Here is a 56,872-nt window from a genome sequence, read left to right as displayed (position 1 = left end):
CGCAGAAGCCGTCGAAGCCGGCCGTGTTGCGATAGAAGTTGGCGTAGAACTCGCAGATCTTGGCGAGAAAAGCCCCGACCTTGGGCGAGTTCGCGCACGCGGCGTTCATCCGCGCCTCGGGCATCACCGTCTGGTGCGTGACGTCAAGGCCGACCATGACGATCGGCCAATCGGCGGCGAACACAACTTGCGCGGCGTGCACGTCATTCCAGATATTGGCCTCGGCCGCCGGTGACACATTGCCGCCGCGATAGACCGCACCGCCCATGATCACGACCTGCTTGACCTTGGTCTTGATGCTGGGGTCCAGATGCAGGGCCAGCGCGATATTGGTCAGCGGGCCCACCGGCACCAGGGTCACCTCACCGGGGCGGGCATTGATCTGGTCAACGATGAACTGGGCGGCCGAGCGCGGGTCCGGCTTGAAGTCGGCGGGGTAGGCGACGGCTATGTCGCCGAAGCCATTCTTGCCATGGACGAAGTCGGGATAGGGGTGCAGGTCGTTGACCAGAGGCGTGGCGGCACCCTGGGCCACCGGCACCGATTTGGGCATCAGCGAGACCAGGAAGCCGGCATTCTTGGTGGCCTGCTCGACACTGACGTTGCCGAAGATCGTCGTCAGGCCCAGCAATTCGATCTCGGGGCTGTAGGCGGCCAGCATCAGGGCCAGCGCATCATCGACGCCGGGGTCGGTGTCGATGATCATCGTGTGCTTGGTGCTCATGGGGGTTCCTTGTGTAGGGATCAAGACAATTCTGAACGCTGCGGAATGGAGGCCGCCGCGCCGCGCCGCGACACGGTGATGGCCGCGGCCTTGGCCGCCAGATGCAAAGCGGGCTCGACAGCCATGCCCTCGTCGAGGCCGGCCAGCAGATAGCCGGTGATGGTGTCGCCAGCGCCGGTGGTATCCACCACCTGGGTCGGGTAGCTGGGCACCTGCCACTGCTGTGTGCCCTGCGCGGCCCACAGGCCCTCGGCGCCCAGGGTCACGACGACCAGGGTGTCGGGGCAGCGCTGGCGCAGCGCGGCATAGGCGGCGGTGAGATCACTTTCACCGCTCAACTGGCAGACCTCGACCTCGTTGACCAGCAGCAGGGCCAGCCGCTCCAGCGGCAGCTGCGCCAGCGCCGGATCGCAGGGTGCCGGGTTGAAGGCCACCTTGCGGCCGGCGGCGGCAGCCAGGTGAATCGTCTGGGCGACGACATTGGTCTCGTTCTGCGTCAGCACCCAGCCGTGATCGGGGTAGCGCTGCAGCACGCCGGCCACATCGGCCTCGGCCAGCGCATGGTTGGCGCCCTGGTAGAGCAGGATGCAGTTCTCGCCCTGGGCATCAATCTGGATGATGGCGTGGCCGGTGTCGGCGCCGGTCTCGAACACGTCCAGCAACGAGATGCCGGCCGCCGTGATGGCGGCGCGCACCCAGCTGTCGTCACGGCCGATCGCACCGAGGTGCACGACCTCGGCACCGGCGCGCTGCAACGCGATCGACTGGTTCATGCCCTTGCCGCCCAGGCCGCGCAGATAATGCTCGCAGCTGGCCGTCTCGCCGGGCTGCAGAAAGCGCTTCAGCTGATAGCTGTGATCGACATTGATCGAGCCGATGTTGATGATTGCCATGGTTGTTGTTCTGTCTGAAATCAACGTTCTTTGACATAGGGCCGACCCACAGCCTTGGGCGGCACGGCCTTGCCGATGAAGCCGGCCAGCAGTATCACCGTCAGCACATAGGGCAGGACCTGGAACACCTGGGTCGGCACCTCCCCCACCCAGGGCAGGCTCTGGCCCTGCAGCCGCGCCTCCAGCGCCGTCAGCAGGCCGAACAGCAGGCAGGCCAGCATCGCCGACACCGGCCGCCATTTGCCGAAGATCATCGCCGCCAGCGCGATATAGCCGCCGCCGGCCGTCATCTCGCGTGCGAAGGCGGCATTCTGCGACATCGAATAGTAGGCCCCGGCCATGCCGCACAAGAGGCCGGTGCCGATCAGCGCCTGGTAGCGCAGCAGCGGCACCGAGATGCCGGCGGTATCGACGGCATTGGGCTCCTCGCCGACGGCGCGCAGGCGCAGGCCGAAGCGGGTCTGGCCGAGCAGAAAGACCATGGCCGCGACGATCACAAAGGCCAGATAGACCAGTATCGTGTGACCCGACAGTACGGTTTTATAGAACGGCCCCAGCACCGGCACGTTGGCAGCCAGGTAGTCGGCGCCGGGCAGGAAGATCGGCGTGAAGCGCTGCTCGTTGCTGAGCATCGGCGTCTGCCCGCCCTGCTCGAACCAGGCCTGGCCCAGCACCAGGGTCAGGCCCGAGGCGAGGAAGTTCAGCGCCATGCCGGAGACCACATGGTCGCCCTTGTAGCGAATCGTCGCCACGCCATGCAGCAGGCTCATCGCCACCGCCACCGCCATGCCGGCCGCCAGGCCCAGCCAGGGCGACTGCACCAGGCTGGCCACGGTGGCGGCCGCAAAGGCACCGACCAGCATCTTGCCTTCCAGGCCGATATCGACGGTGCCGGAGCGCTCGGCGAGTATGCCGCCCATGGCCGCGAGAATCAGCGGTGTGGCCAGCCGGATGGTCGAGGCCAGTATGCTGAAGAGATTGAGGATAAGGTCTTCCATGATGGCCTCAGTGCCGCCCGGCCGTTCCGCAGGAACTGAGCGCCCCCCTGGGGGGCAGCGAACAAAGTGAGCGTGGGGGTTTCATTTCAGCGGGCCACGCTCTTCAGTTGGCGGCGCAGATACCAGCGCTCCATTGGATCACGCACCAGGCGGTCCAGCGCGGCGGCGAAGAACACCACCAGGCCCTGGATGACCAGTATCAGCTCCGGGCTGATGCGCGGGAACTCCAGTTGCAGATCGGTGCTGCCCTGGTACAGCGCGCCAAACAGCAGGGCCGAGGCCAGCACGCCCAGCGGATGGTTGCGGCCCATCAAGGCCACGGCGATGCCAAGAAAACCCATGCCACCGGTGTAGTTCAGCACCAGCCGGCCCTGGGCGCCATAAACGTCATTGACCGCCATTAACCCGGCCAAGGCACCCGAGATCAGCATCGCGATGACGATCATCGAAGTGGCCGACAGTCCCGCGTACCTGGCGGCACGCGGGTTCTGCCCATAGGTGCGCAGCGCGTAGCCCAGCCGCGTGTACCAGAGCAGCCACCAGACCAGGACTACGCAGATCAGCGCCACCAGCAGCGACAGATTCAGATAGGACGGGCCGACCTCGATGCCCATAGATTGCAGCCAGGGCTGGGCCTTGGGCAATAGCGCTGCCTCGGCGATGGGGCGTGTCTCGATCGCCATGCCCTCGGTCGAGCGGATCGGCCCGGCCAGCATATAGTTCAGCAGGCCTGCCGCAATGTAGTTGAACATGATGGTGGTGACGACCACATGGGCGCCCCGCCGCGCCTGCAGATAGGCCGGCACCAATGCCCAGGCGGCACCGAACAGCACCGCCGACAGGATGGCCACCAGGAACATCAGCGGCGCGTTCAGCGTGCCGTCGAGCCACAGGCAGGCCAGCGCCACGCCCAGGCCGGCGAAGTAGGCCTGGCCCTCACCACCAATATTGAACAGCCCGGCATGGAAGGCCACGGTCACGGCCAGGCCGGTGAAGATCAGGCTGGTGGCGTAGTACAGGGTGGACGACAGCCCGGCTTGCGGATCGAGCGCGCCGACCAGCATCACCTTCAAGGTGGCGAAGGGGCTCTCACCGACACCGAGTACGACCAGCGAGGCCACGGCCAGCGCCAACAGCAGCTGGACGCCGGGAATGGCCAGGCCATTCATCCACCATGGCATTTTGTTGGTGATCGGCTTTGGCTTAGGCACCGGCGCCGGCAAGCTACTTGCAGCTTCGCTCATTGGTGCACCCTACGCACTTCGTGCAGTCCCGCCAAGCGGGAATTCGCCCCTTCGGGCGGCCGTACGGGGCTCATGCTGCAGCCTTCTCTTGTGTCATCAGCATGCCGACTTCCTTGGCACTGGATTGGGCTGTCTCGACGATGCCGGTGATGGCACCGCAATTCATGACCATGATGCGGTCGGTCAGCGCAAAGATCTCTTCCAGCTCGACCGAGACCAGCAGGATGGCGGCACCGGCGTCGCGGGCGTTGATCAGCTCGCGGTAGATGCGCTCGATCGCACCCAGGTCCACGCCGCGCGTCGGCTGGCCGACCAGCAGGACCTCGGGCCGGCGCGCCATCTCACGCGCGATCACCAGCTTCTGCTGATTGCCGCCCGACATATCGGCCGTGCGCAGGCTGGGCAGCACCGGCCGCACATCGAAGGCCTCGATCAGTTTCAAAGTGCGCTCGCGGATGCGCTTCGGTGAAAGCCAGGCCCAGCCGCCCAGTTCGGCATCCTGATGGAAGCCCAGCACGGCCGACTCCTGCATGCTGAAGTTCTTGATCACGCCCTCGCCCAGGCGGTCTTCCGGCACATGGCCGCAGCCGTAGGCGCGCAGCTCGGAGGCCGGCAGCCAGTGCTTCGCATCGAAGCGACGCTGCTGACCGCGCGTGTTCAGCTGCAACTCGCCGGCGCTGGGTTTGAGCAGCCCGGCCAGCACGGCCAGCAACTCGGTCTGGCCATTGCCCGACACCCCGGCAATGCCCAGGATCTCGCCGGCGCGAAGTTCGAAATCCAGACCCTTCAGCCGCTCAACGCCGCGGGCATCGTGAACGCGCAGATTCTTCACGGCCAGGCGCACTTCGCTGTCAGCGCCGGCCTTGCTGCCCTTGTCCACTTGCAGCAGCACCGGCCGACCAATCATCAGCTCGGCCAGCTCCTCGCGGCTGGTGTCCTGCGTGCGGCGCTGCGCGACCACGCGGCCGGCACGCATCACGGTGACGTTGTCGGTCACGTCCATGATCTCCTGCAGCTTGTGCGTGATCAGCACCACGGTCACGCCCTGGGCCCGCAACTCGCGCAGGATGGTGAACAGCTGGGCCGCCTCCTGCGGCGTCAGCACGCCGGTGGGCTCGTCGAGTATCAGGATGCGGGCGCGGCGGAACAGCGCCTTCAGAATCTCCAGCCGCTGCTGCTCGCCGACCGGCATCGCCTCGACCAGCTTGTGCAGGTCCACCGGCAGATGGTGGGTCTCCATCAGGGTCTTGAGCCGCGCCTCGGCCTTCTGCCGCGCCTTGGCCAGCAGCCAGCCGTCCTCGGCGCCAAGCAGGATGTTCTCCAGCGCGCTCAGCGGCTCGACCAGCATGAAGTGCTGGTGCACCATACCCACGCCCTGCGCAATCGCCTCGGTGCTGCTGCGTATCTGCACCGGCTTGCCGGCCAGGCGGATCTCGCCCTCGTCGGCCTGGTAGAAGCCGTAGAGGATGGACATCAAGGTCGACTTGCCCGCGCCGTTCTCTCCGACGACACCATGGATGGTGCCGGCGGCGATCTTCAGCTCAATCTGGTCATTGGCCAGCACGGTGCCGAAACGCTTGGTGATGCCAAGCATTTCGACCGCATAGCCCATGGGTGCGGGTGTCGTATCGCCACTCATCACAAGTCCGTGTTGACCGCTGCAACGCTCACTTGCATTCGTTCTTGGCCATGTAGTCGATGACCTTGATCTTGCCGCTGACGATGTCGGCCTTGATCTGGTTCACCCGTTCCTCCATGGCCTTGGTGACCAGCGCGCGGTTGTGCTGGTCCAGTGCCCAGTCGATGCCGCCCTCCTTCAGGCCCAGCGAGGTGATGCCGGCGCTGGGTGCGCCCTTGGCGCCATCGTTGAAGGCGTTCTGCACTGCCACATCGACGCGCTTGACCATCGAGGTCAGGATGGTGCCCGGGTGCACATAGTTCTGATTGCTGTCCACACCGATGGCGAACTTCTTCGCGTCCTTGACGGCCTGGAACACGCCCATGCCGGTGCCGCCTGCCGCCGCGAAGATCACGTCCGCGCCGCGGTCCATTTGCGAGCGGGCCAGTTCGCCGCCCTTGGTCGGGTCATTCCAGGCCGCGGGCGTGGTGCCGGTCATGTTGGAGAACACCTCGGCCTTGGGATTCACGAACTTGGCGCCCTGCTCATAGCCGCAGGCAAAGCGACGAATCAGCGGGATGTCCATGCCGCCGACAAAGCCGACCTTGCCGGTGGTGGACTTCAGAGCCGCCAGCGCGCCAACCAGGAAGGAGCCCTCCTGCTCGCGGAACACGATGGACTTCACGTTCGGCTTCTCGACCACCATGTCGATGATGTAGAACTGCGTCTTGGCGAACAGCGGTGCCACCTTTTCCATCGAGGCAGCGCCGCCGAAACCCACCGTCACGATCGGGTTCTTGCCACTCTGCGCCAGCTTCTGCAGTGCCTGCTCGCGCTGCCCCTCATTGGTCATCGTGAACTCGGCGTACTTCTTGCCGGTGGCCTTCTTGTAGGCCTCGGCACCCTCGTAGGCCGACTGATTGAAGGACTTGTCGAACTTGCCGCCCATGTCGAACACCACGGCCGGATCGGCCTGCGCCATCGCCTGCGCACAGGCGCCCAGCAAGGCCAGACCGAGCAGACGTTGAACAGGCTTGGAGAAACGCAGTACTTGGGTCATAGAAAACTCCCGTGGACAGGGTTGGGTCAATAGTGCCGCACTGCGGCGGTGGATTCTCTGAGCATCAGCTCGGGCGCCAGCACCAGTTCCTGCGTGGCATGGGTCGGTGACTCGATGCGCTGCATCAGCATGCTCGCGGCACGCTCGCCGAGCTTGCGAATCGAGTAGCCCACTGTGGTCAAGGCAGGAAAGGAATAGGCGCCCAGATCAATGCCGTCAAAGCCTATCACCGATACCGCGCTGGGCACGGCCAGGCCGCATTCGGCAGCGGCACGGAGCACACCCAGGGCCATCAAGTCATTGCTGGCAAACACGGCGCTGACCTCATTGCGCTCGAACAGGCGCCGGCCGGCGGCATAGCCCGAAGAACTGCTGAAGTCTCCTCGCTCCAGCCAGGAACTCTCGGGCGCGATACCTGCAGCAAGAAGCGCCTGACGCCAGCCGCCCTCGCGCGAGTTGCTGACCTCGAATGACTCGGGGCCGCTGATGCAGGCAATCTTGCGATGACCGAGCGAGAGCAGATGCTCGACCGCCAGCCGCGCGCCGGCCTGGTTGTCGATACGCACCAGATCGGCCTCGACGCCGGGCATGCGCCGGTCGACGATCACCGAGGGCATGCCATAGGCCGCCCAGCCATGGGGCAGCGACTCCGCGCCGCCGGCCGAAGCCAGCAGCATGCCGTCCACTCGCCGCTCGACCAGGGTCTGCAGATAGCGCGACTGCCGGCCCGGGTTGTCGTCGCAATTGCACAGGAACACCGAGTATCCGGCCTGGTGGGCGCAGTCCTCGACGCCCCGGGTCAGCTCGGCGAAAAATGGGTTGGTGACGTTGGGCACCAGCACGCCGATGATGTGGGTCTCGCTGGTCTTCAGCGAGCGTGCCACCGCGCTGGGAAAGTAGCCCAGATCGGCCACCGCCTGCTGCACACGCGCCCGTGCCGATTCGCTGACCGGCCGCGTGCCATTCAAGACGTGCGAGACCGTGGTGAACGACACCCCTGCTCGTGCTGCAACGTCCTTGATGGTGCTCATGCAATAGATGACAAAGTGAGGAGGCTTGTGGCTGGATCAGGCCCGCGCCACTATAAGCGCAAACGTTTGCTATTGTATATTTGCGCCGATCAAAAAAGGCAGGGGCTCGCATCAGGGGTTTCCCTTCTCCCAGCACCGTTGGCGCATGAGAGATGCGATGTCCACAGTCATAAAAAAACCCGGCCGAGGCCGGGTTTTGACTGTCACGAGACCTATCCTTACGGCTTGTTGCCGGTCGGGAAGGGCCAAGCAGCTTGCGGGCTCAGCGCGGTCTTGGCAGACGACGCCGGAGCCGCGGCAGGCTTCGGTGCGGCAGGTGCCGCAGGGGCAGGGCCACTTTTCTTTGCAGCAGGCTTCTTCGCAGCCTTTTTGGCGGCCGGCTTTGCAGCAGGCTTCGGTGCAGCAGCGCTGGACTTCTTGGCAGCAACCTTCTTGACGGGTGCAGCGGCCTTCTTGGCCGGGGCTGCAGCCTTCTTCGCGGGTGCAGCGGCCTTCTTGGCCGGAGCTGCTGCCTTCTTCGCAGGTGCCGCGGCCTTCTTGGCCGGAGCTGCCTTCTTCGCCGGAGCGGCTGCCTTCTTCGCCGGAGCGGCCTTCTTTGCCGGTGCAGCGGCCTTCTTTGCCGGTGCAGCGGCCTTCTTCGCCGGAGCGGCTGCCTTCTTCGCAGGTGCAGCCTTCTTCACCGGGGGCTTCTTGGCGGGTGCCGCGGCCTTTGCCGGTGCAGCTTTCTTCGCTGCGGCCTTCTTAGCGGGTGCGGCTTTCTTGGCCGGCGCTTTCTTTGCAGTTGCCATTTCAATCTCCTTGATCAAGTTAAAAGAGCACTGCCCGAGTCGATCTAGCTCGGCTCGATGCAGTTATCCACCACCCGAAAGTCTGCCCAGGAGGGGCGCCCCGGTGCGGTGAATGGGGTCGCAAGACACAAGCGCAATGCTTCTACGGCATCACTGATCTGTCTTGCCAATCTATCTTTCGTACTGCTTGATCTCGTGTTCTTGAATCGCTGAAAGCGCCGCGCTGTTCAGTGCCTCAGTCCCACGAGAGTGCGCCACCGGATTGGTACTCGATGACGCGGGTTTCAAAGAAGTTGCGCTCCTTCTTCAGGTCGATCATTTCGCTCATCCAGGGGAAGGGGTTCTCTTCATTCGGGAACAACTCTTCCAAACCGATCTGGGTGGCGCGGCGGTTGGCGATGTAGCGCAGATAGCCCTTGAACATCGACGCATTGAGGCCCAGCACGCCACGCGGCATGGTGTCCTCGGCATATCGGTACTCAAGCTCCACTGCTTGAAGGAACAGCGCCTTGATTTCGGCCTTGAAGGCCGCCGTCCACAGATGCGGGTTCTCGGCCTTCAGCTGGTTGATCAGGTCGATGCCGAAATTGCAATGCATCGATTCGTCACGCAGGATGTACTGGTACTGCTCGGCCGCACCAGTCATCTTGTTCTGGCGACCCATGGCCAGGATCTGCGTGAAGCCGACGTAGAAGAACAGGCCCTCCATCAGGCAGGCGAAGACGATCAGGCTCTTCAGCAGCGTCTGGTCGTTCTCGGGCGTGCCGGTGTTGAAGTGCGGGTCCATGATCGCGCCGATGAAGGGGATCAGGAACTCGTCCTTGTCGCGTATCGACTTGACTTCGTTGTAGGCGTTGAAGATCTCGGACTCGTCCAGACCGAGCGACTCGACGATGTACTGATAGGCGTGCGTGTGGATCGCTTCTTCAAAGGCCTGGCGCAGCAGGAACTGGCGGCACTCGGGCGCGGTGATGTGGCGGTAGGTGCCCAGCACGATGTTGTTGGCGGCCAGCGAATCGGCGGTGACGAAGAAGCCGAGATTGCGCTTGATGATGCGGCGCTCGTCTTCGCTCAGACCGTTCGGGTCTTTCCAGAGCGCGATGTCGCGCGACATGTTCACCTCTTGCGGCATCCAGTGATTGGCGCAAGTGGCGAGGTACTTCTCCCAGGCCCATTTGTACTTGAACGGCACCAGCTGATTGACGTCCGTCTGGCCGTTGATGATGCGCTTGTCGGCCGCATTGACGCGGCGTTGAACGGGTGCCACTGTGGCTGCGTTCGAAGCGGGGGCGAGGACGGTGGAGATGGTGGGGGCCGGTGTGTTTGCGTCGGCCGTGAAGGCTGCATTTGCAGACGCCGATGCGGCCGCGCGCGGTGCGCTGGGCTCGCTCGCTGCGTTCAACGCATTGAGACTTTGAGAGGGCTTAAATTCTTCTTCCCAAACCAACATGGTGGACTTCCTATGGTTGCGGATTATCTGAGTGTTGCGTTCAAACACCAAGGACTTCTTGACATCAAAGCGACTTCGCTGTTGCTGGTGTGCATCGAAATTGCGTGATCAATTTGCGTGATCACGTCGAAGCGAAAGAGGTCCGCGATGCGAGGCCTTCAGACCTGGTCTCGCGGACCCGACTTTCACATCAACTTCGAAGGCTTCATCAACTCGCGATGCGTGCAACAGGATGTCAAACGAGGCACTGAACTTCGCGCGATGTCGGCAACAAGATCTGCCGAGTCGCGCGTCACTCAGTGCACTTCAAATCACTGGCAGGCTTCGCAATCAGGATTGTCGATAGAGCAAAATTTCACATCGGTCGCGGGCTCGCCGAGCATCGCTTCAACGCCTGCATCGGCAGCGGCCACAGGCGCCGAGTACGAGCTCACTTCGGCCGTGCTGTTCGACACCGAGTTCATCTGGCCGGCCTTGACCGTGCTCTTCTCGGCGTGCGTGGCGCCCATCGTGCGCAGGTAGTAGGTGGTCTTCAGGCCGCGGGTCCAGGCGAGCTTGTAGGTCTCGTCCAGCTTCTTGCCGGAGGCACCTGCCATATAGATATTGAGCGACTGCGCCTGATCGATCCATTTCTGGCGGCGCGCGGCGGCTTCGACCAGCCACTGCGTCTCGACTTCAAAGGCCGTGGCGTACAGCGACTTCAGCTCTTCCGGTGCGCGGTCGATGCGGCGCAGCGAACCGTCGAAGTGCTTCAGGTCCATGACCATCACGTCGTCCCACAGACCCAGGCGCTTCAGGTCGCGCACCAGGTATTCGTTGATGACGGTGAACTCGCCGGACAGATTCGACTTGACCGAGAGGTTGCCGAAGCAGGGCTCGATCGAGGCATCCACGCCGATGATGTTGGAGATGGTCGCCGTCGGCGCGATCGCCACGCAGTTGCTGTTGCGCATGCCGTGCTGGCGGATGCGGGCGCGCAACGCGTCCCAGTCCATGCTGGTCGAGCGGTCCACTTCCACATAGCCGCCGCGGGCCTCGGCCAGCAGATCGATCGAGTCGATCGGCAGGATGCCGCGGTCCCACAGCGAGCCCTTGTAGGTCTCGTACTGGCCCCGCTCTTCGGCCAGCTGGGTCGAGGCCCAGTAGGCGTAGTAGCAGACGGCTTCCATCGAACGGTCGGCGAACTCGACGGCCGCTTGCGAGGCGTAGGGTGTGCGCAGCGTGTACAGCGCGTCCTGGAAGCCCATGATGCCCAGGCCCACCGGGCGGTGGCGCAGGTTCGAGTCACGCGCCTTCTTGACCGCGTAGTAGTTGATGTCGATGACGTTGTCGAGCATGCGCATCGCCGTGGCGATGGTCTTCTTCAGCTTGGCATGGTCGATGCTGCCGTCGGCTTGCAGGTGGCGCACCAGATTGACCGAGCCGAGGTTGCAGACGGCGATCTCGCTGTCATTGGTGTTCAGCGTGATCTCGGTGCACAGATTGGACGAGTGCACGACGCCGACATGCTGCTGCGGCGAGCGCACATTGCAGGCGTCCTTGAACGTGATCCAGGGGTGGCCGGTCTCGAACAGCATCGACAGCATCTTGCGCCACAGGTCCTTGGCGGGCATGCGCTTGAACAGCTTGATCTCGCCACGGTCGGCCTTGGCCTCGTAGGCGGTGTAGGCCACTTCGAAGGGCTTGCCGAACAGGTCGTGCAGGTCCGGGCAGGTCGACGGCGAGAACAGCGTCCAGTCGCCGCCTTCCATGACACGGCGCATGAACAGATCGGGGATCCAGTTCGCGGTGTTCATGTCATGCGTGCGGCGGCGGTCGTCGCCGGTGTTCTTGCGCAGCTCCAGGAACTCTTCGATGTCCAGGTGCCAGGATTCCAGATACGCGCAGACCGCCCCCTTGCGCTTGCCGCCCTGGTTCACCGCCACGGCCGTGTCGTTCACCACCTTCAGGAAAGGCACCACACCCTGGCTCTTGCCGTTCGTGCCCTTGATGTGCGAGCCCAGTGCTCGCACCGGCGTCCAGTCATTGCCCAGACCACCGGCGAACTTGCTCAGCAGCGCGTTCTCTTTCAACGCTTCGTAGATGCCTTCCAGGTCGTCGCCGACCGTGGTCAGGTAGCAGCTCGACAGCTGCGAGCGGCGCGTGCCGGAGTTGAACAGGGTCGGCGTGCTCGACATGAAGTCAAAGCTCGACAGCACTTCATAGAACTCGATCGCGCGGGCTTCGCGGTTTTCTTCGCGCAGCGCCAGGCCCATGGCCACGCGCATGAAGAAGGCCTGGGGCATTTCGATGCGCACATCTTCAATATGCAGGAAGTAGCGGTCGTACAGCGTCTGCAGACCCAGGTAGTCGAACTGCAGATCGCGCTCGGCCTTCAGTGCGGCACCCAGCTTGGCCAGGTCGTACTCTTTGAGCAGGCGCTCGTCCAGCAGCTCGGCCTGCACGCCCTTGGCGATGTAGCCGGGGAAGTACTCGCCGTAGCGCTGCTGCATATCGCCTTGCAGCACTTCCTGGCCGAGGATCTCCTTGCGGATCGTGTGCAGCAACAGGCGGGCGGTGGCGTGCGAATAGCCGGGGTCCTTTTCGATCAGGGTGCGGGCGGCCAGGATGGCGGCCTTGTAGACCTCGTCCAGCGGCACGCCGTCATACAGATTGCGCAGCGTCTCGTTCATGATGGGCTCGGCCGTCACGTCCGCGCCCAGGTTCTGGCAGGCGGCGGTGACCACGGTGCGCAGACGCGCCAGGTCCAGCGGCAGGCGCTGGCCGCCATCGATCACGTACAGGCCGGAAGAGTGGTCGGGCACCGGTACGGCATGGCTGGCACGCTCTTGCGAACGGCGCTCGCGGTACAGCACATAGGCGCGGGCCACTTCGTGATGGCTGCCGCGCATCAGACCCAGCTCGACCTGGTCTTGCACGTCTTCAATATGGAAAGTGCCGCCGCTGGGGCGCGAACGCATCAGCCCACGCACCACCGCTTCGGTCAGCGCGTCCACCGTCTCGCGCACGCTGGCCGATGCCGCGCCCTGCGTGCCATGCACGGCCAGAAACGCCTTCATCAGGGCCACCGCAATCTTGCTCGGCTCGAAGGCCACCACGGCGCCGTTGCGACGCAGGATCTGGTAGCCCTGGTAAGCCGACTGCGGGCTGCTGATGGCGTGGGGCGGCGCGGCTTGCAGCAGGGTGCTGGCTTCGGGCGTGTGTGTGGATTGCATGGATTCCCTCTTGTCTCGACGACGGTCAATCAGAAAAACTCTGAAACAAAAAACAGCGGCGCAACACCTGCCAGTCCTTCCGATCAGGCGCAGCGCGATTTCATTTATCGACTTGGCTCCAACCGGTGGAGATCATTCCCGTCAGGGCCTGGCCTGGGGGCGGCACTCGAGTCGAGTGGTATGTTGATCTCTGCTCCTGCCCACAGGACGGTGGCGATGGCGACGACCGGTGTATGAAACAAACCAGTCGATGGACTATCAGGCACTACGGTAAAGGCAGGCATATTGTTGATTTGCCAGGCGGTCAGTATAGCGTGAAAGAACACTATATCTGGGGGGGGCACCCCTTTCAAGCACTACCGCTAGCGTTCGACCCCCATTGACCGCCCGGGCGACTCGCGCTAGGCGCATGGCCCTGTCCGGGGTGCCGAGGACACACATCGGATGCCAGGTCTCACCGACTCTGCGTTTGCCAATCGCAGGCCGCGCCGGCATTGGCTTGGCGGCCCATTTCGCGCGCCAGGCCGCATGAATGCTGGCGCGACGCGAGGCCCATCCGCGTGCGGCAAATGACCCTCTCAGCCCCCCGACTCGCCCGACAAGACCAGGCCCTCGGGGAAACACCGAGCGGGCCAGCCCAGGCCTTGCGCGAGCAGCGCCCACTCGAAGCCCGCACCCGGGTCGCTCTTGCGCCCCGGCGCCACATGCTCGTGGCCAACGACATGGGCAATCGGATAGGCACCGGCCAGATCGTGCAGCAGCTGCACCAGGGTCCGGTACTGCGGCGCTTCGAAGCTGAGGCCTTCCAGGCCCTCGAGCTCGATGCCGATAGCGAAGTCATTGCAGTTGCTGCGGCCTTCGAACTGCGAGGCCCCGGCATGCCAGGCCCTTTGCTCGCAGGACACAAATTGAAGCAACTCGCCGTCGCGCCGAATCAGAAAATGCGCGGACACCTGCAGCCCGCGAATGCCCTGGTAATAGGGATGGGCGTCCCAGTCGAGCTGGTTGGTGAACAGCCGCGTGATCGCCTCACCACCGTACTCACCCGGCGGCAGGCTGATCGAGTGGATCAGTGCCAGGCTGACCGGCAGCCCGGCGGGCCGCTCGTTGCAATTCGGCGAGGCCAGATGAGCGGCCCGCGCATACCAGCCATCCGCAAACAGCGGCTCAGTCGCCGTCACCGTCGCCCCCTGCCCCTTCGGCCCCCACACCGAGCCGCGCCATGCGATAGCGCATCTGCCGCAACGACAGGCCCAGGCTCGCGCCGGCCGCCGTGCGGTTGCCGCGGTGGCGCTCCAGCGCACGCATCAGGATGTCGCGCTCGACCTCGTCGAGGTACTGGGCCAAGTCGCTGGGCAGCGCTGCCGGCGCATCGGTGCCGGTCTCGCGGCCGGTTGGTGCCGGCAGATCGAGCAGGGCATCGAAGCTGGCCTGGCTGCTGTCGGCAAACGCCGCATCGGGCAGGTCCAGATCGGCCAGATCGATCTCGGCGCCGCCGGAGAGGGCCAGCGCGCGATGCAGCAGATTCTCCAGCTCGCGCACATTGCCCGGGAACGGGTAGCGCGCCAGATGCGAGAAGGCCGCCGGCGTGAGCCGAGGCGTCGGCGACACCCCGGCATCGCGTGCAATACGCTCCAGCACATGCTCGGCGATCTCGCGCAGGTCCTCGATACGCTCGCGCAGCGGCGGCACACGGATCTGTATGACGTTGAGGCGGTAGAACAAGTCCTGCCGGAAGCGGCCGGCCAGCACCTCGGCGCCGAGATCCTTGTGCGTGGCGCTGAGGATGCGCACATTGACCGGCAGCTCATGCACCGCACCCACCGGCCGCACCAGACGCTCCTGGATCACGCGCAGCAGCTTGCTCTGCATGCTCAGAGGCAGCTCGCCGATCTCGTCGAGGAACAGGGTGCCGCCATTGGCGGCTTGAAAGAAGCCTTCGCGGTCTTCATTGGCGCCGGTGAAGGCGCCCTTGCGGTAGCCGAAGAATTCGGCCTCCAGCAACTGCTCGGGAATCGCGCCACAGTTGACGGCGATGAAAGCCTGTGCCGTGCGCGGGCTGACCTCGTGGATGGCCCGCGCCACCAACTCCTTGCCCGTGCCGGACTCGCCTTGCACCAGCACCGGCGCCATGCTGCGCGCCACCTTCTCGATCAGGCTGCGCACCTGTTGCAGGGCCGTCGAGCCGCCGGCCATGCGCTGCAGGCCGGTGGCCAAGGCCCGCGCTTGGGCTTTGGCGACGTGCTTGGGCTCGGCGGCCAGTGCGGCCTGCCTGGCTGCTTGGTCGGCCGCCGGCTGCCCTTGCTCGGACGGCAGCCTGGCCGGCACAACCGAAGGCCCCTGCTGCGGCATGCGGCCCAGCGCCGAGGCAACGACCATGCGGAACTGGCGCAGGTCCACCGGCTTGGTCAGATAGTCATAGGCGCCGGCCTTCAGCGCCTCGACCGCATTCTCGGCCGAGCCGAAGGCGGTGATGACGATGGCCTTCTCGGGTCGGCCCGTGGTCTCCAGCCATTGCAGCAGATCCAGGCCCGAGCCATCGGGCAGGCGCATGTCGGTGATGACGGCGCTGTAGCGCTGCCGCTTCAGATGCGCCATCGCCTCCTCGAGCGAGGCGGCCGTCTCGATGCGGTAACCCTCACGCACCAGGGTCAGCTCATACAAGGTGCGCAGATCGGGCTCGTCGTCCACCACCAGCAGGCTGAATTCGACTTCTGCGCTCATGAGAAACAAACGCCGGGCCGCCCCAAGTTGTTTCTCCCCCCTCGGGGGGCCTGACGCGAAGCGGCGGGTTTGGGGGCGCTCATGAGGGGGCTGCTGTGCTGGGAGTGTTGGCTGCGGCGCCGACCAAGGGTGCCTGGCGCCTCAGGGTGACGACGAACTGATTGCCTTGCACCTGGCTTTGCCGGCGGCTGATGTACTCGATATTGCCGCCATAGCGCTCGCACAGTTCGCGACAAATATACAGCCCCAGGCCGGTGCCGCGGCTGCGCGTCGAGAAGAAGGGCTCGAACAGATGGCGCTCAACCTCGGGCGAAATCAGATCGCCCTCGCTGAACACGCCCAACTCGGCCAGCCGGTCCGAGCGCAGGCCCAGGCTCACCAGCAGGGCCCCGGTTCGCTTGGGCGCATGCCGGTAGGCGTTGTCCAGCAGATTGACGACGACGCGGCGCAGGTGGTCCGGCTCGAAGGCAATCATCAGGGCGTGGGGCGGCAGGTGCAGCTGCAACAGGCCGTCGTCGCCCAGCGTGACCTCGTTGGTGCGTGCCCATTCCTGGCAGATCTCAAGCAGCAGCGCCTGGGCGTCGATGATGCTGGCCTCGCTGGCATCGCTGGCCACCCCGGGAGCCAGGGCCATCACGTCATCGACGATGCGCTTGAGGCGCAGTGCATTGCTGGCCACGATGGCGGTCAGATGCTGCTGCGTCGGCTCCAGGCAATCCTCGGACAGCAGCGCATTGGCCTGGTCGATAGCAGCCAGCGGGTTGCGGATCTCGTGCGCGATGCCGGCCGAGACGCGGCCCATCGCGGCCAGCTTCTCCTGGCGGCTGCGCGCCTGCACGGTGCGCAGGTCTTCGAGAAAGAGCACGCACAGCTCCTCGCTGGCACGCGAGGCCTGGCGGCGCGTGAAGCGCACGCGCACGCGCAGCGAGCGGCTGTTGCCGGGCTCGAACTGCAGGCTCAGATCAGCCCCCTCCTCGGGCCATTCACCCAGGGCAAAGGCGCTCTCGACCCCCGCCACCAGCGGCGCCCACACCGGCATGCCGCGCAGCTGGAACGGCGCGGCACGCACCATGCCATGGGCGCTGAGCAGGCTGCGCGCGGCCGGGTTCGCGGCACGCACGCGGCCGCGCCGGTCCACCACCAGCACACCCTCCTGCATCTCATCTATCACCAGCCGGTTCAGCTGGGCCTGCTGGCGTGCCAGCTCCAGGCTGCCGCGGGCACTGCGCTCCTCGCGCGCCAAACGGCTGGCCAGCTCGGCCGCCAGCAGGGTGACGATGAACAGGCCGCTGCCGGCCAGGCCGGACTGGGTCATGCGCAGCGCCGGGTCCAGACCACGAAGCACGCTGAGCCAGGCCGTGCCCAGCAGCATCAGGGTCACCCCGGCCGCGGTGGCCAGTGCCATCAGCCGCGGCGTCAGCAGGCCCGACATCAGCACCGGCAGCACCAGCAGCGCCACGAAGTTCAGGCTGCTGCTGCTATCCAAGGCATGCAACATCGAGAACACCAGCAGATCGACGCCGATGCTGCCGAGCCACTGCGGGCTGGCGAGACGCGCCAGGGCCTTGGGGCTGGTGGGCTGCTGAAAACGTGGCAACAGCCACAGCACCAGGGTCTGCACCGCATAGCCGCCACACAGCACCATCACCCAGACATCGGGCTTGGAGCCCAGCAGGGCCAGACTGATCTGCGTGGCCAGCAGGGCCAGCCCCAACGCCGCCCGAGCGGCAAGAAAGACACGGTAGATGCGCTGAAAGCTGGAGCCCCCCTGGGTGCCCGCACGCAGCCCCGAGGCGGGCTGATCGGTCTCTCCGGCATCGGCCTCGAGCTCATGAGCCAACCGCGCCTCGGCCTCCAGATCAAGCTCGGCATGCCCCTCGTCGGCGGGCGCCGGCCCGAACCAGGAATGCTGCGCCTCGTCGCGCGCCGCCGGCCCGCGCCTGTCGACGCGGCGCCGGTCGCCCTGGCGGCGATCGCTGGCGCGCCGGTTGCCGTTGGAGGCGGGTTCTGTGTCTGCCTCGAGGTCGGACAGCCTCATTGCACCCCGCCCTGCCGGGCCTCAAAGGCATTGCGGTGCTCGGCGCTGCAGAAGTGGCCGCCACGGCCTGGCAGCGCCTCGGCCACCGGCAGATGCAGGCCGCACTCGGCGCAGCTGACCATGGTCAGCGCCTTCTTCTTGGTCTCGTCGTCGCGCCGCACCGGCGGCGGCGTGCGCCGCTTGAAGCCCAGCAGCAATGCCACGACGCCAATCACCAGCAACAGAATCAGGTATTTCATCGCAGCTCAGTTGAGGGGCCGCTGCAGCAGCACTTCCAACACGAAACGGGAGCCCACATAGGCCAGCAGCAGCAGGCCCGCTCCCAGATACAACCAGCGCGTGGCGCGTCGGCCGCGCCAGCCAAACACCTGACGCCCGGCCAGCAGGCTGGACAGCACCAGCCAGCCCAGCATCGACAGCAGATTCTTGTGATCCCAGCGCCAGTGCGGTGTGAACCACCAGCCCAGTGCAATCGCCAGCGACAACATGCACACGCCCGCCGCCACGAACTGGAAGGTCAGCCGCTCCAGTCGCAGCAGCGGCAGGCCCATCGCACCCGCTGCCGGGGCCTTCTTCAGGCGCATCTGCCGCTCGGCCATATTGAGCAGCGCCGCATGCAGCACCGCCACACCGAACAGGCCATAGGAGGCCAGGCCCAGCACCCAGTGCAGCGGCGCCCAGGGTGAGCCCGCCTGTGGCCGGCTCTCGCCGGGAAAGATGCAGGCAAGCACCACCACCACCAGGCCCAGCGCCGACAGCACCCGCTTCACACCGGGCAGCGGCAGCAGCCGGCTCTCCACCATATAGACACCGAGCACCAGCCACAGGGTCATCGACAGCGCCGGCGCGAAGCCGAAACGTGCGCCGGGGTCGACCAGCCCAATGCCGGCAATATCGATCAGCAGGGCCGCGGCATGGGCAAGCCAGGCCAGCAGCAACGCATGCTGCAGGACCAGCGGCTGCGGTGCCGAGGCATGGGCCTTCAGCACCGTCACGGCATAGCCCAAAGCCGCCGCGCCACTGAAGCCCAGCAGGCTCCAAAGCGCCAGGCCCGACTGACTGGAGGTCGCGAACGATAGAATCATCCGCACAGTGTACTTTTGCGCATCAGCTTTTCAGCCGGCTGCGCCAGCCCCATGGCCTCCACCTTGACAGACCGCCTGAGTCGCCTCGTTAAAACGATGCGCGGCCAGGCCCGCATTACCGAAGACAACGTCCAGGACATGCTGCGCGAGGTCCGCATGGCTCTGCTCGAAGCCGACGTCGCCCTGCCCGTGGTGCGTGACTTCATCGCCCGGGTCAAGGAGAAGGCGCTGGGCACCGAGGTGGTGGGCTCGCTCTCACCAGGCCAGGCCCTGGTGGGCGTGGTGCACAGGGAGCTGGTCGCGACGATGGGCGCCGGCATCAGTGACATCAACCTCGCCGCGCAGCCGCCAGCGGTCATCTTGATGGCCGGCCTGCAGGGCGCGGGCAAGACCACGACGACCGCCAAGATCGCCAAGCACCTGATCGAGAAGCGCAAGAAGAAGGTGCTGACCGTCTCGGCCGACGTCTATCGCCCGGCAGCCATCGAACAGCTGAAGACCGTGACCAAGCAGGCCGGGGCCGAGTGGTTCCCGTCCGACCCGGGTCAGAAGCCGCGCGACATCGCGTTGGCCGCACTCGACTACGCCAAGCGGCACTACTTCGACGTGCTGATGGTCGACACGGCCGGCCGCCTGGCCATCGATGAAGCGCTGATGGCCGAGATTCGCGAGCTGCATGCGGTGCTCAATCCGGTCGAGACGTTGTTTGTCGTCGACGCCATGCAGGGCCAGGACGCGATCAATACCGCCAAGGCCTTCAAGGAAGCGCTGCCCTTGACCGGCGTCGTGCTGACTAAGCTGGACGGCGATTCGCGCGGTGGCGCCGCGCTGTCGGTGCGCCAGGTCACCGGTGCGCCAATCAAGTTCGCCGGCGTGTCCGAGAAGATCGACGGCCTCGAAGTGTTCGACGCCGAGCGCCATGCCGGCCGTGTGCTGGGCATGGGCGACATCCTGGCCCTGGTCGAGCAGGTGCAGGCCGGTGTGGACGTCGAGTCGGCACAGAAGCTGGCCGACAAGCTGCGCAGCGGCAGCGGCTTTGATCTGAATGACTTCCTGTCCCAGATCAGCCAGATGAAGAAGATGGGCGGCCTGGCCGGCCTGATGGACAAGCTGCCCTCGCAGATGACCGCCAAGGCAGGAGCGGCCGATATGGACCGGGCCGAGCGCGACGTGCGCCGCATGGAAGGCATCATCAATAGCATGACGCCGCTGGAGCGCCGCAAGCCCGAACTCTTGAAGGCCAGCCGCAAGCGCCGCATCGCCGCCGGTGCGGGCGTGCATGTGCAGGAAGTCAACCGCGTGCTCAATCAGTTCGAGCAGATGCAGGGCATGATGAAGAAGATGAAGGGCGGCGGCCTGATGAAAATGATGAAGCGCATGGGTGGCATGAAGGGCATGGGGGGCATGTAATGACCCTGGGCCTGGCCATTGCATGGGGGACCGCGCTGTTGCTGGCGGTGGCCCTGCTCTGGCTGCGGCACAAGTCCGGCCAGGCGCGCAAACAGGTCAGCGCCCGACCCGACCCGCTGGACACCGTCGAAGCCTGGCACCCCAAGCCGATGCGCGTGCTGATGAGCAGCGAGCGCAAGGCGCTTGGCGTGCTGCGCGAGGCCTGCCCCGACCACCTGATACTGGCCCAGGTGCCACTGTCGCGGTTTCTGCGCGTGCCCACCGATAACGCCTATGGCGACTGGCTGCAGCGCGTCGGCCATCACTGCGTGGATCTGCTCTTGTGCACCCAGACCACCGAGGTGCTGGCGGTGATCGAGCTGCAGCAGGAAAACACCCCGGCCAGCCGCCAGCAGCGCCTGGAGCGCGTGCGCCGCGTGCTTGAGGGCGCCGGCATTGCCATGTACACCCTGCCCGCCAAGCGCCTGCCCTCGGCCTCGGTGCTGCGCAATATGCTGCTGGGTGAAATTCCGCCCGGCCCCTCGGGCCGGCCCGAGCCCAATGGCGCCCGGCTCAGCAACAACGCCATGGCCGGCCTGGCCATGAGCCTGCGTGAGGCGCAGCGCGAATCGGTGCCCGCCGCCGACGACAACTCCGACCAGCACGAACCGACGCCCTCGACCTGGTTCGACGAGATGGAAACCACGCCGCTGCCGACGCTGGACCAGGCCACCCAGCCGCACCGGCTGAGCTGAAGAATTACTCCAGCAAGGCCTGGGCGAATTCGGCGGCGTTGAAGGTCTGCAGGTCTTCGAGCTTCTCTCCGACGCCGATGAAATAGACCGGGATCGGCCGCTCGCGCGCAATCGCCGCCAACACCCCGCCCTTTGCCGTGCCATCGAGCTTGGTCACGATCAGCCCGGTCAGACCCAGCGCCTCGTCGAAGGACTTGACCTGGCTCAGCGCGTTCTGGCCGGTGTTGCCATCGACCACCAGCAGCACCTCATGAGGCGCGTCGGCCTGTGCCTTGCCGATCACGCGACGAATCTTTTTCAGCTCTTCCATCAGGTGCAGCTGCGTGGGCAGACGACCGGCGGTGTCGGCAATCACCACATCGCGGCCGCGCGCGCGGCCGGCGGTGACGGCATCAAAGGTCACGGCCGAGGGGTCGCCGCCCTCCTGGCTGACGATCTCGACCTGGTTGCGATCGGCCCAGACGGCCAACTGCTCGCGCGCCGCCGCGCGAAAGGTGTCGGCCGCGGCCAGCAGCACCTTCAGGCCCGAGTCGGCAAAGTGCCTGGTGAGCTTGCCGATGCTGGTGGTCTTGCCGGCGCCATTGACACCCACCACCATCATCACCGTCGGGCTGTGCTCGCCCACCGTCAGCGGCTTCTCCAAGGGTTTGAGCAAATCAGTCAGCGCCTGCACCAGCAGCCCGCGCACGGCCGAGGGCTCGGTGGCCTTGGCCTCCTTGACGCGACGCTTCAGGTCGGCCAGCAGAAACTCGGTCGCCTTGACACCCGCATCGGCCATCAGCAGCGCGGCCTCCAGCTCCTCATACAGCGCGTCATCGATCTGCGTGCCGGTGAACACCTGGGCGATGCTGGAGCCGGTCTTGCGCAGGCCCTGGCGCAGCTTGTCCATCCAGCTGCGGCGCGGCACGTCAACGACAAGCACCGTCTCCTGCACCTCGGCAGGACTGGCAATGGCCGGGGCAGCAACGGCCACGGGCGGAGCCGCGACGGCCGGGCTTTCGGCAACTGGAACGGGAGCGGGTTTTTTACGAAAGAAGCTGAACATCGAGTCGGGCCGGCGGCTGCGGCAGAGTGAGGCGCCAAGAAATTTTGGGCTAAACGCGCATCATGCCTTGCAGATCTTGCTTGCGCACCAAAAATATCGCATATAATGGCGGGCTTAGGCGCTTTAGCTCAGTCGGTTAGAGCGACGGAATCATAATCCGCAGGTCCGGGGTTCGAATCCCTGAAGCGCCACCAAAAATGAAAGCCCTGTGAGTCAACGACTTACAGGGCTTTTTCATTTGCGCCCGGCCATCAGCACAGCCCACGCGACATCGCAAGAGGTTCCTGGCGCATCCGTCAGGTCTTTCACTAGGGAGCTGTCATCCAGCGGCGAAAGTGCGAGTATCCGAGGGGCCCCATCCACGACAGCTTCCCGACACCGTGCCAAGCCCCGACCAATCGCCCGCCCCGGGCCAAGACAGTGGAGACACCGAACGTCGCACCCGGCCGCACCGGCGCGGCGCCGCACGCGATGATGTGCGGCAGGGAATCCTGCGCGCGGTGCGGCAGATGCATGCCGAAAGCGGCTACTGCGGTGTGACCATGCGCAGCGTCGCGCAGGCGGTGGGCATGCCGCCGATGTCTCTGTACCGCTACTTCCCGAACAAGTCGGCGCTGCTGGAGGGGGTGTGGGCCGATGTGCTGGACGCCTCGCTGCAGATGGTCCGGACAGCAAGCAGCGCGTCGGACTCGCCGATGAGCCGCCTGCGCAAGCTGTACGAAGCCTATGTGATGTTCTGGCTCCAACACCCGGAAGACTTCAAGCTGGTGTTCGACCCCGGAAGCCGAGCAGCGCCGTCGACCCTGGCGGCAGGCCCGGCCTCCGGCTTCAGGCAGGAATGCGAAACCTTGATCGACGCCTGCCTGCCACCCGAGCTCGACGCGGCCCGGCGCCAGGCCGCCTACGACTTGTGCCGACTCAAGGTCATAGGCTTTCTGTTCGCGTCGATCAGCCTCATCTCCAAGCCGCTGACACCGACGCCGCTGCTGCTGAAGGCCATGCTGGACGACATCGAGCACCAGCTTCGCCATACGGGCTGAGGGCCGCGACGCCCCTTGGCTGCCCGAGGCCTATAGCAAGGACACAAGCTTCAGGGCGGCCCCGACGAAGCATGCAGGCGCGCACTGAACTCGCCGGCCTCCAGCGCCTTCGCGAACAGCCAGCCTTGATAGGTTTCGCAACCGTGCTCGCGCAGAAAATCCAGCTGCGCCTCAGTCTCCACGCCCTCGGCCACCAGGGTCAGCCCCAGGCTGTGGGCCAGCGCGATGATGGACCTCGATATTTTGACGTCGCTCAGGTCATGCGGAATGTCCTTGATGAAGCCCCGGTCGATCTTCAGCTTGGACACCGGCAGGGCCTTCAGATAGGCCAGCGAGGAGTAGCCGGTGCCGAAGTCGTCGAGCGCGACGGTGCAGCCCAGGGCCACCAGGGCGTCGAGCTGCTCGCGCGCGAGCAGGGGCTGGACCATGGCAATCGACTCGGTGATCTCGATCTCCAGCAGCTTGGCCTGTGCGCCGCTGCGCTGCAGCAACGCAGCCACCTTGTCGGGCAGATTGCGCTGCCGGAACTGCTGGGCCGAGAAGTTGACCGCCACGCGCAGCGGCGTGCCGGCGCCGCTCCAGGCGGCGATCTGACGGCAGGCGGTGTCCAGCACCCAGTCCGACAGCGGCAGTATCAGGCCGGTGGTCTCCGCCACCGGGATGAAGCGTCCGGGCGGCACCTCGCCCAGCAGCTCATCGGTCCAGCGCACCAGGGCCTCGGCGCCGACGATGGCGCCGCTGCGGACATCGACCTGCGGCTGGTAGAGCAGGCGCAGACCGCCGCGGTGGATGGCCTCCTTCAGGCGGGCATGCAGCTGCATGTTCTCGTGGGCATGCTGATCCAGCTGGGCCGAGTAGCAGGCGTAGGTGCCCCGGCCGGCCCGCTTGGCCTGGTACATGGCCAGGTCGGCGTAGCGCAGCAGGTCCTCGCTGTCGCGAGCATCCTCGGGGCAGAAGGCCAGGCCGATGCTGCCGCCGATATCGACCACTTGGTTTTGCAGGCGGCAGGGTGCGTCCAGCGACTGCAGCAGCTTCTCCGCAACGCTGACCGCCTCGTCAACGCTGCCCAGGTCCGACAGCAGGATGCCGAACTCGTCGCCGCCCAGCCGGGCCAGCGTGTCGCTCTCGCGCAGCACCGAGCGCAGGCGCTGGCTGACATGCCTCAGCAGCTCGTCACCGGCCAGGTGGCCGAAGCTGTCATTGACGGTCTTGAAGTCATCGAGGTCCAGGAACAGCGCCGCCACCCGCCGATCGCTGCGCCTGGCATGCGAAAGCGCCTGATCGAGTTGCAGGCGGAACAGCCAACGGTTGGGCAGGCCGGTCAGCTCGTCGTGCGTGGCCCGATGGTGCAGCGACTCCTCGAATCCCTTGCGCTCGGTCAGGTCGCGCACATAGGCGATCGCATGCTGCTCGTTCTCGTCCTGCCAATGCCCCAGCGAGATATCGACCGGCAGCATCTGGCCATCGCGGCGCATCAGCCGCAGGTCCAGGGAGCCCATCGCCCGGGCGTTCGCCGCGGTGAAGTAGTCGCGCATGGACCGGGCATGCCTGGCGCGCAGCGCGGGCGGCAGGAAGATGTCGACATTGCGGCCCACCAGCTCATCGCGCGGGTAGCCGGACATCGCCTCCATCGCCGGATTGACCATCAGAATGGTGCCGCTGTGATGGACCCACAACACGCCGTCCGGCGCTGCGCTGAGCACCAGCTTCTCGCGCAGATGCTGGGCCTCCATTCGCTCCAGCGGCCGGCGCAGGGCCTCGTTGAAGGTGGCATGGAACAGGTACAGATAGGCAGCGATCTTGTAGGCATGCCCCAGCACATTGGCGCCGTCCTTGTCGATCACGCCCAGCATGGTGAAGAACAGCTCGGACACGGCGGACAGCGCCACGGTAAAGATCAGCGCCATCACGCACTCGCGCACCAATTCCGCACGGCGGCGCCACAGCGCGACCAGCGTCGCCAGATTGAGGCCGATGATCAGCCACTCGGTGGTGATCTTCAGCGGAGTCAGCCCTTGACCTTCCACAAACAGGGCCGGTAGGCGCTCCGGCCAGGCCAGGCCGATCGCGGCGGCCAGGCCCACCAACAGCAGCATCGCCAGCAGCGCCAGGCGCCTGTGCAAGCGGCCCAGCGCCGGCAGGGCGGGCAGCAGGGCATAGGCCAGCAGCGCGGTGGCGGCCAGCAATCGGGCCAGCAGCCAGAAGAAGATCGACTTGTGCGCGGAGTTGGGCGTCAGGGCCGCGGGCATGCCCACATAGCTCAGCGCATGCAGGAAGTCGAGCAGTCCGACCCCCAGAAAGGCAACACCCAAGAGCACGACGGTGCCCTGGCGGGCCGGGAGTATGGCGCGGTATCCGGTGACGAAGACCAGCAGTGACACCACCACCGCCGCCAGTTCCACCAAGCTGTGCAGGAACACGAACTGCGCCGGGTCCACCACGATCTGCCGAGACGGATGCGACACCCACCAGAGCAGCGGCACAGCCAGCAGCAGCAGGCCCCAGCCGATGGCGCTCTGGTACGGATGCTGGTGGCCGGGACGCAGGGCGGGCGCCTTCATCGATGTCGCTGGTGGCGCCCGTCAGCGGCGCATGCGGCGCAGCGATCTGAGCAAAAAATTGATGCGTACATGTACGCAAATATAGCGGAACCGCGCAACGCTGGCATGCCTCGCTCACGCCGCTTTGAATCTGGCAAGAGCTCTTACAATAGGCACCTTCCCGGCCCGAGGCATGCCTTGGGCTGATTTCATTGACGCAGCCACTGGATGTACCCCATGTACCGCTGTGCTATTTCTGCCGTGGCCTTTGCCGCGGCGGCGCTGAGCCTTGGCTTTTCCGTCAGCGCCAGCGCCCAGAACCACCGCCCCTTTCCGGCCACAGCCCTGCGTGGCGAGCTGGTCGTCGTGCAGGCCCCCGATGTCACGCTCAATGGCCAGGCCGCCCGGCTGGCGCCCGGCGCGCGCATACGCGGCGACAACAATCTGATGCTGCTCTCGGCCAGCATCACGGGGCAGAAGTTGACTGTGCACTACACGATCGACTCCTACGGCCTGCTGAAGGATTTGTGGATCCTGAACACGACCGAGCTGGCCAACACGCCCTGGCCGCAAACCGCCGAACAAGCCGCCAGCTGGGTCTTCGACTCGGGTGCGCAGACCTGGACCAAGCGCTGAAGGGCGGACACCACCATGACTAAAAAAGTATTCATCAAGACCTTCGGCTGCCAGATGAACGAGTACGACTCGGACAAGATGGCCGATGTGCTGGGCGCCGCCCAAGGCTATGAGCCGACCACCGATGTCGAGCAGGCCGATCTGATTTTGTTCAACACCTGCTCCGTGCGCGAGAAGGCGCAGGAGAAGGTGTTCAGCGACCTGGGCCGAGTCAAGCACCTGAAGGCCAAGGGCGTGATGATTGGCGTCGGCGGCTGCGTGGCAAGCCAGGAGGGCGCTGCCATCATCGCCCGCGCGCCCTATGTGGACGTGGTGTTTGGCCCGCAGACGCTGCATCGTCTGCCGCAGATGCTGGACGCCCGCGCGCGCCAGAACCGGCCCCAGGTGGACATCAGCTTCCCCGAGATCGAGAAGTTCGACCACCTGCCGCCGGCCCGCGTCGAGGGTGGCAGCGCCTATGTGTCGATCATGGAAGGCTGCTCGAAGTACTGCTCCTACTGCGTCGTGCCCTATACCCGCGGCGAGGAGTTCTCGCGCCCGTTCGAGGACGTGCTGACCGAGGTGGCCGCCGCCGTTGACCAGGGCGTCAAGGAAGTGACGCTTCTGGGCCAGAACGTCAACGGCTATCGCGGCAAGATGGGCGGCACGGACGAGATCGCCGACTTCGCGATGCTGCTCGAATACGTCGCCGAGATCCCGGGCCTGGAGCGGCTGCGCTTCACCACCAGCCACCCGAACGAGTTCTCGCAGCGCCTGATAGAGGCCTATGACAAGGTGCCGCAGCTGGTCAATCATCTGCACCTGCCGGTCCAGCATGGCTCGGATCGCATCCTCTCGGCGATGAAGCGGGGCTACACGGCGCTGGAATACAAGTCCACGATACGCAAGCTACGCGCGGTGCGGCCGGACATCCGCCTCTCGAGCGACTTCATCGTCGGCTTCCCCGGAGAGACCGAGGAAGACTTCCAGAAGATGATGAAGCTGATCACCGACATCGGCTTCGACCAGAGCTTCAGCTTCGTCTTCAGCCCCCGCCCAGGCACGCCGGCCGCGGCCCTGGAGGACACGACGCCGCATGAGCTGAAGATCCAGCGCCTGCAGCATCTGCAGTCAGTCATCGACGCCAATGTGCAGAGCATCAGCCAGAGCCTGGTCGGCAAGACCCAGCGCATCCTGGTCGAGGGCCCGTCGCGCAAGGATGCGATGGAGCTGATGGGCCGCACCGAATGCAACCGCAAGGTCAATTTCGCCGGCCCGGCAAGGCTGATCGGTCAGATGGTGGACGTCAACATCACCGCCGCCTTCACCAACTCGCTGCGCGGCGAGGTGCTGATCACGGAGAGCGAAGAAGCAGCTATCGCTTGAAGCCGGCCCACCACAGGCTCAAGGAGCAGGCCAGCAACATCGCGCCATAGCCCAGCATCTTGCCGTCACGGCCCAGGAACACCAGGCTCAGCACCAATGCCACGGCGCTGGCCGCGGTGGCCCAGATGGCCAGGCGCTGCCAAGGCACGGATTTGAGTTCGCGCCGCCACAGCAGCTTGGCCAGCAAGGCGCTGATCAGGCCCACGCCCAGGGCCGGGGCAAAGAAATTCAGCGCATGCCACAGGGCGTCCAGGGGGCTCATAGATGTCTCGGCAAAAGCGGCGGGTGCGACGATTAGAGCGGCTCAAGACGAATTTCGCTTGATCCTCATCAACCGGATGGTCGCAGAACGCAGCCCCACGACGGCGCAAGCTGCCCAGCAATTTTATAATCGACCCATGAGTGTGTTTGCCCTCGGCCTGAACCATAGCTCCGCCCCGCTGGATTTGCGCGGGCGGTTTGCGTTCACCTTGGAGCAATTGGCGCCTACCTTGCAAGGTTTTCGCGAGCGGGTGCAGCAGCCGAAACAGGCCCGCAAGGGCCTGCCCGAGGCGGCCATGCTCTCCACCTGCAACCGCACCGAGCTCTATGTGGCCGGTGGCCCTGCGCTGGTACGCCCCGCCGTTGAGTGGCTGGCGGGCCTCGGCGATGTGGCGAGCAGCCATCTGCTGGACCATGCCTATGTGATGGAGGGCAGCGCCGCGGCGCGGCACGCCTTCCGCGTCGCCAGCGGGCTCGATTCGATGGTGCTGGGCGAGCCGCAGATCCTCGGCCAGATGAAGCAGGCGGTACGCGAGGCCGACCAGGCCGGCACCCTCGGGAGCACTCTGCACCAGCTGTTCCAGCGCACCTTCTCGGTGGCCAAGGAAGTGCGTACCGCGACCGAGATCGGCGCCCATTCGATCAGCATGGCCGCCGCCTCGGTGCGCCTGGCCGGCCAGCTGTTCGAGGATCTGAAGGACGTGCGCGTGCTCTTTGTCGGCGCCGGCGAGATGATCGAACTGGTGGCCACGCACTTTGCCGCGAAGAACCCGAAGTCGATGGCCGTGGCCAACCGCACGCTGGAGCGCGGCGAAAAGCTCGCCGGCCGCCTGGGCGCCGAGGCGATACGCCTGTCCGACCTGTCGCAGCGCCTGCATGAGTTCGATGCGGTGATCTCCTGCACCGCCAGTTCGCTGCCGCTGATCGGCCTGGGCGCCGTCGAGCGTGCGCTGAAGGCCCGCAAGCACCGGCCGATGTTCATGGTCGATCTGGCCGTGCCGCGCGATATCGAGCCCGAGGTCGCGAAGCTGGACGATGTCTATCTCTACACGGTCGATGACCTGTCCACCGTCGTGCAGACCGCTGGCGAGAAGCGCCAGGCCGCCGTCGAGCAGGCCGAGGCCATCATCGAGACCGGCGTGCAGAGCTTCCAGCACTGGATGGAGCAGCGCAGCACCGTGCCGCTGATACAGGCGCTGAATGCCCAGGCCGATGACTGGCGTGCCGCCGAGATGGCCCGCGCCCGCAAGCTGCTGGCCAAGGGCGCCGATGTGGACGAGGTGTTGGAAGCGCTGTCCCGCGGCCTGACCAACAAGATGATGCATGGCGCGCTGGCCGAGTTGCATGCCAGCGACGGCGCCCAGCGCCAGCAGCTGGCGCACACCGTGTCGCGCCTGTTCCTGCGCAACAGCGCCTTTGCGCCGGGCTCGGTCAAACCCGACGACGGCGAGCTCTAGCGAAGCCCTCAGGCTCCACCGCTCGCGGTGGCGTGCTGCCGGGCCCGTGCAAATCACCGGGCTGCCTACGCCTCCGCGCTCAAACCTCCTAGTTCCTGAGCGCCATGAAAGACTCCCTCCGCCAACAATTCGAACGCCTGAGCCACCGCCTGGCCGAGCTCGATGCCAATCTGAGTGACGGCTCGGTGGCAGCCGACATGAAGCGCTACCGCGCGCTGACCAAGGAGCAATCCGAGGTCTCGGGCCTGGTGCAGCGCTTTCGCCAGTACGAGCAGCGCGAGCGCGATCTGCGCGCCGCCCGCGACATGCAGGACGACCCGGAAATGGCCGAGATGGCCAGAGAAGAAATCGCCGAGGCCGAAGCCGACATCGCCCGCCTGCACGCCGAGCTGCAGACCGCCCTCCTGCCCAAGGACCCGGACGACGAGCGCAATGCCTTCCTGGAAATCCGCGCCGGTGCCGGCGGCGATGAGTCGGCGCTGTTTGCCGGCGACGTGGCACGCATGTATCTGCGCTATGCCGAGCGCTGCGGCTGGAAGACCGAGATCATGTCCGAGAGCCCATCCGACCTGGGCGGCTACAAGGAGCTGGTCGTCCGCGTCGAGGGCGACCACGCCTACGGCCGACTGAAGTTCGAGTCCGGCGGCCACCGCGTGCAGCGCGTGCCGGTGACAGAGAGCCAGGGGCGCATCCACACCAGCGCGTGCACGGTGGCGGTGATGGCCGAACCCGACGAGGCCGAGGAGGTGACGCTGAACCCGGCCGAGCTGCGCATAGACACCTTTCGCGCCAGCGGTGCCGGCGGCCAGCACGTCAACAAGACCGACAGCGCGATCCGCATCACCCACCTGCCCACCGGCCTGGTGGCCGAGTGCCAGGACGACCGCAGCCAGCACCGCAACAAGGCCAAGGCCATGGCCGTGCTGGCTGCCCGTCTGCGCGACAAGGACCGCAATGAGCGCGCCGCCAAGGAGGCCGCCGAGCGCAAGAGCCTGATCGGCACCGGCGACCGCAGCGACCGCATCCGCACCTACAACTTCCCCCAGGGGAGGCTGACCGACCACCGCATCAATCTGACCCTGTACAAGCTCGGCGCCATCATGGACGGCGACCTCGGCGACGTGTTCCAGGCGCTGCAGGCCGCCCAGGCGGCCGAACAGCTGGCGATGCTCGAAGGCAAGTCCTGATGTTCAGCACCATCGCCGAGGCCCAGGCCTGGGCGCGCAGCCAGGGGGTGGACCGGCTGGACGCCCAGCTGCTGCTGGCGCACCTGTTCACCGTGGACCGGGCCTGGCTGGTGACACACGATGATCAGGTGCTGAGCGAGGCCCAGCGCCAGACCTTTGCCAGCCAAGTCAGTGAGCGCACACAGGACGTGCCGCTGGCCTATCTGCTGGGCGAGAAGGAGTTTCATGGCCTGCGCCTGCAGGTCAGCCCGGCCGTGCTGGTGCCCCGCCCGGATACCGAAACCCTGGTGAACTGGGCGCTGGAAATCCTGCAGACATTGCCGTCCGAGCCGGCGCCGCGGGTCGTCGATCTGGGCACCGGCAGCGGCGCGATCGCCCTGGCCATCAAGCATGGTGCACCTCACATCAGCATGCAGATGGCCGACGTGAGCCCGGACGCGCTGGCCGTGGCCAGCGCCAACGCCCGGCGTCTGGGCCTGGACGTGGCCGCCCATCTGGGCAGCTGGTGGCAGGCGCTGCCGACGGGCCAGATATTCGACCTGGTGCTCAGCAATCCGCCCTATATCGCCGGCGGCGACCCCCATCTGCCGGCCCTGCGCCATGAGCCCACGCTGGCGCTGACGCCCGGCGGCGATGGCCTGTCCTCGCTGCAAACCATCGTCGATGGCGCGCCTGGCCGCATGCGTCCCGGCGCCTGGCTGCTGCTGGAGCACGGCTATGACCAGGCCGAGCCGGTGGCGGCGATGCTGGCCCGCGCCGGCTTCGAGGCCATCGCGAACCGTCGCGACCTGGGCGACCAGCCGCGCGTGACCGGCGGCCGATACCCGCGGTAACACCCTTCAGCCGAGGGGGCGGCAAAGGCGCAACAGTGCCCAAAAAAGCACGCAACTGGTTAGACAGACCGGGCAAGCGCGGGGTAGCATGAACTCAAGCGCCGGGGTCGGGTCATAACCACCAGCCCTCGACATCCTTCGACATCTAGCCCAGGAGACCGCCATGAAGTTCGCGCGTTTTTCGCTCACGGCAGCACTGTCAAGCCTGCTCCTGGCCGGCGCTTTCACTCCGGCACAGGCGGCCGATGGGCTCGGCCCCAAGCTCAGCCTGAACCAGGCCGACTGGCCTCGCTGGCAGGGCCGGTTGCAGCTGAACACCGCCGACGGCGAACGCCACAGCAGCGCCCCGCGCCTGCTCAGCGCCAGCCTGCTGGGCGACTACTACCTGACCGGCTCGCTGCTGGGCTCGCGCACCAGTGGCGGCCTGCGCGCCACCAGCGGCCTGCTGATGGGCCCGAGTTCGCTGACCCTGGGCGGCTTGAGCGCCCCCAGCGGCCTTTCGGTCAGCCGCCAATCGATGAATCTGTGGGGCCCCGGTCATGACGGCGGCGACCCCAACACCACCCTGCCCTATATCGGCATCGGCTACACCGGCCAATCCGCCCAGGGCACCTGGGGTTTCAAGGCCGACTTCGGCCTGGTCGGCATCGGCGCCAGCAATGGCCTGCGCCTGGGCCGCAATCCAAGCCTCGCCCGCAGCCTGGACGATGTGCTGCGCGACCTGCGCTTCACCCCGGTCATCCAGGTGGGCCTGAGCTACGCCTTCTGACGCTGCACCACCGTTCACGGTGGTGCGCCGACAAGACTGCAGACACACCAGACTGGTGCACCGAGTTCCCGAGGCCTGCGTGCCTAGGTATCGGCCATCCTGCGGTCAATGCGAGTTCGTACACAGTGAAGCCACTGTTTTGTATACCGTTTTAGCGGGCATCCCCTACCCCTCCTAGGGTCATTGGCACGGAGCTTGCGAGCAGGGCAGTCAACCCCTGCTTTGACGGAGACTCCCCATGCCCCGCTTCCCCGCCCGCCGCACCTGGCTGGCAGCCGCCCTTGCCGGCGCTCTCGGCTTCACGAGCCAGCTCGGCCACGCGCAAACCACCCCGCTCAAATTCCAGCTCGACTGGCGCTTCGAGGGCCCGGCGGCGCTGTTCCTGCTTCCGGTGGCCAAGGGCTATTTCAAGGAGGCCAAGCTCGATGTCAGCGTAGACGCCGGCAATGGCTCGGGCGGGGCAGTCACCCGCGTGGCCTCGGGTTCCTACGACATCGGCTTTGCCGACATGGCCGCGCTGATGGAGTTTCACGCCAACAACCCCGACGCACCGAACAAGCCCGTGGCGGTGATGATGGTCTACAACAACACCCCGGCCGCGGTGCTGGCAATGAAGAAGTCCGGCATCACCACGGTGGCGGCGCTGAGCGGCAAGAAGCTGGGCGCACCGGTGTTCGACGCCGGCCGGCGCGGTTTTGCGATCTTTGCCAAGGCCAACGGCCTGGGCCCCGTGACCTGGACCAGCATGGACCCGCCGCTGCGCGAAACGATGCTGATGCGCGGCGATGTGGACGCCATCACCGGCTTCTCCTTCACCTCGCTGCTGAATCTGGAGGCGCGCGGTGTCAAGGCCGAGGACGTGATTGTCTTCCCCTATGCCGACCATGGCGTCAAGCTCTACGGCAACGCCATCATCGCCAGCCCCAAGCTGATCAAGGAGAAACCGGAGCTGATCAAGGCCTTCCTGCTCGCCTTTACCCGCGGTGCCAAGGAGGTGATGGCCAACCCCGACGCCGCGATTGCCTTTGTCAAGGAGCGCGACGGCATCATCAACGAGGCGCTGGAGAAGCGCCGCCTGCGCCTGGCCATCGACGCGGTGATTGCCAGCCCCGATGCCCGCAGCGAGGGCTTCGGTCAAGTCCTGGCCCCGCGCCTGGCGCTGATGGCCAGCCAGATCTCCGATGCCTACGGCACCAAGACGCGGGTCAACGCCGATGCGGTGTGGAACGGCAGCTTTCTGCCGGGCAAGGCCGAGCTGAACATCCTGCCGGCCAAGCGTTGATGGATCAGCCGTTTGTCGATTTCCGCGGCGTCTGGCTGGCCTACAACGAGGCCCTGCTGGCGCAGGGCAGGTTCGCCGTCGAGGACGTCTCGCTGCAGCTGCAGCGCGGCGAGTTCGTGGCCATCGTCGGGCCTTCGGGCTGCGGCAAGTCGACCTTCATGAAGCTGGCCACTGGGCTGAAGCGGCCCAGCCGCGGCGAGATCTTCGTCGATGGCCTGCCGGTCACCGGGCCGCTGAAGATCAGCGGCATGGCCTTCCAGGCGCCCTCGCTCCTGCCCTGGCGCACGACCCTGGCCAATGTGCTGCTGCCACTGGAGATCGTCGAGCCCTTTCGCTCGCAATTGAAAACCCGGCGCGCCGAGTTCGAGGCCCGCGCCCGTGCGCTGCTGGCCAGCGTCGGCCTGGCCGGCTACGAGGACAAGTTCCCCTGGCAGCTGTCGGGCGGCATGCAGCAGCGCGCCAGCATCTGCCGCGCGCTGATCCATGAGCCGCAGCTGCTCTTGCTTGACGAGCCCTTCGGTGCGCTCGACGCCTTCACCCGCGAGGAGCTGTGGTGCACCCTGCGCGACCTGCAGGCGGCCAAGCAGTTCAACGTCATTCTCGTCACCCACGATCTGCGCGAGAGCGTGTTCCTGGCCGACACCGTGCATGTGATGAGCCGCAGCCCCGGCCGGCTGCTGCATGCACGCAAGATCGAGCTGCCCCGCCCGCGCGACCTGGAGGTGACCTACACACCGGCCTTCACCGAGATCGTGCACGAGCTGCGCGGCCACATTGGCGCACTACGAAAGAGCGGCGGCGAGGTGGCGCAATGATCAAGACCTCGTTCGTGCAACGTTATGCACCCTGGCTGCTGCTGGCCCTGATCCTGCTGTTCTGGCAGGGCGCCTGCACGCTGTTCCAGGTCTCGGACTTCATCTTCCCCAGCCCCTGGCGCATTGGGCAGGCGCTGGTCGAGTTCCACAGCGCCATCCTGGGCCATGCCTGGCGCACCTTCTGGGTCACGCTGCTGGGCTTCGGCATCGCCATCGTTGTCGGCGTGCTGCTTGGCTTTCTGATGGGCAGCTCGCAGCTGGCCTACCGGGCCATGTACCCGCTGATGACAGGATTCAATGCGCTGCCCAAGGCCGCCTTCGTGCCGATCCTGGTGGTCTGGTTCGGCATTGGCGCGGGGCCGGCGGTGCTGACTGCCTTTCTGATCAGCTTCTTTCCCATCATGGTGAATATCGCCACCGGCCTGGCCACGCTGGAGCCGGAGCTGGAAGACGTGCTGCGCGTGCTCGGCGCCAGCCGCTGGGACGTGCTGACCAAGATCGGTCTGCCCCGCTCCATGCCCTATTTCTTCGCCGCGCTGAAGGTGTCCATCACCCTGGCCTTCGTCGGCACCACGGTGTCCGAGATGACGGCCGCCAACGAGGGCATCGGCTATCTGCTGATCTCGGCCGGTGCCTCGATGCAGATGGGCCTGGCCTTTGCCGGCCTGGTCGTCGTCGGCGCGATGGCGATGCTGATGTACGAATTGTTCGCCGTGCTCGAGCGCCGCCTGACCGGCTGGGCCCACCGCGGTGGCGAGAACCATTGACGACAGATTCACCATTGAAATGAGGACCCCAAGCATGATGAACATACGACTCGCCGTTGCCGCCGCCCTGCTGTGCTGCGGCGCCGCCCAGGCCCAGAATTCGGTCAAGCTCTATGGCCTGGTGGACATGAGCGCCGGCTCGACCAAGAACCCCGGAGGCAAGGCCGTCAAGGGTGCCGAGAGCGGCAAGCTGAGCACCAGCTACTTCGGCCTGACGGGCAGCGAGGATCTCGGCGACGGCCTCAGCGCCTTCTTCACGCTGGATTCCTTCCTGCGCGCCGACGTTGGCAACTCCGGGCGTTTCAATGGCGACGGCTTTTGGGCCCGCAATGCCTTCGTCGGTCTGGGGCACAAGGACTATGGCAGCGTCAAGCTGGGCCGCAACACGACGCCGCTGTTCGTCACGACCCTGGTCTACAACGCCTTCGGTGACTCGTTCGGCTATTCACCGAGCATCCGCCAGTACTTCACCAGCGGCACCGTCAGCGGTGACTCGGGCTGGAGCGACTCGGTGCTGTACACGAGCCCCAAATTCGGTGGCTTCGGCTTCGGGCTGATCGTCGCCGCCGGTGAAGGCGCCGGTGGCCGCAACTGGGGCGCCAATGCCGGCTACTCCGAGGGCGCCTTCTCGGCCAGCGCGGTGTTCCAGAAGGTCGCCAAGGACGGCAGCGCCACGGTGCCGATGGACGACACCAAGACCTGGCAGCTGGCCATGTCCTACGACCTCAGCGTGGCCAAGCTCTTTGGCCAGTTCGGCAAGGTCGACAACCTCAGCACCAAGCGCGACTACCGTCTGACGTCGCTTGGCGCTTCGGTGCCCATGGGCAGCGGCAAGTGGCTGGCGCAGTACGGACTGATCTCGCCCTCGACCGGCGCCAAGCGCAAGACCTTCAGCTTTGGCTACGACCACCTGATGTCCAAGCGCACCGACCTGTACGCCGTCTATATGAGCGACAAGATCGATGGCCTGTCCAGCGGCGCCAGCTACTCACTGGGCATCCGTCACCGCTTCTGATCGGCGGCCAGCACGTCGGCGATCTGCTGGTCCTTCTGCTCCCACAGCTGGGCCAGCCATTGATGGAAGCGGCTGCGAAAGGCCGAGTCGCCGCCATAGTCGCCGGTGCTGAACTCCATCGGCAGCGGGAGTTGGCGCACCTGCACCACCACGCCGGCGGTCCGGCCACACAGGAACTGCCAGAACGTCGGCGTGCCGCCCGGGTAGACGATGGTCACGTCAATCAGCGAGCGGAACTTGTCGCCCATCGCGCCCAGCGCCAGCGCCATCGCGCCGGCCTTGGGCTTGAGCAGATGGCGGTAGGGCGAGGACTGGTCACGGTGCTTGGCCGCGGTGAAGCGCGTGCCCTCGGCAAAGTTCATCACGCTGGTCGGCACCAGGGCGAACTTCTCGCAGGCGCGGCGGGTGGTCTCGCGATCCTGCAGCCGCAGTTCGGGGTTGCGCCGCAGGGCCGCCTTCGAATGGCGTTTCATGAACGGAAAGTCCAGCGCCCACCAGGCCAGGCCTATCACCGGCACATAGATCAGCTGCTGCTTCAGGAAGAACTTCAGCATTGGTATGCGCCTGTTCAGCACCCGCTGCAGCACGAAGATGTCCACCCATGACTGGTGGTTGCAGTTGACCAGATACCAGCCCTCGTAGCGCAGATCGTCGACCCCCTCCACCCGCCAGGGCCGCTTCTGTATCAGCCCGAACCAGAGGCTGTTGCAGGTGATCCAGGCGGTGGCGATGCGATTCAGCAGCGGGTCCATGCGCACCCGTACCGCATGAAAGGGCAGCAGCAGCTTGACCAGCGAAAAGCTGAACAGCAGCGCGCACCAGAACAGGGTGTTCAGTATCAGCAGGGTCAGCGACAGGCAGCCCAGCAGGAAGGGAGGCAGGATTGCTAGCATGGCGATGAAAACGATATTGCGAAAACCACAAGACCCGGCACAGGGCCGGGTCATTCGTGGCAGGAGCATAGCGCCAGTCGCGCCGCCGCCACCCCGATTCAGGTCAATGCGGCGATCTTGAACACGCCGACCGAGCGCACCAGCTCCGCCGCCTGCTGGCTGAGGCTGTCGGCCGCCGCCGCGCTCTCCTCGACCAGGGCGGCATTCTGCTGCGTCACCTGGTCCAGCTGCTGCACGGCGCTGCCGACCTGGCCGATGCCCGTGGTCTGTTCCTGGGTGGACGCGCTGATCTCCGCGATCAGGTCGCTGACCCGCTTCACCTGGTTGACGATGTCGCCCATGGTGCGTCCGGCGCTGCCGACCAACTGGCTGCCCTTCTCGACGCGCTCGACGCTGTCGTTGATCAGGGTCTTGATCTCCTTGGCGGCCTGGGCGCTGCGCTGCGCCAGGCTGCGCACCTCACCGGCCACAACCGCAAAGCCGCGGCCCTGCTCGCCGGCCCGCGCCGCCTCCACCGCGGCATTCAGGGCCAGGATATTGGTCTGGAAGGCAATGCCGTCGATCACGCCGATGATGTCCACGATGCGATGGCTGGAGGCATTGATGTCATCCATCGTCTGCACCACTTCGCCGACCACCTCGCGGCCCTGGGCCGCCACATCGCTGGCCGAGCCGGCCAGCTGCGAGGCCTGGCGGGCGGTGTCGGCATTGCTCTTCACGGTGCCGGTCAGCTGCTCCATCGAGGCCGCGGTCTGCTGCAGATTGGCCGCCTGCTCCTCGGTGCGCTGACTCAGGTCGGCATTGCCGCTGGCGATCTGGCTGGAGGCGGTGGCGATCGAGTCCGAACTCTGGCGCACCTGGCTCACGGTCGCCGACAGGCTGGCCGTCATGACCTGCAAGGCACGCAACAGACGGGCGGTCTCGTCCTTGCCCGCGACTTCAACGTGAACGCTGAGGTCGCCAGCGGCCACGCTCTCGGCCACGGACACTGCCTCGTGGATCGGCACCGTGATCGAGCGGGTCAGCAGCCAGGACAGTGCGCTACCGGCGAGCAGGGCGGCGATGCCCAAGCCCAGCAGCAGCCGCTGCGTCGACACGATGCCTTCGGCGATCGATGCACCGCTGGCATTGACCAGCTTGTTCTGCAAGGAGGTCAGTGCTGCCACATCGGCCTGCAGCACATCGATGGCCGGCAGGGTTTCGGTCAGCAACAGCTGGGTGGCGGCATCACGCTGGTCCTCGCCGATCAGGCGGTCAACAGCCGAGAACGAGCCCACATAGGCAGCACGGGACCGCTTGACGCGCTCCAGCAGCGCCTTGCCTTCGGGCAGATAGACCAGCTTGTCCAAGGTGGCCAATGCCTCGCTGATCTGGAGCTTGTTGCTGTCGATGAACTGCCGTGTCTTGTCCAGCTGCGCCCTGTCCTTGGCGAAGAACAGCTCCATCGTGCGGCGTGCATTGGCCCGCACCAGCGTGTTGACGGTGGCCGCGGCTTCGGCCTTGGCCCAGTCCTTGCCGACAATCTTGTCGGTCTCGCTGCCAAGGCGGGAGAAGCCCGCCTGCGCCAGCAGCAGCATTGCGGCCATCATGACCAACACGATGGCAAAGCCCAGGCCGAGCCGGGTGCCGAGCTTGAAGTTCTTCAGTGCATTCATCTTGTTCTCGAAAAGTGATGCCCTGCCATCGGATTTGCGCAGCGCGAGATAAGGGCCTGAGGCCGCCGCGTTGGGGCAACTATTGATGTGCATCAAAGCAGGCCCAGCGGCACGATCCTGCCGCGCAGGCTTGTGATGCATCAAGGACGGGCGCGGCGCGAGATGTCCCAATCAGCGCCATGCAACTCCCCGACTTCTACGCCGACGTGCCCCGGTTGCGCGTCCACGACGCACTGGCCGAGACCCTGGCCTGCGCCGAGGGCGGCGTGCTTGAGTATGGCTATGGCGACGCCGTGCGACTGGCCGGCCACTCCTGTCCGACGGTGGCCGCCGCCTACTGGCTGACCTGGTTGGCCCTGCGTGAGCTCTATCCCCAGGGTCTGCCCGAGCGCGGCGGCATCAAGGTCGAGTTCCGCGACGACGCCCGCGCCGGCAGCACCGGCGTGGTGGCCACCGTCGTGCAGATGCTCACCGGCGCGGCCGGCCGCAGCGGCTTCAAGGGCCTTGCCGGCCGTCATTCACGCGTCGGTCTGCAGCGTTTCGCACCCGATCTGCCGCTGTCGCTGCGCTACACGCGACTGGACAACCATGCCGCCGTCGACGCTCAGGCCGATCTGGCCCTGGCGCCGGCCGATCCCGCACTCGACGCGCTGCTCGGCCGCTACGCCAAGGAGGCCCTGCCCGCCGACCAGCTGGCACTGATGGGACGGCTGTGGCAGCAGCGGGTCCGGCATCTGCTGCTGGACCTGGCCCACGACCCCGGCGTGTTCATGGTGCGCGCCGTCGAGCGTCGCGGCCAGCACTCAGCACCGCTGCTGATGGCCAGCCAAGCAAGCAGCTGCAGGAGAGTGTCATGAGCGCATCGAACACCGACCTGCCACTGGTCTATTCCTGCTCCGGCTGCTCCAGCGCCGCGCAGCTGGCCAACCATCTGGCCCTGCGTCTGGACCGCGAGGGTGTGGCCGAGATGTCCTGCATCGCCGGTGTCGGCGGGAATGTGCGCAGCCTGGTGCGGCGCGCCCGCGATGCGGCCAGCGAGGGCCGGCCCATCGTTGCCATTGATGGTTGCATGCTGGCCTGCGCCAGGAGCTGCCTGGCCGAGCGCGGTGTCACGGCGATCGACCATGTGATGCTGGCCAAGACCGGCGTGGCCAAGAAATACCACGCCGATTTCGATGCGGCCCAGGCCGAGCAGATCTATCCGCTGCTCGTCGAACGCATCCAGTCCCTGAACCGCGGCGCCGGGCCTGGCCTCAGCTGAAAAAGCCCAGCGGGTTCTTGGTGATCGCCACCGAGACCATCCAGCCGACGGTGGCCAGCGCCGCCAGCCAGGCCGCGGCGCGCAAGCCCCAGGGCCGGCCAGGTTTCAGCGCCAGCATGCCCAGGGCGATATAGACCAGCAGGCCGATGATCTTGGCCAGCAGCCAGGGCGCCTCGTCCGGCGTCAGCCGCAGCATCCAGGCCAGCCACAGCGCCGACAGCAGCAGCACCGCGTCGACGCCGTGCGGCAGGCTCTTGGCCAGGCGGCCCTGCACCCAGGCCGCACCGAGCAGGCTGCCCAGGCCGCGGGCAAAGAAGCCGCTGATCGACAGCAGCACGGCGCCCTGATGCACCGTCTTGACAACAAAGTAGTCCATCGCAGTGTTCGATCAACCCGGTTTGCCGTCCACGCGCGGCCGCGTCAGTATCGGCCAATAGCGCACGAAGTACAGACCGAAGGCGGCGGACCACAGCGCCGCCGACAGCAGCACCGCATTGAGCGTCTGCGCCGGTGCAATCAAGGGCAGGAACACGCGCACCAGCGCGGCCAGCAGCACCATCAGATAGCAGGCGATCTCGGCCCGGCCGGCCTGCAGCGGCAGGCCCGTATGGCCGCGTGCGGTGCGCGTCATCATGCCCAGCACCAGCGCGCCGATGGCGCCCACGGTCAGCGCATGGACGGCGGTCGAGCTGGCTATCCAGCCCAAGCCCGCCAGGCCGCGCAGCAGCAGGTGAAGCGGTATCCACAGATAGGCGGCGTGCAGTATCCAGACAATGGGCACGCGCAGCGTCTTCCAGGGTTGCCACAGGGCCCAGCGCGCCAGATGCGCGGCAGCGCAGACGCCCAGCAGCAGCACCAGCAAGGTGCCAGGCAGCTGCAGCAGATCGGCGGCCAGCACGGCCAAGGTCGAGCCCAGGGTCAGCTGCTCCAGCCGGGGCTGGCGCTGGGCCTGGGCGCCACGCACACCATTGTTGGTGAACATCGGAATCACCCGGCCGCCCATCACCGCCATGATGAACAGCACCACGTCCAGCGCCACCTGGATGCCGACCCAGGCCGGCAGCCTGAGCACCTCCAGCTGCGCCAGGTGCACACCCAGCTGGGCCAGGGACATCAGCAGCAGCAGGCCGACGAAGAAGTAGTTGCGGCGGTTGCGGGAGGCATAGAACGGGATGCCCAGGGCCACCGCCGCACACAGCGGAAAGGCTGCATTGACGAGAGCCGCCGTCCAGCCGAACGGCGTCAGCACCAGCACCCGGCCGGCCAGCCACAGCAGGGCCAGCGCGGCCAACGGCTTGCCGCTGAGCGTGGGCCGGCCGCTCCAGTTGCTGCCGGCGGTGAGCAGGAAGCCCACCACCACGGCCAGGGTGAAGCCGAACAGCATCTCATGCGCATGCCACATCGGCCCCTGCAGGTAGGGCCGGCCCAGCCAGCCCGAGAACTGCAGCGCCCACAGCGCGATCGACAGTGCGGCAAAGCCGCTGGCCAGCAGATAGAAGGGCCGGAAGCCCAGCTTCCAGAGTGCTGACGGGCGCGAGGCGCCGTTCGCAGGTACCGGGCGCACCGGCTCCTCGATCTTGATGAATGAGCTCATGCTTGACTCTCTCTGGCGCTCAATGCGCCATGGTGGATGCGCCAGCGCCACGCGGCGGCGATCACGGTGAAGGCGAACAGCGCGATGGCGGCGGCATTCAAGCCGGCGCCCAGCGCACGCCATGGCGGGACCAGCGCCCCGCCGCCCAGGCGCAGCGCCAGCGACAGATGCAGCAGCCCCAGCGGCACGTAGAAGAAGGGCCCGAAGGCCAGCTTGACCCTGGCCACCGCCGGCAGGATCACCGGCGCATGGCCCATCACCATGCTGATGATGAAGCCCAGGCCCAGCCCATGCAGCGCGGCGTCACGCCAGGGGCCGCCCAGCGCCGTGGCCGCCCAGGCCGCACCGGCCAGGCCCAGCCAGCCATAGCCGCCAAGCAGGCACACCGCCATATAGCGGCTCAGGCCCCGCGCGAACAGGGTGCGGCGGGCGATGTCGAACACCATCAGCCACAGCGCCAGCAGGCTCAAGGCGGCGCCGAACAGCAGGCCGCCAAGACGTGCATCAAACGCCGACAAGGTCGCACCGGCCAGCAGCGCGGCCATCAACAGATACAGCGAGCGTTGGGCAGACGGGCGGCGGCGCATCAGCCGCGTCATCTCCAGCCGCTCGGCGGCAATCGTCAGCACCAGAAAGGCAAACCACCAGGGCAGCACGGCCCCGCCGCCCATGCCCGCGGCCCAGAGCAGCGTGCCCGTCAGCAAGGCCAGGGCCGAGACCAGCAGCAGCACGGTGTGGTCGGCACGCTGGCGAGAAACGACGACGCAGTTGACGCCAACGAAGACCAGCGCCGCCAACACGCTCAAACCTGCCGCCAGCTCCTTGTGGCCCAACAGCATCGCCACACCCGCCAGGCCGCTGCCCAGCGGCGCGGCAAAGGCCCAGCGCAGTTTCACCGCCACGGCACGCTCGATGCCGATCACGCTGGCCAGAAAGCCGACCATCATCAACGCCGCATGGGCCAGGGCCGCGCGGCCGACCCAGTCGCTTCCTGCCCCCGGCAGCGGCAGCCCGGCGCGCAGCAGGCCGCCGACGATGCCGGACAGCAGTGCAGCGGCGACCAGCAGCAAGATCAGGGGTTTGAACAACAGGGCCAGGGCCTGCGGCCTGCGGCCTGCGGACTGGGTTCTCACGGTGCGTCTCACCAGCGCATGAAGCGCTTGGCCCGCGCGCTCATGCGATCGGCATGCCAGGGCGGCTCCCAGACCAGCTCGACGGCGATCTGCAGCGCGGCGGGCACGACACGGTCCAGCGCGGTCTCGACCTCGTCGAGGATCACATCGGCGACCGGGCAGGCGGCCGAGGTCATGGTGATCAGCACATGGGCGCGGCCGTCATCGACCGTCACGCCATAGATCAGGCCGACATCGACAATGCTCAACGAGACCTCGGGGTCCACCACGGAAGTCAGCGCCTGCAGGATGGGCTGACGCAGCGCCTCGGGGCCGCTGTAGGGATAGGGCGCCGCCTCGGTCGTCGATGGCGCGTCGGCATTCATGACGGGGGTCCCGCCTGCGCCGGCCGGATGAACATCACCCCGGCCAGGGCCTCGCGGTTGTGCACCAGATCGGCCAGGGTGTAGGCATCGAGTACCAGGTAGAAGGCGTTCACCGCCTCGCCCAGCACATCGCGCAGCTGGCAGACCGGGGCAATGCTGCAATGCCCGCCATCGACGCTGAAGCACTCGGCCGGCAGGGCCACGCCCTCAGTGTCGCGCACGACATGGCCGACGATCACCTGCTCCGGCGACTTCGCCAGCGCCAGCCCTCCGCCCTTGCCGCGCACATTCGCCAGCCAACCGCTCTTGCCCAGGAAGTGCACCACCTTGGTCAGGTGGTTCTCGGAGACCTGGAAGGCGTTGGCGATCTCGGCAATCGTCGCGCGCCGCTGCGGCTCGGCGGCCAGATAGATCAGCACGCGCAGGCTGTAGTCGGTGAAGCTGGTGAGTCTCATGACGTGATTGTGTGTCGGCTCAGGCGCCGCCGCCGCAGCAGCCGCAGCAGCCGCTCTTCTTGGGTGCGTCGCCGAGCCGGGTGATGCTGACGCGCCAGGTGGCCGGCCCGGCCTCCAGGTAGTCCCAGCTGAAACCGGCCGGGAACTCGGCCTGCAGCTGGTGGTACAGCGGGCGCGGATCATGGTCATTGACGAGCTCGATGGCCTCACCGCTAGCCAGGCCGCGGAAGGTCGAGAAAATGGTCGGATGGCGGTCGCGCGGGGCGATGCTGCGAACGTCGATGGCGGTGGTCTGGGTCATGGTGGGCCTAAAGGTGCATTTAAAGTGTACCTATATTAGTAAACCCCATGGACGGCGGTTTGATGCAGATCATGCGCGGCCCAGACCGGTGCGCCAAGACCCGGCGCCGCAGGCCCGATTCACCCGGCGCCGGCACAGCCATGGCTAGAATGCGCCCCGTGCACAGCCTCAAGCGCCCCCACCGACTGCAAGCCTGGTTCGCCATCGCGATCCTGCTGCTGGGCATGCTCGCGCCGTCCATCAGCGCCGCGGTCAGTCATCTGAAGAGCGACTACCGCTGGCAGGAGATCTGCCGCAGCGCCGTCAGCCCGCAAGCGGCCGGCGACACGCAGCAGCGGGGCCCGGGCGAGGCACTGGACATGCTGCTGAGCGGCCACTGCGCGATGTGCCATCTGCACCATGCCGATCTGGCACCGCCGCCGGCCCCCGCCCCCGTGCTGCTGATCGAAGGCCTGGACTTCGCCATGCCGGAGCGCTTCTACAGCGCGCCGCACACGGCCCATGCCTGGCGCGCCGCGCCGGCCCGCGCCCCACCGCTGAACGCCTGAGTTGAAGCTCGCGGCGCTGCTGCCCTGCCTTTGAAGGTCGGGGCACGTGCCCCCGTCGTCACGGCCGCCGCGCCGGACGATCTCAGACGTCTCACGGATACCTCATGAACACCCGGATTCCGGCCACGCTGCACAGCGTCGCCCTGGCCTGCTCGCTGCTGGCCCTGCACACCGCCCATGCCTGCGAGGGCTGCGGCGATGAAGATGAAGTCGAAACACCGCTGCTGCTGGCGCAGAGCAGCGCCCCCTCCTCCACCGCGCCCACCCGCCAGCTGGGCCTGGTGATCGTCACCGGCGCGGCGCTGACCTCGCTGCCCACCCATATCCCGACGACCATCGAGGGCATCAGCGCCGACGAGATCGCGCGCCACATCAACGCCACTGACGCCGAGGATGCGCTCAAATACCTGCCCAGCCTGCTGGTGCGCAAGCGCTATATCGGCGACTACAACCATGCCGTGCTATCCACCCGCGCCTCGGGCACCGGCAACAGTGCCCGCTCGCTGGTCTATGCCGACGGCATCCTCCTGAGCAACCTGCTGGGCAATGGCGCGGGCTTCACGCCGCGCTGGGGCCTGGTCACGCCCGAAGAAATTGCCCGGGTCGATGTGCTCTACGGCCCCTTCTCGGCCGCCTATGCCGGCAACTCGGTCGGCGCCGTGGTCGACTACCAGACGCGTATGCCCAAGAGCTTCGAGGCCCACGCCAAGCTGGGCGTCTTCCATCAACCGTTCGACCTGTACAGCACCCACCAGAACTATGGCGGCCACCAGGCCAGCGCCTCGCTGGGCAGCCGCAGCGGCGGGCTCAGCTGGTGGGTCAATGTCAACCGGCTGGACAGCGAGGGCCATCCGCTGACCTTCGTCACCAAGCCGGTGTCCGGCACCGCGGCCGCGGCCGGCACCACCATCGTCAGCGGTGGCGTGGCCGGGCTGGACAAGAGCAACACCCCCTGGGTCATCATCGGCGCCGGCACCCAGTACCACACGGTGCAGGACCACGCCAAGCTCAAGCTCGCCTACGACCTGAGTCCCACCCTGCGCGCCAGCTACACGGTCGGCCTGTGGCGCAACGGCTCGGAGGGCCAGTCCAGCAGCTATCTGCGAGACGCCAACGGCCAGCCCTTCCATGCCGCTGCGGCCAACAGCGGCACGGCCAGGCCCACGCCCATCAGCCTGGACGGCAAGGCCTACACGCTGGCCGCCAATGACTTCGGCCAGGGCCGCGAGGCGCTGGAGCACCGCATGCAGGGCCTCTCGCTGAAGAGCCAGACCCGCGGCGTGTTCGACTGGGAGCTGGCCGCCAGCCGGTACGACTACGCCAGCGACCTGGCCCGCTCGCCACTGCTGGCCCGGCCCGGCGCCGATGCCGGCGGGGCCGGCCGCATCACCGATCTGTCGGGCACCGGCTGGACCACACTGGCCGCGCGCGGCGTGTGGCGCCCGGCCCAGTCAGCTCATCAAGTGGAGCTCGGTGCGCAGCAGGAACGCTATCAATGGCAGCAGCGGGTCAGCGACACCGGCGACTGGATCAACGGCGCCCCCACCGCGCTGTTCACCGCCTTCAGCGGCAGAACCCAGCTGCGCAGCCTCTATGCGCAGGACGCCTGGCAGCTCGATGACAAGCTGAAGGCGCTGATCGGCGGCCGGCTGGAGCAATGGCAGGCGCTGGCCGGCAGCAAGACCGCCAGCAATGGCACCCGCGTGGACTACGCGGCACGCAGCGAAAGCCACTTCTCGCCCAAGGCCGCCCTGGGCTACCAGGCCGCTGAAGACCTGACCCTCAAGCTCTCGACCGGCAAGGCCGTGCGCATGCCCACGGCCGGCGAGCTTTACCAGGGCGGCGTCAGCGCCGCGGGCGTCTATGTGCCCGGCGATCCGACCACCAACCCGGGCCTGAAACCCGAGCGCGGCTGGACCACCGAGTTCGCCGCGATCTGGACCCTGGGCGGCCAGCAGCTGCGCACCAGCCTGTTCCACGAGGACACGCGCGACGCGCTGTACTCGCAGTCCAGCGTGTTCGAGGGCAAGACGGTCTCCAGTGTGCAGAACATAGGCCGCATCGCCACCACCGGCTTCGAACTGGCGCTGCAGGCCGGCGATCTTTTCGTCAAGGGTCTGGAGCTGCAGGCCAGCCTGACCTATGCCGACTCGAAGATCAAGGAGAACAGCGGCTTCGTCGCCGCGCCCGGCGACACCCAGGGCCGCCAGCAGCCGCGCGTGCCCAAGTGGCGCGCCAGCCTGCTTGTCAGCTACCCGTTGACGCCTGCGCTGTCGGCCAGCTACGGCGCGCGCTATGGCAGCAGCCAGTACGGCACGCTCAACAACAGCGATGGCAACGGCTTCGCCTACCAGGGCTTCTCGAAGTTCTTCAGTGGCGATCTGCGCCTGCGCTACCGCATCGACAGGCAATGGAGCGTTGCCGCCGGCATCGACAACCTGAACAACTACAAGTACTGGAACTTCCACCCCTATCCCCAGCGCAGCTACAGCGCCGAGCTGAGCTTCGATCTGTGAACCAAGGACCCGACATCATGAACAAGACTTTGATCGCGGGCCTGCTGGCCCTGGCCGGCACGGCCCAAGCCCATATCGTGCTGGAGCAAAAAGAGGCCGAGGCCGGCAGCAGCTACAAGGCCGTCCTGAAAGTGGGCCATGGCTGCGATGGCTCGGCCACGCGCCAGCTGGTCGTCACCCTGCCTGCCGGCCTGCGCAGCGCCAAGCCGGTGCCCAAGCCCGGCTGGCGCCTGAGCCTGCGCATGGAGAAGCTGGCCCAACCGTTCGAGAGCCATGGCAAGCCGGTCACCGAGGGACTGGCCGAGGTGACCTGGACGGCCCAGACCGAGGCCGACCAGTTGCAAGATGCCTGGTACGACGAATTCGAGCTGCGCGCCGGCCTGCCGGAGCAAGCCGGCGAACTGTGGTTCAAGGTGCGTCAGGTCTGCGCCGTCGGCGAATCGAACTGGGCCGAGGTGCCGGCGGCCGGCGCTTCGACGAAGGGGCTGAAGCTGCCGGCGGCCAGGCTGCTGGTGACACCAGCAATGAAACGCTAAACCCAGAGCGGGCCGATCGCGTCCAGCGTGTTCTTCAGCATCAGCCCCATCTCGGTGTCACCCTCCATGACCAGGGCGCGTTCGAAGAACAGGCGGTCGGCATCGTCCTGGCCGCGCAGCAGGCGCCAGTAGTCGGGCGCGGCGGCGGCAATGCGCAACACCACCGGCGCACGGGCGGGCGCCAGCGCAAAGCCGCGCTCGCCCAGCTGCAGCCGCAGCTTCAGGCCCAGATCGATGATGCAGACCTCGACCGCGCGATGCGACAGCGCCTGACGCGCATCAACGGGCAGCCGGGGCAGCAGCCAGTGGTTCATGGCTTTTGCCAAAACCAGGCTGGGCGGTTGCATGGGCAGGCGCTGCAGCACCGGCTTCAGCCGGGCGGCCACGGCGTTCAGCAGCGCCGGTGCCCCCTGCGTTGCCGCGCTCATGCCCCACTCCATTCGAGGCCGGCGCGGCCCCGCGCAAATCCGTCGCTGAAGCCGCCGGGCAGGGCCTCCGCGTCCAGCATCGCCAGCGCCTGGCGGGCATCCTTGCCCCGGTTCATCACCGCATCGAAGGCGTCGATGACGACGCCGAAGTCCACCGACGACGGCGACAAGCGCAGCCGGCTCACACCGGCCGCCAGCAGTTCATCCCTATGGCCCAGCAGGCAGGTGCGGGCGGCCGATTGCGTCTGTATGCCATTGAGCACCAGAAAGGGCTGGCCATCGCTGGTGGACAGCAGCAGGCCGTCGGCATCGTCGCGGCAGCGGAACTCGCACTGGTCCTTGCTCAGCCTGTGATGACGGGCGGTGAAGCAGCGGGCCGAGAAGGCCAGCGGCATGCGGCCGTAGGCAAACACCTCGGTGGGCATCAGCGGTGCGTCGGCATTGATCTGGCCAATCGCGCTCAATGACAGCTCCAGCGGCGCCACCCAGCGCGTGGCGCCGAAGCGCTGGTACTCCTGCAATGCCGGCCGGCTGTAGACATTGAGGTGTGGGCCCAGCACAAAGGGCGCGCCGATCTCGCTGAGCCGGTTCAACGCCGAGGCATCGCCGGCCTCGATCAGGAACTCACCCTGCTCGGCCATTCGGCGCAATGCGCGCAGATCGGCCTCGGACTCGATCAGCGCCTGGGTAGCCAGCACCACCTCCTTGCCGGCGCTGCTCAGGTCGCGCGCCAGCGCCAGCCAGTCGGTCAGTTTGATCTCGTGCCGGCGCGAGCACACCACCTCGCCCAGCACCACGCTCAGCGCGGCGGACTCGGCCACCTCGGCATAGAAATGCATCAGGGTCTCGCGTGGCCAGTAGTACAGCACCGGGCCTATGCTGAGCGTGAAGGGGCCCGGCGCAGCACCGGCGTGGGAATGTGTCATCGCCATGGTCTGTCGTAGGCTCCAAGTGTGTGTTGCTGGCCCTCGGCCAGATGGCCCAGCGCGGCGGTCCAGCCGGGCTCGACCCGAAAGCGCTCAGGCGCCGCGGCGGCCGCATCGATGGCCTGGCGCCAGACGCGGGTGACCTGCTCCACATAGGCGGGGCTGCGCTGGCGGCCCTCGAGCTTGATCGCGCGCACGCCCATCTGAATCAACTCCGGCAGGATGGCCAAGGTGTTCAGGCTTGTCGGCTCCTCGATCGCATAGTCGCGCTGGCCGTTGACGTCGAAGCGGCCCTTGCACAGCGTCGGGTAGCCGCGAGGCTCGTCCTTGGCATAGCGGTCTATCAGCAGGCCGTTCAGACGCGCCTCGACGCCATCGGGCAGATCATTCCAGCGCACCGCCGAGGGCGGCGAACAGACGCCGGCATTGTTGGGTGACTGACCGGTGGCATAGGAGGACAGCGCGCAACGCCCCTCGACCATCACGCACAGGCTGCCGAAGCCGAACACCTCGATCTCGACATCGGTGTTGCGCAACACATGGCCGACCTGGGACAGGGTCAGCACCCGCGGCAGCACCGCGCGCTGGATGCCGTAGTGGCGGCGGTAGAAGGCGATCGCCTCGTGGCTGGTGGCCGAGGCCTGCACCGACAGATGCAGGCGCAGCTGCGGATGGGTGCGGCAGGCATAGGCCATCACCGCGATGTCGGCCACGATCAACGCATCGGCGCCCAGCGCGACGGCGGCGTCCACCGCCGCGTGCCAGGTCGGCACATCGTCGGCGCGGGCAAAGGTGTTCAGCGCCATCAAGACCTGGCGCCCGCGCTGATGGGCATAGGCCACGCCCTCGCGCAGCTGATCGTCATCGAAGTTCAGGCCGGCGAAGTTGCGCGCATTGGTGGCATTGCGCAGGCCCAGATAGACGGTGTCGGCGCCGGCATCGATGGCCAGCTTAAGGGCCCGCAGCGAGCCGGCGGGGCAGACGAGTTCGGGCTTGCGCACAGCAGACATGATGATGAATCCGATAGCGAAAAAGTGAGCGGGCCTTACCCTGGTCGACCATCGACGCGGGGCAGGCCATACCAGTGGCCATAGCGCAGCGCCCAGGCGATGCACACGGCCGCCCAGATCAGCGCCGTCCAGGCCAGCAGCGGCAGGACATCGCCCAGGCCGACGGCCTGCAGCACGCCGCCCAGCACGCGCAGCAGCACGGCCAGCTGCAGCAGCCAGAACAGGCGCCAGATAAAGTTGTCGGCCGTGTTCGTGCGGCCGCCATGGCCGCAGCTGACCCGGGTCACCATGGCCAGCAGGGTCGAGCCCAGAAAGCCCATCGTGTAGGCATGCAGCGGCGCCAGGCCGAGCGACAGCCGACCCTCGGTGGCGGCAATCAGGCCATGGGAGGCGGCCATCAGCAGCAGGGCCAGGCCCAGCCAGACAAAGCCCAGATGTAGCATGGCCAGCAGGCGCAGCTTCAGGCTCTGCACCAGGCCCCAGCGCAGGGCCAGCGCGAGCAGGCCAATGCCGGCGACCCCCTCCAGCAGCGCCTGCAGCCAGCGCAGTGCCGGCGACAGCGGGCCCCACAGCAGCTCGGCCAGCAAGACCACAGCCTCCAGCGCGAACAGCCCGGTCCAGCCCCACAGCAGCCAGCGCGGGCGCCAGGCATCGAGCGCAGGCAGCGCGGCGGCTGCAAAGAAGGGGATCATCCGGTGCGACACCGCGGCAAACACAGTGCCGGCAAAACCCCACAGCGAGACATGGATGGCGGCCTGCACCAGCGCAGGCCGGGCGGTGGCTAGGCCGAGGGCGGCGGCCCACAGTGCCAGTGCCCCCAGCACGCCGCCGGTGGCGATCAGCCGGGCATGCAGCTGATCCGCGGCGCCGCTGAGCCTCAGCAGGCCCATGAAGCGCCACAAGACCTGACCCCAGCCCAGCGCCACCGCGGCCAGGCCGAAGCCGCACAGCGCCGCGCCAAAGGCCGGCTCAGGCCCATGCACGCCGAGCATGAACACGCCCCAGCCGCCCAGCTGGGCCAGCACAGGTGCCAGCAGTTGGCGGGCATCTACGGCGGGCAGCGCCAGCCACTTCGGGCCGGCGGTGAACAGAAAGCCGGCAAAGAACAGCGGCATGAAGCCGAAGCTCATCACCAGGCCATGGGCCATGGCCGGCGCGATGGTCCAGGTCAGCGGCCGGCCCTGGCTTTGTGCCACCAGGGCCAGGCACCACCAGAGCCCGCTCAGGGCCAGCATCGCGGCCGCGGCGCCAAAGGCCAGCCGGTGCGGCGCGGCCAGCAGCAGGCTCAGGCGCCAGTGCTCAAGCTGTTCGGGCGCCGGGGAGCGAGGACCGCGGACGATCGCTTGCATCGGCGTTGCTCAGACCTGCAGACGGCGCGCCATGCCCGGCGACAGCCACAGGCGCTGATCGGCCTCGACGATCAGCGCATCGACGCCGGCCAGCGGCGCCAGCAGTTCCCGGCCGGCACGGGCACCGGCCACCATGATGGCTGCGCCCAGGCCGTTGATGGCCTCCAGCTGGCGCGACACCAGGGTCACGCCGTGCGGCCCCTGCGTCGGCTGGCCGGTCTTGGGGTCGAGGATGTGGTGGTAGCGGCGGCCATTGCGCACAAAGCAGCGCTCGTAATCGCCCGAGGCGGCGACAAAGCCCTCGCTCAAGCCCACCACGCCCAGCAGGCGGCTGGGGTCGCGCGGGTCACGCAGGCCGACGCGCCAATCGCGCCCCTGCAACTGCCCGCTGACCAGCACGTCACCGCCGCCATTGAGCATGGCACTGCCCATGCCATGGGCTTGCAACACGCGCAGGCCGGCCTGCAATATCGGCAGTTTGGCAATACCGCCCAAATCGATGCGCATACCCGGCCGCCTTAAATAAGCGCTGGCTGATTTATTATCAATAATCAAATCCCGGTGATTCACCAGGGGTATTTCACGCGCAATATCTTCGATGGACGGTATCTTTTTTTGATCTGGATCAAAACCCCACCCGTCGAATACCCCGACGGTAATATCAAAAGCCCCGGCACTGCGCTGAGAAATCGTTTTTGCCATATTCAGCACCTGCAGCATCTCGGGCGCCACCGGCACCGGTCTGCGGCCCGCGGCCTCGTGCAAGGCATGCACCGTGCTCGTGGCACGGCTGCCGGGATAACGGCTCATCATGTCGGCCAGGCGGCCCATCTCGACGAAGGCCGCGTCCATCGCCCGGCCAGCGGTCTGTGCGTCATCGGCCTGCACGGTGATGTCCAGCCGCGTGCCCATCAGCGGGCGCGCGGCCTGGTGCACCCCGGCCGCCTGACCACGGGCCAGTCCCGGATTCAGGTACAGGCCGGTGGCCAGCAGCGGCAGCGCGGCCAGCCAGCGGCGGCGCAGGAGATCGGGGCTTGGCAGTGAGTTCATGGGGTGGTGTCGCGCTATGCGCACTCAGCGCGACAGGGCCGTCATGTAGTCCACCGCAGCCTTGACCTCCTCATCCTTCAGTGTCGTGCCGCCGCCGCGCGGCGGCATCATGCCCTTGGCCCCGGTGTAGCCCTCCAGGGCGTGCTTGTAGAGCGTGTCGTTGCCCTGGGCGATGCGCGGGCCCCAGTCGGCCTTGTCGCCCGGCTTCGGCGCACCGGCCACGCCGGCCGCATGGCACATCGCGCAGGTCTTGCCGAACACGCTCTTGCCCAGTGCGTTGTCGGGCTCGGCCGGGGCTGCGGCCACCGGCGTAGGGGCTGCAGCGGGGGCTGCTACAGGTGCCGCGGCCTCCTGCTTGCCGCAAGCCATCAATACGGCACTGCAAATCAACAAAAGGGTTCTGGTTTTCAGGCTCATGGGGTTCTCCGTGAAGGTTTGACGCGATTCTAGAAACCATTCGGCCCTCGAAGCCATACCCCTTCTGCTTAAAGGTGCATAAATTTCATTCTTTTTAAAGGCAATTGATCCACATCAATTCCTTAAATCGCGGAGAACACGAACATCGGCCTGCCAACGAATATTTCAAACCAGACCGGACCCGCCAGGTGCCGGCAACCCTTCGAGGATTCCTCATGAGCAAAGACACCGCAGGCCTGCCCCCCACCATCCCGGGCCGCCGCAAATTCATCAACACCGCCGCCCTGGCCAGCCTGGCCGGCGTGGTGGCTTGTACCGACAAGGGCGGCAGCGCCGCCACGGCCACGCCAGCCGCAGGTTCGGCCCCGACCGGTGGCGCGCACGCCGCCAGCAACAGCACGCACCTGAAGCCGGGCGAGCTGGACACCTATTACGGCCTGTGGAGCGGCGGCCACACCGGTGACATGCGCGTGCTGGGCCTGCCCTCGGGCCGCGAGATCCATCGCATTCCCTGCTTCGTGCCGGATGCGCTGGTCGGCTGGGGCGTGACCAACGAGTCGAAGAAGATCATGGGCACCAAGGCCGACGGCAACCTGAAGTACACGGTGGCCGACAGCCATCACACTCATGCCTCCTACAAGGACGGCAACTACGACGGCCGCTACGCCTGGATCAACGACAAGATCAACAGCCGCATCGCGCGCATCCGGCTCGACTACTTCGTCTGCGACAAGATCACCGAGCTGCCCAATGTGCAGGGCTTCCACGGCATCTTCCCGGACAAGCGCGACCCGGTCGATCCCGCCATCAACTACACGACGCGGGTGTTCTGCGGCGCCGAGTTCTCGATCCCGCTGCCCAATACCGGCAGCGATGACGCCAGCAAGTACCGCTCGATGTTCACCTGCGTCGACGCCGAGTCGATGGAGGTGCGCTGGCAGGTGCTGATCGACGGCAACTGCGACCTGACCGCCACCTCGTACGACGGCAAGCTGGCCGCGACCAACCAGTACAACACCGAGATGGGTGCCAAATACGAGGACATGATGTCCGCCGAACGCGACGCCTGCCTGTTCTTCAACGTCGCCCGCATCGAGGCCGCGGTCAAGGCCGGCAAGTTCAAGACCTATGGCGACTCCAAGGTGCCGGTGGTCGATGGCACGCATGAGGCCAACAAGGACGCCAAGACCGCGCTGACCGCCTATGTCTCGGTGCCCAAGAACCCGCACGGCGTCAATGCCAGCCCGGACCAGAAGTACTTCATCTGCGCCGGCAAGCTCTCGCCCACCGGCACGGTGATCGAGCTGGCCAAGGTGCTGGACTGGTTCGACGGCAAGCTGGAGAAGCTCGACGACGCCATCGTCGCCGAGGTCGAGCTGGGCCTGGGCCCGCTGCACACCGCCTTCGACGGCCGCGGCAATGCCTACACCACGCTGTTCCTGGACAGCCAGGTGGTGAAGTGGAACGTAGAGAAGGCCATCGCCTTCCACAAGGGCGACAAGACCGCCAAGTACGTGGTCGACCGCATCGATGTGCAGTACCAGCCGGGCCACCTGAACGCCTCGCAGTCCGAGACCATCGCGGCCGACGGCAAGTACCTGGCCGTGGGCTGCAAGTTCTCCAAGGACCGCTTCCTGCCCGTTGGCCCGCTGCACCCGGAGAACGAGCAGTTGATCGACATCTCGGGCGAGAAGATGGTGCTGCTGGCCGACCACCCGGTACGCGGCGAGCCCCATGACTTCATCATCTTCAAGCGTGATCTGGTGCGTCCGAAGCAGGTCTATGCGCTGGATGACTTCCCGCTGGCGATCAAGGATCCCAAGGACTCGGGCGTGGTGCGCAACGGCAAGAAGGTTACCGTCAAGATGACCTCCCAGGCACCGGCCTTCAGCCTGCGCGAGTTCAAGCTGAAGAAGGGTGACGAGGTGACCTTGATCCTGACCAATCTGGACAAGGTCGAGGATCTGACGCACGGCTTCGCGATCCCGAAATACAACGTCAACTTCATCGTCAATCCGCAGGAGACGGCCTCGGTCAGCTTTGTGGCCGACAAGCCGGGCGTCTACTGGTGCTATTGCACCCACTTCTGCCATGCGCTGCATCTCGAGATGCGCACTCGCATGATTGTTGAAGCCTGATAGAGCCAGCCCCAGGCCGCGTGTCTCGAGCACACGCGGCCACAGGGGCGCAGCCAGGGATAGAAATGCAGCTTCAACATTACCGGTTCGCGGCCTTGCTGGCCGCGTTTTTTCTGGCGCTCCTGCTGAGCGGCGGCCGAGTCCATGCGGCCGGCGGCGCCTACGAGGCCGAGCTGCCCGCCGACCTGGCCACGGCCAAGGACATGTGCGCGCTGCTGCCCTGCGCGGCGGTGTTCCCCGGCGCGAAAAGCTTCTCCGAGCGCATCGGCTCACCGCCCTACGTCGAGGCCTATGGAGACCCGATAGCCGGCAAGAAGCCGCTGCTGGGCTATGTGATGCTGTCCACCGACATCACCGACACGCCCGCCTACTCGGGCAAGCCGGTCGTCACCTTGATTGGCATGGACATCAAGGGCCGCTTTGTCGGCGTCAAGGTGCTCAAGCATTCCGAGCCCATCCTGCTGCTGGGCATACCGGAATCGGCGCTGCTGAAATTCAATGATCAATACCTCGGCAAGTCGGTGGCCGACAAGATCGAGGTCGGTCAGTCGCGCCCCGACGAGGGCGTGCTGGGCGTGGACGCCATCTCGGGCGCCACCGTCACCGTGATCGCGCAGAACCAGGTGATGATGACCTCGGGCACCGCCGTGGCCCGCCAGGTCGGCATCCTCGCGCCCACCGTGCGCGAGCCGGCCAAGTACCTGGAGCGCGGCAAGCCCCTGAGCTGGGCCGAGCTGGTCAAGCTCGGCGCCGTGCAGCGACTGCTCGTCAAACCCGAACAGGTGGGCCTTGAGCGTTCCGGCGAGCCCTTCATCGAGCTGTGGTTCGGTGATCTGAACCACCCCGACCTCGCGCGCAGCCTGCTGGGCGAGCTGGGCCGCAGCAATCTGCAGGGGCAGCTGAAGCCGGGCGAGCATGCACTGTTTGTCGTGCGCACCGGTGGCGTCGAATCGTTCAAGGGCTCGGGCTTTGTGCGCGGCGGCATCTATGACCGCGTGCAGGTCAAGCAGGGCGCCGACTCGTTCACCTTCCGCGACCTCGACTATCTGAACCTCTACGGGCTGGAGGCGGCCGGCGCACCGGCCTTCAACGAGTCGGCGATCTTCGTCATCCGCAGCAAGGCATTCTCGGCTTCCTATCCGTGGAAGCTGGCCTTTCTGGGCAACCGGGTGGACCGTGCCACCGGCACGCGCAGCTTCACCGTCTTCGATGCGAACTACTGGCTGTCCGACGAGCTGCTGCAGGGCGGCCGTCCGGTCATCGAAGAGGCCGCCGCGCCCTGGGTTCAGGTGTGGAAGACGCGCGCCATCGAGATCGCGCTATTCGCCCTGCTGCTGGTGGCGGTGACCGTGGTCTATGCCTTCCGCGAAGCGCTGACCCGGCGGTCCACGCACAAGAACAAATGGCCGGTGAATGCCTTCAAGTACAGCGCCTGGGCCATCAGCATCGTTTTCGTCGGCTTCGGCGCGATGGCCCAGCCCTCGATCACCCAGGTGCTGACCTGGTTCCACTCGCTGCTGTTCAACTGGACCTGGTCGCTGTTCCTGAGCGACCCCTTCATCTTCCTGTTCTGGATCTTCATCATCCTGACCGTGTTCCTGTTCGGCCGCGGCCTGTTCTGCGGCTGGATGTGCCCGTTCGGTTCGCTGTCGGAAGCGATCTTCAAGATCGGGCGCAAGCTGGGCCTCAAGCGCTGGCAGAAGCCCGTGCCGCAGGCCGTGCACGACCGGCTCAAATGGCTCAAGTACGCGATCTTCTTCGCCCTGCTGGCGGTCTCGATGTTCGACATGGGCCTGGCCGAGAAACTGTCCGAAGTCGAACCCTTCAAGACCACCTTCTTGGTGGGCGTGACGAACCGCGCCTGGCCCTACGGACTGTTTGTGGCCGCGATCCTGGGTGTGTCGCTGTTCATCGAGCGGCCCTACTGCAAATACATCTGCCCGCTGGGCGCCTCGCTTGCCATGCCCAGCACCTTCCGCTGGTTCGGTCTGAAGCGCAAGCAGGACTGCAACAGCTGCAAGGCCTGTGCAGTGGGATGCGGCGCCCAGGCGATCGACGCCGATGGCCGCATCGACCACCGCGAATGCCTGCACTGCCTGGACTGCATGGTGCTCTACACCGATGCGAAGGGCTGCCCGCCGCTGTCCAAGGAGCGCAAGCGGCGCGAGCGCGACGGCCTGGAGATCACGCCGATCGGCCGTGACGGCTACTTCATCCCCATCCATCCGATGCCGGCGATGAACCCCAAGGTGGCCAACGGTCCCGACCCGCGC

Annotated in this window: 52 protein-coding genes and 1 tRNA gene (2 of these 53 cut by a window edge); 21 read left to right on the top strand and 32 right to left on the bottom strand. The window is 66.4% G+C overall.

Going from position 1 to position 56,872, the window contains the following annotated elements:
* From DES47_RS12645 to DES47_RS12575, 15 genes are all read right to left on the bottom strand, one after another.
* On the bottom strand, window positions 1–724 hold the 5' portion of the coding sequence (locus tag DES47_RS12645) for a nucleoside hydrolase (protein ID WP_133701069.1). 236 nt of this gene lie to the left of the window's left edge; only the first 724 of its 960 coding nucleotides appear in the window; its start codon is at window positions 722–724; its stop codon lies beyond the left edge, outside the window.
* 20 nt (window positions 725–744) lie between these two features.
* Window positions 745–1,617, bottom strand: coding sequence for a PfkB family carbohydrate kinase (locus tag DES47_RS12640; RefSeq protein WP_133701068.1), 873 nt, complete (start codon window positions 1,615–1,617; stop codon window positions 745–747).
* Between the two features lie 20 nt (window positions 1,618–1,637).
* A complete protein-coding gene (locus DES47_RS12635; RefSeq protein ID WP_133701067.1) occupies window positions 1,638–2,615 on the bottom strand; it encodes an ABC transporter permease in 978 nt (325 codons plus the stop codon).
* Between the two features lie 86 nt (window positions 2,616–2,701).
* A complete protein-coding gene (locus DES47_RS12630; protein ID WP_133701066.1) occupies window positions 2,702–3,796 on the bottom strand; it encodes an ABC transporter permease in 1,095 nt (364 codons plus the stop codon).
* Between the two features lie 133 nt (window positions 3,797–3,929).
* Complete coding sequence (locus DES47_RS12625) at window positions 3,930–5,498, bottom strand: ABC transporter ATP-binding protein (protein WP_208114985.1); 1,569 nt, start codon at window positions 5,496–5,498, stop codon at window positions 3,930–3,932.
* 28 nt (window positions 5,499–5,526) lie between these two features.
* On the bottom strand, window positions 5,527–6,537 hold the full coding sequence (locus DES47_RS12620; protein WP_133701065.1) for a BMP family lipoprotein: 1,011 nt from the start codon (window positions 6,535–6,537) through the stop codon (window positions 5,527–5,529).
* Between the two features lie 26 nt (window positions 6,538–6,563).
* Window positions 6,564–7,568, bottom strand: a complete 1,005-nt coding sequence (locus DES47_RS12615) for a LacI family DNA-binding transcriptional regulator (protein WP_133701064.1) — start codon at window positions 7,566–7,568, stop codon at window positions 6,564–6,566.
* A 218-nt stretch (window positions 7,569–7,786) separates the two neighbouring features.
* A complete protein-coding gene (locus DES47_RS29305; RefSeq protein WP_133701063.1) occupies window positions 7,787–8,356 on the bottom strand; it encodes a histone in 570 nt (189 codons plus the stop codon).
* A 235-nt stretch (window positions 8,357–8,591) separates the two neighbouring features.
* Window positions 8,592–9,806: a ribonucleotide-diphosphate reductase subunit beta gene (locus tag DES47_RS12605; protein ID WP_133701062.1), complete on the bottom strand. Its 1,215-nt coding sequence runs from the start codon at window positions 9,804–9,806 to the stop codon at window positions 8,592–8,594.
* Window positions 9,807–10,117: 311 nt separating this feature from the next.
* Window positions 10,118–13,021: a ribonucleoside-diphosphate reductase subunit alpha gene (locus DES47_RS12600; RefSeq protein WP_133701061.1), complete on the bottom strand. Its 2,904-nt coding sequence runs from the start codon at window positions 13,019–13,021 to the stop codon at window positions 10,118–10,120.
* Between the two features lie 578 nt (window positions 13,022–13,599).
* Entirely contained in the window at window positions 13,600–14,202 is a 603-nt protein-coding gene (gene ampD / locus DES47_RS12595; RefSeq protein WP_133701060.1) for a 1,6-anhydro-N-acetylmuramyl-L-alanine amidase AmpD, read from the bottom strand.
* A complete protein-coding gene (locus DES47_RS12590; RefSeq protein ID WP_133701059.1) occupies window positions 14,189–15,745 on the bottom strand; it encodes a sigma-54-dependent transcriptional regulator in 1,557 nt (518 codons plus the stop codon). The genes ampD and DES47_RS12590 overlap by 14 nt, the downstream gene beginning before the upstream one ends.
* A gap of 79 nt (window positions 15,746–15,824) precedes the next feature.
* Window positions 15,825–17,783, bottom strand: a complete 1,959-nt coding sequence (locus tag DES47_RS12585; RefSeq protein ID WP_133701058.1) for a sensor histidine kinase — start codon at window positions 17,781–17,783, stop codon at window positions 15,825–15,827.
* Entirely contained in the window at window positions 17,780–18,022 is a 243-nt protein-coding gene (locus DES47_RS12580) for a PP0621 family protein (RefSeq protein WP_133701057.1), read from the bottom strand. The genes DES47_RS12585 and DES47_RS12580 overlap by 4 nt, the downstream gene beginning before the upstream one ends.
* A gap of 6 nt (window positions 18,023–18,028) precedes the next feature.
* On the bottom strand, window positions 18,029–18,868 hold the full coding sequence (locus DES47_RS12575; protein ID WP_133701056.1) for a cytochrome C assembly family protein: 840 nt from the start codon (window positions 18,866–18,868) through the stop codon (window positions 18,029–18,031).
* A 51-nt stretch (window positions 18,869–18,919) separates the two neighbouring features.
* Between DES47_RS12575 and ffh the strand changes: the two genes are divergently transcribed.
* Window positions 18,920–20,278, top strand: a complete 1,359-nt coding sequence (gene ffh / locus DES47_RS12570) for a signal recognition particle protein (protein WP_133701055.1) — start codon at window positions 18,920–18,922, stop codon at window positions 20,276–20,278.
* A complete protein-coding gene (locus DES47_RS12565) occupies window positions 20,278–21,012 on the top strand; it encodes a DUF2726 domain-containing protein (RefSeq protein WP_133701054.1) in 735 nt (244 codons plus the stop codon). Before ffh ends, DES47_RS12565 begins: the two co-directional genes overlap by 1 nt.
* 4 nt (window positions 21,013–21,016) lie before the next feature.
* Here the strand turns inward: DES47_RS12565 and ftsY are convergent, their stop codons facing one another.
* Window positions 21,017–22,057, bottom strand: a complete 1,041-nt coding sequence (ftsY, locus tag DES47_RS12560; RefSeq protein WP_133701053.1) for a signal recognition particle-docking protein FtsY — start codon at window positions 22,055–22,057, stop codon at window positions 21,017–21,019.
* Window positions 22,058–22,174: 117 nt separating this feature from the next.
* Between ftsY and DES47_RS12555 the strand changes: the two genes are divergently transcribed.
* Window positions 22,175–22,251 (top strand) — tRNA-Met (locus DES47_RS12555).
* A 141-nt stretch (window positions 22,252–22,392) separates the two neighbouring features.
* Window positions 22,393–23,097: a TetR/AcrR family transcriptional regulator gene (locus DES47_RS12550; protein ID WP_341800599.1), complete on the top strand. Its 705-nt coding sequence runs from the start codon at window positions 22,393–22,395 to the stop codon at window positions 23,095–23,097.
* Between the two features lie 50 nt (window positions 23,098–23,147).
* Here the strand turns inward: DES47_RS12550 and DES47_RS12545 are convergent, their stop codons facing one another.
* Window positions 23,148–25,658 (bottom strand): bifunctional diguanylate cyclase/phosphodiesterase, encoded by a 2,511-nt coding sequence (locus DES47_RS12545; RefSeq protein WP_133701051.1) that lies wholly within the window; start codon window positions 25,656–25,658, stop codon window positions 23,148–23,150.
* A gap of 216 nt (window positions 25,659–25,874) precedes the next feature.
* Between DES47_RS12545 and DES47_RS12540 the strand changes: the two genes are divergently transcribed.
* A complete protein-coding gene (locus DES47_RS12540) occupies window positions 25,875–26,273 on the top strand; it encodes a hypothetical protein (RefSeq protein WP_133701050.1) in 399 nt (132 codons plus the stop codon).
* 15 nt (window positions 26,274–26,288) lie between these two features.
* On the top strand, window positions 26,289–27,638 hold the full coding sequence (gene miaB, locus DES47_RS12535) for a tRNA (N6-isopentenyl adenosine(37)-C2)-methylthiotransferase MiaB (protein WP_133701049.1): 1,350 nt from the start codon (window positions 26,289–26,291) through the stop codon (window positions 27,636–27,638).
* Here the strand turns inward: miaB and DES47_RS12530 are convergent.
* Window positions 27,628–27,900 carry a hypothetical protein gene (locus DES47_RS12530; protein ID WP_133701048.1) on the bottom strand — a complete coding sequence of 91 codons (273 nt, stop codon included), beginning with the start codon at window positions 27,898–27,900 and terminating at the stop codon, window positions 27,628–27,630. The genes miaB and DES47_RS12530 overlap by 11 nt on opposite strands.
* Before the next feature lie 136 nt (window positions 27,901–28,036).
* On the opposite strand from DES47_RS12530, the gene hemA reads away from it, so the two are divergent.
* The 8 genes from hemA (at window position 28,037) to DES47_RS12490 (ending at window position 36,024) form a co-directional block, all read left to right on the top strand.
* The gene (gene hemA, locus DES47_RS12525) at window positions 28,037–29,356 is read left to right on the top strand and encodes a glutamyl-tRNA reductase (RefSeq protein WP_133701047.1); all 1,320 of its coding nucleotides are present in this window, start codon (window positions 28,037–28,039) and stop codon (window positions 29,354–29,356) included.
* Window positions 29,357–29,460: 104 nt separating this feature from the next.
* The gene (prfA, locus tag DES47_RS12520) at window positions 29,461–30,543 is read left to right on the top strand and encodes a peptide chain release factor 1 (RefSeq protein ID WP_133701046.1); all 1,083 of its coding nucleotides are present in this window, start codon (window positions 29,461–29,463) and stop codon (window positions 30,541–30,543) included.
* Window positions 30,543–31,376 carry a peptide chain release factor N(5)-glutamine methyltransferase gene (prmC, locus tag DES47_RS12515; protein WP_133701045.1) on the top strand — a complete coding sequence of 278 codons (834 nt, stop codon included), beginning with the start codon at window positions 30,543–30,545 and terminating at the stop codon, window positions 31,374–31,376. Before prfA ends, prmC begins: the two co-directional genes overlap by 1 nt.
* A 163-nt stretch (window positions 31,377–31,539) precedes the next feature.
* The gene (locus DES47_RS12510; protein WP_133701044.1) at window positions 31,540–32,145 is read left to right on the top strand and encodes a hypothetical protein; all 606 of its coding nucleotides are present in this window, start codon (window positions 31,540–31,542) and stop codon (window positions 32,143–32,145) included.
* A gap of 238 nt (window positions 32,146–32,383) precedes the next feature.
* The gene (locus DES47_RS12505; RefSeq protein WP_133701043.1) at window positions 32,384–33,427 is read left to right on the top strand and encodes an ABC transporter substrate-binding protein; all 1,044 of its coding nucleotides are present in this window, start codon (window positions 32,384–32,386) and stop codon (window positions 33,425–33,427) included.
* A complete protein-coding gene (locus tag DES47_RS12500; RefSeq protein WP_133701042.1) occupies window positions 33,427–34,242 on the top strand; it encodes an ABC transporter ATP-binding protein in 816 nt (271 codons plus the stop codon). Before DES47_RS12505 ends, DES47_RS12500 begins: the two co-directional genes overlap by 1 nt.
* A complete protein-coding gene (locus tag DES47_RS12495; RefSeq protein ID WP_208114982.1) occupies window positions 34,239–35,009 on the top strand; it encodes an ABC transporter permease in 771 nt (256 codons plus the stop codon). Before DES47_RS12500 ends, DES47_RS12495 begins: the two co-directional genes overlap by 4 nt.
* 34 nt (window positions 35,010–35,043) lie before the next feature.
* Window positions 35,044–36,024 carry a porin gene (locus DES47_RS12490; protein WP_133701041.1) on the top strand — a complete coding sequence of 327 codons (981 nt, stop codon included), beginning with the start codon at window positions 35,044–35,046 and terminating at the stop codon, window positions 36,022–36,024.
* Here DES47_RS12490 and DES47_RS12485 read toward each other — a convergent pair.
* Both DES47_RS12485 and DES47_RS29585 read right to left on the bottom strand, forming a co-directional pair.
* On the bottom strand, window positions 36,012–36,917 hold the full coding sequence (locus DES47_RS12485; protein ID WP_133701040.1) for an acyltransferase: 906 nt from the start codon (window positions 36,915–36,917) through the stop codon (window positions 36,012–36,014). The genes DES47_RS12490 and DES47_RS12485 overlap by 13 nt on opposite strands.
* Window positions 36,918–37,015: 98 nt before the next feature.
* Window positions 37,016–38,572, bottom strand: a complete 1,557-nt coding sequence (locus tag DES47_RS29585; protein WP_133701039.1) for a methyl-accepting chemotaxis protein — start codon at window positions 38,570–38,572, stop codon at window positions 37,016–37,018.
* A 179-nt stretch (window positions 38,573–38,751) separates the two neighbouring features.
* Between DES47_RS29585 and DES47_RS12475 the strand changes: the two genes are divergently transcribed.
* The gene (locus DES47_RS12475; protein ID WP_208114981.1) at window positions 38,752–39,429 is read left to right on the top strand and encodes a hypothetical protein; all 678 of its coding nucleotides are present in this window, start codon (window positions 38,752–38,754) and stop codon (window positions 39,427–39,429) included.
* Window positions 39,426–39,833 (top strand): putative zinc-binding protein, encoded by a 408-nt coding sequence (locus tag DES47_RS12470; RefSeq protein WP_133701038.1) that lies wholly within the window; start codon window positions 39,426–39,428, stop codon window positions 39,831–39,833. The genes DES47_RS12475 and DES47_RS12470 overlap by 4 nt, the downstream gene beginning before the upstream one ends.
* Here DES47_RS12470 and DES47_RS12465 read toward each other — a convergent pair.
* From DES47_RS12465 to DES47_RS12440, 6 genes are read right to left on the bottom strand one after another with little or no spacing between them, the layout of a single operon-like run.
* Window positions 39,826–40,209 (bottom strand): SirB2 family protein, encoded by a 384-nt coding sequence (locus DES47_RS12465; protein ID WP_133701037.1) that lies wholly within the window; start codon window positions 40,207–40,209, stop codon window positions 39,826–39,828. The two genes, DES47_RS12470 and DES47_RS12465, sit on opposite strands and share 8 nt — an antisense overlap.
* 12 nt (window positions 40,210–40,221) lie before the next feature.
* Window positions 40,222–41,427 carry an NnrS family protein gene (locus tag DES47_RS12460; RefSeq protein WP_133701036.1) on the bottom strand — a complete coding sequence of 402 codons (1,206 nt, stop codon included), beginning with the start codon at window positions 41,425–41,427 and terminating at the stop codon, window positions 40,222–40,224.
* Window positions 41,424–42,560, bottom strand: coding sequence for a hypothetical protein (locus DES47_RS12455; RefSeq protein ID WP_243748286.1), 1,137 nt, complete (start codon window positions 42,558–42,560; stop codon window positions 41,424–41,426). Before DES47_RS12455 ends, DES47_RS12460 begins: the two co-directional genes overlap by 4 nt.
* An 8-nt stretch (window positions 42,561–42,568) precedes the next feature.
* The gene (locus DES47_RS12450) at window positions 42,569–42,925 is read right to left on the bottom strand and encodes a metal-sulfur cluster assembly factor (RefSeq protein WP_133701035.1); all 357 of its coding nucleotides are present in this window, start codon (window positions 42,923–42,925) and stop codon (window positions 42,569–42,571) included.
* A complete protein-coding gene (locus DES47_RS12445) occupies window positions 42,922–43,380 on the bottom strand; it encodes an RrF2 family transcriptional regulator (RefSeq protein ID WP_133701034.1) in 459 nt (152 codons plus the stop codon). Before DES47_RS12445 ends, DES47_RS12450 begins: the two co-directional genes overlap by 4 nt.
* 19 nt (window positions 43,381–43,399) lie before the next feature.
* Window positions 43,400–43,681, bottom strand: a complete 282-nt coding sequence (locus tag DES47_RS12440; protein WP_133701033.1) for a DUF2249 domain-containing protein — start codon at window positions 43,679–43,681, stop codon at window positions 43,400–43,402.
* 158 nt (window positions 43,682–43,839) lie between these two features.
* Between DES47_RS12440 and DES47_RS12435 the strand changes: the two genes are divergently transcribed.
* From DES47_RS12435 to DES47_RS12425, 3 genes are all read left to right on the top strand, one after another.
* Entirely contained in the window at window positions 43,840–44,229 is a 390-nt protein-coding gene (locus DES47_RS12435) for a DUF2946 family protein (protein ID WP_166651971.1), read from the top strand.
* A gap of 104 nt (window positions 44,230–44,333) precedes the next feature.
* Window positions 44,334–46,745, top strand: coding sequence for a TonB-dependent receptor (locus DES47_RS12430; protein ID WP_133701031.1), 2,412 nt, complete (start codon window positions 44,334–44,336; stop codon window positions 46,743–46,745).
* A gap of 17 nt (window positions 46,746–46,762) precedes the next feature.
* Complete coding sequence (locus tag DES47_RS12425; protein ID WP_133701030.1) at window positions 46,763–47,281, top strand: YcnI family copper-binding membrane protein; 519 nt, start codon at window positions 46,763–46,765, stop codon at window positions 47,279–47,281.
* Here the strand turns inward: DES47_RS12425 and ubiT are convergent.
* The 6 genes from ubiT to DES47_RS12395 are packed head-to-tail and all read right to left on the bottom strand — an operon-like array spanning window position 47,278 to window position 52,461.
* Complete coding sequence (gene ubiT / locus DES47_RS12420) at window positions 47,278–47,709, bottom strand: ubiquinone anaerobic biosynthesis accessory factor UbiT (protein WP_133701029.1); 432 nt, start codon at window positions 47,707–47,709, stop codon at window positions 47,278–47,280. The two genes, DES47_RS12425 and ubiT, sit on opposite strands and share 4 nt — an antisense overlap.
* Entirely contained in the window at window positions 47,706–48,635 is a 930-nt protein-coding gene (locus DES47_RS12415; RefSeq protein ID WP_133701028.1) for a U32 family peptidase, read from the bottom strand. The genes ubiT and DES47_RS12415 overlap by 4 nt, the downstream gene beginning before the upstream one ends.
* Window positions 48,632–49,645, bottom strand: a complete 1,014-nt coding sequence (ubiU, locus tag DES47_RS12410; RefSeq protein ID WP_133701027.1) for a ubiquinone anaerobic biosynthesis protein UbiU — start codon at window positions 49,643–49,645, stop codon at window positions 48,632–48,634. Before ubiU ends, DES47_RS12415 begins: the two co-directional genes overlap by 4 nt.
* A gap of 35 nt (window positions 49,646–49,680) precedes the next feature.
* On the bottom strand, window positions 49,681–50,994 hold the full coding sequence (locus DES47_RS12405; RefSeq protein ID WP_133701026.1) for an NnrS family protein: 1,314 nt from the start codon (window positions 50,992–50,994) through the stop codon (window positions 49,681–49,683).
* Window positions 50,995–51,003: 9 nt separating this feature from the next.
* On the bottom strand, window positions 51,004–52,044 hold the full coding sequence (locus DES47_RS12400; protein ID WP_133701025.1) for an FAD:protein FMN transferase: 1,041 nt from the start codon (window positions 52,042–52,044) through the stop codon (window positions 51,004–51,006).
* A 24-nt stretch (window positions 52,045–52,068) separates the two neighbouring features.
* Complete coding sequence (locus DES47_RS12395; RefSeq protein ID WP_133701024.1) at window positions 52,069–52,461, bottom strand: c-type cytochrome; 393 nt, start codon at window positions 52,459–52,461, stop codon at window positions 52,069–52,071.
* Between the two features lie 215 nt (window positions 52,462–52,676).
* Between DES47_RS12395 and nosZ the strand changes: the two genes are divergently transcribed.
* Both nosZ and DES47_RS12385 read left to right on the top strand, forming a co-directional pair.
* Window positions 52,677–54,599 carry a TAT-dependent nitrous-oxide reductase gene (nosZ, locus tag DES47_RS12390; RefSeq protein ID WP_133701023.1) on the top strand — a complete coding sequence of 641 codons (1,923 nt, stop codon included), beginning with the start codon at window positions 52,677–52,679 and terminating at the stop codon, window positions 54,597–54,599.
* Window positions 54,600–54,664: 65 nt separating this feature from the next.
* Window positions 54,665–56,872 carry the 5' portion of a NosR/NirI family protein gene (locus tag DES47_RS12385; protein WP_133701022.1) on the top strand. 414 nt of this gene lie beyond the right edge of the window, so only the first 2,208 of its 2,622 coding nucleotides appear in the window; it begins with the start codon at window positions 54,665–54,667; its stop codon lies beyond the right edge, outside the window.

Source organism: Roseateles toxinivorans (assembly GCF_004362525.1).
Lineage (GTDB): Bacteria > Pseudomonadota > Gammaproteobacteria > Burkholderiales > Burkholderiaceae_C > Paucibacter > Paucibacter toxinivorans.
The sequence above is the reverse complement of the archived record's forward strand: the minus strand, read 5'-3'. Positions and strand labels throughout refer to the sequence as shown.

Coding starts and splice junctions, on each gene's coding strand:
- DES47_RS12640 (WP_133701068.1), bottom strand. CDS start 1,617: ATGGCAATCATCAACATCGGCTCGATCAATGTCGATCACAGCTATCAG.
- DES47_RS12635 (WP_133701067.1), bottom strand. CDS start 2,615: ATGGAAGACCTTATCCTCAATCTCTTCAGCATACTGGCCTCGACCATC.
- DES47_RS12630 (WP_133701066.1), bottom strand. CDS start 3,796: ATGCCATGGTGGATGAATGGCCTGGCCATTCCCGGCGTCCAGCTGCTG.
- DES47_RS12625 (WP_208114985.1), bottom strand. CDS start 5,498: ATGAGTGGCGATACGACACCCGCACCCATGGGCTATGCGGTCGAAATG.
- DES47_RS12620 (WP_133701065.1), bottom strand. CDS start 6,537: ATGACCCAAGTACTGCGTTTCTCCAAGCCTGTTCAACGTCTGCTCGGT.
- DES47_RS12615 (WP_133701064.1), bottom strand. CDS start 7,568: ATGAGCACCATCAAGGACGTTGCAGCACGAGCAGGGGTGTCGTTCACC.
- DES47_RS29305 (WP_133701063.1), bottom strand. CDS start 8,356: ATGGCAACTGCAAAGAAAGCGCCGGCCAAGAAAGCCGCACCCGCTAAG.
- DES47_RS12605 (WP_133701062.1), bottom strand. CDS start 9,806: ATGTTGGTTTGGGAAGAAGAATTTAAGCCCTCTCAAAGTCTCAATGCG.
- DES47_RS12600 (WP_133701061.1), bottom strand. CDS start 13,021: ATGCAATCCACACACACGCCCGAAGCCAGCACCCTGCTGCAAGCCGCG.
- DES47_RS12590 (WP_133701059.1), bottom strand. CDS start 15,745: ATGAGCGCAGAAGTCGAATTCAGCCTGCTGGTGGTGGACGACGAGCCC.
- DES47_RS12585 (WP_133701058.1), bottom strand. CDS start 17,783: ATGAGGCTGTCCGACCTCGAGGCAGACACAGAACCCGCCTCCAACGGC.
- DES47_RS12580 (WP_133701057.1), bottom strand. CDS start 18,022: ATGAAATACCTGATTCTGTTGCTGGTGATTGGCGTCGTGGCATTGCTG.
- DES47_RS12575 (WP_133701056.1), bottom strand. CDS start 18,868: ATGATTCTATCGTTCGCGACCTCCAGTCAGTCGGGCCTGGCGCTTTGG.
- ffh (WP_133701055.1), top strand. CDS start 18,920: ATGGCCTCCACCTTGACAGACCGCCTGAGTCGCCTCGTTAAAACGATG.
- DES47_RS12565 (WP_133701054.1), top strand. CDS start 20,278: ATGACCCTGGGCCTGGCCATTGCATGGGGGACCGCGCTGTTGCTGGCG.
- ftsY (WP_133701053.1), bottom strand. CDS start 22,057: ATGTTCAGCTTCTTTCGTAAAAAACCCGCTCCCGTTCCAGTTGCCGAA.
- DES47_RS12545 (WP_133701051.1), bottom strand. CDS start 25,658: ATGAAGGCGCCCGCCCTGCGTCCCGGCCACCAGCATCCGTACCAGAGC.
- DES47_RS12540 (WP_133701050.1), top strand. CDS start 25,875: ATGTACCGCTGTGCTATTTCTGCCGTGGCCTTTGCCGCGGCGGCGCTG.
- miaB (WP_133701049.1), top strand. CDS start 26,289: ATGACTAAAAAAGTATTCATCAAGACCTTCGGCTGCCAGATGAACGAG.
- DES47_RS12530 (WP_133701048.1), bottom strand. CDS start 27,900: ATGAGCCCCCTGGACGCCCTGTGGCATGCGCTGAATTTCTTTGCCCCG.
- hemA (WP_133701047.1), top strand. CDS start 28,037: ATGAGTGTGTTTGCCCTCGGCCTGAACCATAGCTCCGCCCCGCTGGAT.
- prfA (WP_133701046.1), top strand. CDS start 29,461: ATGAAAGACTCCCTCCGCCAACAATTCGAACGCCTGAGCCACCGCCTG.
- prmC (WP_133701045.1), top strand. CDS start 30,543: ATGTTCAGCACCATCGCCGAGGCCCAGGCCTGGGCGCGCAGCCAGGGG.
- DES47_RS12510 (WP_133701044.1), top strand. CDS start 31,540: ATGAAGTTCGCGCGTTTTTCGCTCACGGCAGCACTGTCAAGCCTGCTC.
- DES47_RS12505 (WP_133701043.1), top strand. CDS start 32,384: ATGCCCCGCTTCCCCGCCCGCCGCACCTGGCTGGCAGCCGCCCTTGCC.
- DES47_RS12500 (WP_133701042.1), top strand. CDS start 33,427: ATGGATCAGCCGTTTGTCGATTTCCGCGGCGTCTGGCTGGCCTACAAC.
- DES47_RS12495 (WP_208114982.1), top strand. CDS start 34,239: ATGATCAAGACCTCGTTCGTGCAACGTTATGCACCCTGGCTGCTGCTG.
- DES47_RS12490 (WP_133701041.1), top strand. CDS start 35,044: ATGATGAACATACGACTCGCCGTTGCCGCCGCCCTGCTGTGCTGCGGC.
- DES47_RS12485 (WP_133701040.1), bottom strand. CDS start 36,917: ATGCTAGCAATCCTGCCTCCCTTCCTGCTGGGCTGCCTGTCGCTGACC.
- DES47_RS29585 (WP_133701039.1), bottom strand. CDS start 38,572: ATGAATGCACTGAAGAACTTCAAGCTCGGCACCCGGCTCGGCCTGGGC.
- DES47_RS12475 (WP_208114981.1), top strand. CDS start 38,752: ATGCAACTCCCCGACTTCTACGCCGACGTGCCCCGGTTGCGCGTCCAC.
- DES47_RS12470 (WP_133701038.1), top strand. CDS start 39,426: ATGAGCGCATCGAACACCGACCTGCCACTGGTCTATTCCTGCTCCGGC.
- DES47_RS12465 (WP_133701037.1), bottom strand. CDS start 40,209: ATGGACTACTTTGTTGTCAAGACGGTGCATCAGGGCGCCGTGCTGCTG.
- DES47_RS12460 (WP_133701036.1), bottom strand. CDS start 41,427: ATGAGCTCATTCATCAAGATCGAGGAGCCGGTGCGCCCGGTACCTGCG.
- DES47_RS12450 (WP_133701035.1), bottom strand. CDS start 42,925: ATGAATGCCGACGCGCCATCGACGACCGAGGCGGCGCCCTATCCCTAC.
- DES47_RS12445 (WP_133701034.1), bottom strand. CDS start 43,380: ATGAGACTCACCAGCTTCACCGACTACAGCCTGCGCGTGCTGATCTAT.
- DES47_RS12440 (WP_133701033.1), bottom strand. CDS start 43,681: ATGACCCAGACCACCGCCATCGACGTTCGCAGCATCGCCCCGCGCGAC.
- DES47_RS12430 (WP_133701031.1), top strand. CDS start 44,334: ATGAACACCCGGATTCCGGCCACGCTGCACAGCGTCGCCCTGGCCTGC.
- DES47_RS12425 (WP_133701030.1), top strand. CDS start 46,763: ATGAACAAGACTTTGATCGCGGGCCTGCTGGCCCTGGCCGGCACGGCC.
- ubiT (WP_133701029.1), bottom strand. CDS start 47,709: ATGAGCGCGGCAACGCAGGGGGCACCGGCGCTGCTGAACGCCGTGGCC.
- DES47_RS12415 (WP_133701028.1), bottom strand. CDS start 48,635: ATGACACATTCCCACGCCGGTGCTGCGCCGGGCCCCTTCACGCTCAGC.
- ubiU (WP_133701027.1), bottom strand. CDS start 49,645: ATGTCTGCTGTGCGCAAGCCCGAACTCGTCTGCCCCGCCGGCTCGCTG.
- DES47_RS12405 (WP_133701026.1), bottom strand. CDS start 50,994: ATGCAAGCGATCGTCCGCGGTCCTCGCTCCCCGGCGCCCGAACAGCTT.
- DES47_RS12400 (WP_133701025.1), bottom strand. CDS start 52,044: ATGAACTCACTGCCAAGCCCCGATCTCCTGCGCCGCCGCTGGCTGGCC.
- DES47_RS12395 (WP_133701024.1), bottom strand. CDS start 52,461: ATGAGCCTGAAAACCAGAACCCTTTTGTTGATTTGCAGTGCCGTATTG.
- nosZ (WP_133701023.1), top strand. CDS start 52,677: ATGAGCAAAGACACCGCAGGCCTGCCCCCCACCATCCCGGGCCGCCGC.